40 protein-coding genes (2 of these 40 only partly in view) are annotated in these 57671 nt (G+C 50.1%); 19 read left to right on the plus strand and 21 right to left on the minus strand.

What is annotated here, in order from left to right:
• Nucleotides 1-841, minus strand: the 5' portion of a protein-coding gene (locus B7988_RS10185) for an MMPL family transporter (protein WP_088657808.1). It extends 1535 nt beyond the left edge of the window; 841 of the gene's 2376 nt are visible here — the first part of the coding sequence; its start codon is at nt 839-841; its stop codon lies beyond the left edge, outside the window.
• A 221-nt stretch (nt 842-1062) separates the two neighbouring features.
• Here B7988_RS10185 and B7988_RS10190 point away from each other — a divergent pair, with 221 nt between their 5' ends.
• The gene (locus tag B7988_RS10190) at nt 1063-1983 is read left to right on the plus strand and encodes an Rpn family recombination-promoting nuclease/putative transposase (RefSeq protein WP_088657809.1); all 921 of its coding nucleotides are present in this window, start codon (nt 1063-1065) and stop codon (nt 1981-1983) included.
• A 170-nt stretch (nt 1984-2153) separates the two neighbouring features.
• Complete coding sequence (locus B7988_RS10195) at nt 2154-3197, plus strand: hypothetical protein (protein WP_212668313.1); 1044 nt, start codon at nt 2154-2156, stop codon at nt 3195-3197.
• A 68-nt stretch (nt 3198-3265) separates the two neighbouring features.
• Here B7988_RS10195 and B7988_RS10200 read toward each other — a convergent pair whose 3' ends face one another.
• Both B7988_RS10200 and B7988_RS10205 read right to left on the minus strand, forming a co-directional pair.
• A complete protein-coding gene (locus tag B7988_RS10200; RefSeq protein ID WP_088657811.1) occupies nt 3266-7882 on the minus strand; it encodes a hypothetical protein in 4617 nt (1538 codons plus the stop codon).
• A 798-nt stretch (nt 7883-8680) separates the two neighbouring features.
• Nucleotides 8681-8869: a hypothetical protein gene (locus tag B7988_RS10205; protein WP_088657854.1), complete on the minus strand. Its 189-nt coding sequence runs from the start codon at nt 8867-8869 to the stop codon at nt 8681-8683.
• Between the two features lie 112 nt (nt 8870-8981).
• On the opposite strand from B7988_RS10205, the gene B7988_RS10210 reads away from it, so the two are divergent.
• Together B7988_RS10210 and feoB (B7988_RS10215) are read left to right on the plus strand one after the other, a co-directional pair.
• Nucleotides 8982-9233 carry a FeoA family protein gene (locus B7988_RS10210; protein ID WP_233143049.1) on the plus strand — a complete coding sequence of 84 codons (252 nt, stop codon included), beginning with the start codon at nt 8982-8984 and terminating at the stop codon, nt 9231-9233.
• A 2-nt stretch (nt 9234-9235) separates the two neighbouring features.
• Nucleotides 9236-11284, plus strand: coding sequence for a ferrous iron transport protein B (feoB, locus tag B7988_RS10215; protein WP_141225635.1), 2049 nt, complete (start codon nt 9236-9238; stop codon nt 11282-11284).
• Between the two features lie 8 nt (nt 11285-11292).
• Here the strand turns inward: feoB (B7988_RS10215) and B7988_RS10220 are convergent, their stop codons facing one another.
• Nucleotides 11293-12081: a ZIP family metal transporter gene (locus B7988_RS10220; RefSeq protein ID WP_073317501.1), complete on the minus strand. Its 789-nt coding sequence runs from the start codon at nt 12079-12081 to the stop codon at nt 11293-11295.
• Between the two features lie 228 nt (nt 12082-12309).
• Between B7988_RS10220 and B7988_RS10230 the strand changes: the two genes are divergently transcribed.
• Nucleotides 12310-13152, plus strand: coding sequence for a nuclease-related domain-containing protein (locus B7988_RS10230; RefSeq protein ID WP_088657812.1), 843 nt, complete (start codon nt 12310-12312; stop codon nt 13150-13152).
• Between the two features lie 198 nt (nt 13153-13350).
• Here the strand turns inward: B7988_RS10230 and B7988_RS10235 are convergent, their stop codons facing one another.
• The 8 genes from B7988_RS10235 to B7988_RS10270 form a co-directional block, all read right to left on the minus strand.
• On the minus strand, nt 13351-15705 hold the full coding sequence (locus tag B7988_RS10235; RefSeq protein ID WP_088657813.1) for an MMPL family transporter: 2355 nt from the start codon (nt 15703-15705) through the stop codon (nt 13351-13353).
• 86 nt (nt 15706-15791) lie between these two features.
• The gene (locus tag B7988_RS10240; protein ID WP_088657856.1) at nt 15792-16652 is read right to left on the minus strand and encodes an ATP-binding protein; all 861 of its coding nucleotides are present in this window, start codon (nt 16650-16652) and stop codon (nt 15792-15794) included.
• A 20-nt stretch (nt 16653-16672) separates the two neighbouring features.
• Entirely contained in the window at nt 16673-17794 is a 1122-nt protein-coding gene (locus B7988_RS10245) for a cysteine desulfurase family protein (RefSeq protein WP_088657814.1), read from the minus strand.
• Nucleotides 17795-17898: 104 nt separating this feature from the next.
• A complete protein-coding gene (locus B7988_RS10250) occupies nt 17899-18327 on the minus strand; it encodes a flavodoxin (RefSeq protein WP_072799357.1) in 429 nt (142 codons plus the stop codon).
• A gap of 42 nt (nt 18328-18369) precedes the next feature.
• Entirely contained in the window at nt 18370-18936 is a 567-nt protein-coding gene (locus B7988_RS10255) for a DUF3793 family protein (RefSeq protein WP_088657815.1), read from the minus strand.
• A 90-nt stretch (nt 18937-19026) separates the two neighbouring features.
• On the minus strand, nt 19027-20757 hold the full coding sequence (locus tag B7988_RS10260) for an ABC transporter ATP-binding protein (RefSeq protein ID WP_088657816.1): 1731 nt from the start codon (nt 20755-20757) through the stop codon (nt 19027-19029).
• Nucleotides 20750-22534, minus strand: coding sequence for an ABC transporter ATP-binding protein (locus tag B7988_RS10265; protein ID WP_212668314.1), 1785 nt, complete (start codon nt 22532-22534; stop codon nt 20750-20752). The genes B7988_RS10260 and B7988_RS10265 overlap by 8 nt, the downstream gene beginning before the upstream one ends.
• Nucleotides 22535-22619: 85 nt before the next feature.
• Complete coding sequence (locus tag B7988_RS10270) at nt 22620-23456, minus strand: AraC family transcriptional regulator (RefSeq protein WP_088657817.1); 837 nt, start codon at nt 23454-23456, stop codon at nt 22620-22622.
• 324 nt (nt 23457-23780) lie between these two features.
• Between B7988_RS10270 and B7988_RS10275 the strand changes: the two genes are divergently transcribed.
• The 13 genes from B7988_RS10275 to B7988_RS10335 all read left to right on the plus strand — a co-directional run bounded on the left by B7988_RS10275 (nt 23781) and on the right by B7988_RS10335 (nt 45281).
• A complete protein-coding gene (locus B7988_RS10275) occupies nt 23781-25124 on the plus strand; it encodes a hypothetical protein (RefSeq protein WP_088657818.1) in 1344 nt (447 codons plus the stop codon).
• Nucleotides 25125-25326: 202 nt separating this feature from the next.
• Nucleotides 25327-27585 (plus strand): TonB-dependent receptor, encoded by a 2259-nt coding sequence (locus tag B7988_RS10280; RefSeq protein ID WP_249268957.1) that lies wholly within the window; start codon nt 25327-25329, stop codon nt 27583-27585.
• Between the two features lie 215 nt (nt 27586-27800).
• Nucleotides 27801-28022 carry a DUF1490 domain-containing protein gene (locus B7988_RS10285; protein ID WP_088657819.1) on the plus strand — a complete coding sequence of 74 codons (222 nt, stop codon included), beginning with the start codon at nt 27801-27803 and terminating at the stop codon, nt 28020-28022.
• An 87-nt stretch (nt 28023-28109) separates the two neighbouring features.
• A complete protein-coding gene (locus B7988_RS10290) occupies nt 28110-30191 on the plus strand; it encodes a heavy metal translocating P-type ATPase (RefSeq protein WP_088657820.1) in 2082 nt (693 codons plus the stop codon).
• Between the two features lie 350 nt (nt 30192-30541).
• The gene (locus B7988_RS10295) at nt 30542-30979 is read left to right on the plus strand and encodes a metal-dependent transcriptional regulator (protein ID WP_088628100.1); all 438 of its coding nucleotides are present in this window, start codon (nt 30542-30544) and stop codon (nt 30977-30979) included.
• Between the two features lie 48 nt (nt 30980-31027).
• Entirely contained in the window at nt 31028-31312 is a 285-nt protein-coding gene (locus B7988_RS10300) for a FeoA family protein (protein ID WP_088657821.1), read from the plus strand.
• Nucleotides 31312-34122, plus strand: coding sequence for a ferrous iron transport protein B (gene feoB, locus B7988_RS10305; protein WP_088657822.1), 2811 nt, complete (start codon nt 31312-31314; stop codon nt 34120-34122). Before B7988_RS10300 ends, feoB (B7988_RS10305) begins: the two co-directional genes overlap by 1 nt.
• A 227-nt stretch (nt 34123-34349) precedes the next feature.
• Nucleotides 34350-35777, plus strand: a complete 1428-nt coding sequence (locus B7988_RS10310; RefSeq protein WP_088657823.1) for a hypothetical protein — start codon at nt 34350-34352, stop codon at nt 35775-35777.
• Between the two features lie 158 nt (nt 35778-35935).
• On the plus strand, nt 35936-36355 hold the full coding sequence (locus tag B7988_RS10315) for a metal-dependent transcriptional regulator (protein ID WP_088657824.1): 420 nt from the start codon (nt 35936-35938) through the stop codon (nt 36353-36355).
• An 11-nt stretch (nt 36356-36366) separates the two neighbouring features.
• On the plus strand, nt 36367-36606 hold the full coding sequence (locus B7988_RS10320) for a FeoA family protein (protein WP_072799394.1): 240 nt from the start codon (nt 36367-36369) through the stop codon (nt 36604-36606).
• Nucleotides 36606-38927, plus strand: coding sequence for a Fe(2+) transporter permease subunit FeoB (gene feoB, locus B7988_RS10325; RefSeq protein ID WP_141225636.1), 2322 nt, complete (start codon nt 36606-36608; stop codon nt 38925-38927). Before B7988_RS10320 ends, feoB (B7988_RS10325) begins: the two co-directional genes overlap by 1 nt.
• Nucleotides 38928-39333: 406 nt before the next feature.
• Complete coding sequence (gltB, locus tag B7988_RS10330; protein ID WP_088657825.1) at nt 39334-43776, plus strand: glutamate synthase large subunit; 4443 nt, start codon at nt 39334-39336, stop codon at nt 43774-43776.
• Nucleotides 43777-43919: 143 nt separating this feature from the next.
• Nucleotides 43920-45281 carry a glutamate synthase subunit beta gene (locus B7988_RS10335; protein ID WP_088657826.1) on the plus strand — a complete coding sequence of 454 codons (1362 nt, stop codon included), beginning with the start codon at nt 43920-43922 and terminating at the stop codon, nt 45279-45281.
• A 13-nt stretch (nt 45282-45294) separates the two neighbouring features.
• Here B7988_RS10335 and B7988_RS10340 read toward each other — a convergent pair whose 3' ends face one another.
• The 3 genes from B7988_RS10340 to B7988_RS10350 all read right to left on the minus strand — a co-directional run bounded on the left by B7988_RS10340 (nt 45295) and on the right by B7988_RS10350 (nt 49189).
• Nucleotides 45295-46830, minus strand: coding sequence for a hypothetical protein (locus B7988_RS10340; protein WP_088657827.1), 1536 nt, complete (start codon nt 46828-46830; stop codon nt 45295-45297).
• Nucleotides 46817-47653, minus strand: a complete 837-nt coding sequence (locus B7988_RS10345) for a TIGR02147 family protein (protein ID WP_088657828.1) — start codon at nt 47651-47653, stop codon at nt 46817-46819. The genes B7988_RS10340 and B7988_RS10345 overlap by 14 nt, the downstream gene beginning before the upstream one ends.
• Before the next feature lie 219 nt (nt 47654-47872).
• The gene (locus B7988_RS10350) at nt 47873-49189 is read right to left on the minus strand and encodes a GTP-binding protein (RefSeq protein ID WP_088657829.1); all 1317 of its coding nucleotides are present in this window, start codon (nt 49187-49189) and stop codon (nt 47873-47875) included.
• 326 nt (nt 49190-49515) lie between these two features.
• On the opposite strand from B7988_RS10350, the gene B7988_RS10355 reads away from it, so the two are divergent.
• Nucleotides 49516-49929: a hypothetical protein gene (locus tag B7988_RS10355; protein WP_088657830.1), complete on the plus strand. Its 414-nt coding sequence runs from the start codon at nt 49516-49518 to the stop codon at nt 49927-49929.
• Between the two features lie 4 nt (nt 49930-49933).
• Here the strand turns inward: B7988_RS10355 and B7988_RS10360 are convergent, their stop codons facing one another.
• The 6 genes from B7988_RS10360 to B7988_RS10385 all read right to left on the minus strand — a co-directional run.
• The gene (locus tag B7988_RS10360) at nt 49934-51016 is read right to left on the minus strand and encodes a radical SAM protein (RefSeq protein ID WP_088657831.1); all 1083 of its coding nucleotides are present in this window, start codon (nt 51014-51016) and stop codon (nt 49934-49936) included.
• Nucleotides 51013-51636: a hypothetical protein gene (locus tag B7988_RS10365; RefSeq protein WP_088657832.1), complete on the minus strand. Its 624-nt coding sequence runs from the start codon at nt 51634-51636 to the stop codon at nt 51013-51015. The genes B7988_RS10360 and B7988_RS10365 overlap by 4 nt, the downstream gene beginning before the upstream one ends.
• A gap of 200 nt (nt 51637-51836) precedes the next feature.
• Nucleotides 51837-52334, minus strand: coding sequence for an acetolactate synthase small subunit (gene ilvN, locus B7988_RS10370; protein ID WP_072799415.1), 498 nt, complete (start codon nt 52332-52334; stop codon nt 51837-51839).
• A gap of 11 nt (nt 52335-52345) precedes the next feature.
• Nucleotides 52346-54064: a biosynthetic-type acetolactate synthase large subunit gene (ilvB, locus tag B7988_RS10375; protein ID WP_088657833.1), complete on the minus strand. Its 1719-nt coding sequence runs from the start codon at nt 54062-54064 to the stop codon at nt 52346-52348.
• Nucleotides 54065-54417: 353 nt separating this feature from the next.
• Nucleotides 54418-54924 carry a RidA family protein gene (locus B7988_RS10380; RefSeq protein ID WP_088657834.1) on the minus strand — a complete coding sequence of 169 codons (507 nt, stop codon included), beginning with the start codon at nt 54922-54924 and terminating at the stop codon, nt 54418-54420.
• A gap of 102 nt (nt 54925-55026) precedes the next feature.
• A protein-coding gene (locus B7988_RS10385) for an MFS transporter (RefSeq protein WP_088657835.1) crosses the window boundary here: on the minus strand, nt 55027-57671 show its 3' portion. 751 nt of this gene lie beyond the right edge of the window; the window shows 2645 of its 3396 coding nt (coding positions 752-3396); its start codon lies beyond the right edge, outside the window — the gene reads right to left on this strand; it ends in the stop codon at nt 55027-55029.

A 57671-nucleotide genomic window follows, 5' to 3' on the forward strand; every position in this document is an offset into this window, starting at 1 on the left:
CTGCAAAAGTCGTAATCAGCGGAGAGACAATGCCGCGGAGCGAACGCGTCACCAGGAACATCACGATGATGGCGCAGAGAATGGTGATGATGAAAATGCGGCCCATCTCTTCGCCGATGTATTTCAACTTCTGGAAACTCAGGTAGGGCATGCCTGTGGCGCGCGGGTGCAACGGTGCATATTTTTCCTTAGCGATGATTTCAGTTGTCTCGCGGCCCGTCTGCATGTCGGGCGCTTCTGCCTTCACGCCCTTCGCTTCGCCTTCGGCCTTCCACACGGAATCTTCGGGGAAGGGGCGCAGCTTGATGTTGATGAAGGCTTGTTTGCGATCGCTCGAAATCAGCTTCTTCGCCAGTTCCGGCTTGTCGGCCAGGTGTTTTTCGATTTCAGCGAGGCCCGCCTCGTCCGTCGGAATTTCTTCGGGCACAATCTGCGTGATTTCCATGCCCTCTTCGGTGCCGAGCATGTATTCCAAATCGACAATCGAAGTCGCCTTGCCGTCGGAATACGAGAGGCTATCGCGCAGTTCGTTCGAAAGCTCGCGCAAAAGCTTCAGGTTGTCCGGCGTCAAGATGGAATGGTCGCTTTCGACCAGCACGCCCACGAAATAGTCGTTACCGAAGGTTTCCTTGAACTTGTCTGTTTCGACAAGCATCGGGTCGCCCTCGATAAAGTAGCTGTCCCACGAGGCCTCGACGTAGATTTTTTTCATGCCCACGATCGAAACCGCAAGCAAAACGACAAACGCCACCAGCAAAATGGCGCGGTGTGCGAGCAAAAATTCGCCAAAACGGCCGAATCGCTCGTTGATTCTTTCAATGTTGATTTTTGGAAGGCTCATTGTATCCTCTTTTTTTGCGGAGCAAAAGTAGAGAGATGAGTCTAAAATTTCTACTCCAAATGGTTTTGCTCAAAACCGAATGGGTTTTTGTAAAAAGAAAAAAATATTTCAAGAAAATGGCTTCGGGCGCCTGAAAAAAGCGTGTATAGTATAGACAAGGACCAAGTTCTTGTCGCCTTGCGGGGGAGCCCGTTTGGCCACCTTCAAATAAGGACACGCTAATGTCTGAAAATGAAAATATTGAAAGAAAATCTTCCTTAATCCCCAATTTCCCGCACGACCCTTATGTTCGCTCGGTGCTGAAGGATCCTGCTCGCACGGCCGAACTTCTTCGTCTTGCGTCCAGAAAGAACAATAATCTTGCCCAGTTCCTTGCAACGGTGAATCTTGATACGCTGCAAGAGATTTCTGGGGCATTCAGCGATACTGTTTCCTACGGCGATAGCGACTTGGCATTTACCGTAAAGATTGCAAGCGATGAGCCCAAACAGGCTGAACTTCTCGTGGGTGTCATCGAGGAGCACAAGAGCTATCCTGAAACAGGAATTATCCCGCAGTTGGTCAAGTACTGGTTCCAGATTATGGTCCGTAACCAGAAGAATATTCCGACAATCGCCATTGTCCTTTACAATGGAAAGGATCCCTGGCGTATTGAAAAGGAGACTATGTTTCCGAACTACCCCGAATACTATCATAAGATTGGATTGCCGTTCCTGTTGGAACTCATTGATGTGAGCGACATCTTCGAGGACGAGGAAATCCCGCAGATCTCGCCCAAGATTGCACTTGCGCTGGTTGCATTGAAGTATGTTTTTAACGGGGAAAAACTCAAAAAGCACCTGAAGGCTGCCATCGCTGGGCTCAATTCGCTTCCCCGCAACGAGGCTGAAGACCTTTTGTCTCAAACATTTGTATATTTAAAGAAGTGGTTCAACGGCGATGCCAAGGAGCAGTTTAAAATGGATTTTAAGAAATGCAGCGAAGTTTACGGCTACAAGTCCATCGCCGAAGTCGAAGAAGAAGAATCGAACAATCGGGTTTGTGATTTTGCTCAAGCTTTGATTGACGCCGGAAAAATTACTGCTGACGAAGCCGCTCAATATTCCAATCTTTCTAGAGATCGATTCAAAGAAAAAGTTTAGCCTGTATTCTCAAACTGGTCCCTAGAGGCCGTTTTTTGCGTTTTCACTGTTTCGTTTTGGCGTTCCCCGGCCTAGTGTCATCCTGAACGAAATCGAAGGATCTGGCCGGGGCGGGTGCTGTTCGCCGGGCACGCTCGGCTCATCGAGCCGCTACGCATCTCGCCACAGTCGTGCGACGCCCCCTAACGCAAAATTCAAGAATATGGATTGCAAAAGAATCTAGGTTTAGACTTGAATTTGATGTTCTTATTTTATTTATCTTTTCTAATATGCTTGAACAATCTTTCTGCGATATCCTAAATAATAAATTTTGCAATGATTTGCAAGAAATAGCTAAGTCTTTGTGTGAATTACATTCTTTGCATTATGATGCTAGGGTAGAACCCCCTATTCGTCGTTGGATATCCTATGTTGCTCGACTTGTTGAACCGAAAGAGCGTTTTGCATGTTTTAGCAAAGATTTTTGGACGCGGGTTCCTAAACAATATGTTTCTGCAGTACATTTGTTGGCTGATAAATTTGAATATGGAGAAAATGTCAATCCGTATCTGTCTACATCACTTCTGTATAATAACTTTGCAAAAAAGAAAGGTGGCAGAACAGATTTACTTTGGGCGGATTGGAAAATTCATCATTTTCATTTAACGACGACCATTTCAAAAGATGAAAAAGGATTTACCCAAAGATCAGATTATTTGTTGTTTGCTTATGTAGGAGATGATTATGTGTGTTTTCTAGATGTTAAATATCATAAAAGTGAAAATGTTTTTTCAAATCCGATTTTTGTCAAACAGCTTGTCGAATCTTGGGCTGAATTGGCCGAAGTTCATGCGATCAATGGAATTCATGTAGAAAATTGTTGGAGTGCTGAAGAAATAAAAAAACTTAGAAAAGGTGGCCTCACTCCACTTACTTCGGTAAAAGGCAGAGCTTACATGATGGGATTGGGTGTGTCAACGGCAGGTACGGCTGGGGACGATGTTTTTTTATATGATTCGTTAGTTGATGAAATAAAATATTTGTCTCAAGACATTTTAATTTTTTTAAACAGAAGAAATGCTCTACTTAATCCAATGACTTTTTCTTTAAAATTAAAAAATGATGGCTTGAGTTTGGAAAACTCTATCGACGAATCCTTTGGAAAGGCTAGCTTATGCCATTTAGAGCAAGTTAATCGATTTTTCAATCAACCATGGCTACTAAAGAAGAATTAAGATTCTTAAAATGTTTTTTTATGAAACATAGAAACTTGACGTTTGAAACGCCAAGTTTTTACTCTAAATCACTTTACATTAATTCTTTCTATTTGTTTTCCCACCTTCACAAAATAGGATCCCTTCCTAGGCACAACAATGCTAAAATTGCTCCGTTCAACACACCCTTTCTTCAGCACACGACCTTGCATGTCAAAGATTGCGTAAAATGAGCCGACTGAATCTGTCGAAATTTGAATATTTCGATTAATTGCAACCACAGACAATTCCTGATTGATCGAAAGTACATTTGAAATTCCAGTTATCACAGTGCTGTCGAATACGGCCTGATATTGAGCATCCCCTTCTACGGTCGAAATTTCTGGAGACCACCCCGAAAACTCATACTTGTATTTTTGCGTATTCCCTTTGTTCGGTTTTGTCCCTGTATATTCCGGAACATTTCCATATTTAACAGACACTGTTTTCAAGACCGTTTCGCCATTCATAAATGATATAGTATAACTACGTATAGTACTGTCAAATTCTGCAATATAATTAGCATTTTTGGTTACAGAAACTAATTTGGGAAACCATCCTTTAAATAGATATGTATAAGCCTTGTTCATTGCTTTTTGGGGGGTAAACGACTCCAGCGTCGGCATTTCACCATATTCAATTTCAGAAGATTGCAGAAGACTATCTTCGCTATAAAAATTGATGGTGTATTTGCGGATTGTACTATCATAAACTGCTTTATAAGAAGCGTTGCCAGCAACCTTTACAATTTCGGGTGACCAACCTTTGAAAGTATATGCGTATTGAGCAGATTCTTTCTTTGGCAATTCTCCATCAAATTGAGGAAGATCCCCATACAGCAATGTATCTACCTGTAAAGTATCTTTGCCATATGTAAATACAATTATGTTCCGCTTAACTGTTAAAGGAATTATTGCAGTTGCAGCAAGGTAATTTTGTGCATCCGCAGGAATGAATGTAATTTCATACCCTTTATTTATTATATCTGGAATTACATCGGATTTAGACCAGACAAAAGAACCTTCCACATTGGCATTGCCATCTTCGATTATCGCATCTGCCAATGTTTGACCGAAATAGACATCCTTTGCAGTCGGTAATTCTAAAATTGTCGAAGGGGCTTTTTCAATAATAAAATCAGCCTTTGCGGAACCAGAGTAATTACCCGTAAGAAAGGCCTGAACAGAGCCCTTACCCGCGTTAATGTTATCGGTGTAAATCAACTGATAATCTATCGGGTTTATTACGGAATCGGCAACTAGCACTGAAATATTTGGCTTTATAGAATCTCCACTATAAACCTGATTATCTATTGCCGCAATAGAAACGGCTAAGTTCACGGGAGAAATCACAAAAGGAATAGGTTTACACCCAGAATACGCCCCAAGCCCACAAATGTTTATTAGTGCAATCCCAGCATTCATATTACCTTGGTACGAAACCGTATAATCAGTTTCCTCATACAATGCAGTTCCGTACAATGTCACAGACTTCACTGCAGGTTTTTTTTCCTTGCCGTCATAAACAAAATCTTTAAGCGAAGCTGTTTCCACAATCGCCTCGGCAAGAGTCCCTACGTACCATGATAATCTTGGGTAAGACTCTCCGATAATTCTCCATGTATCTATAAAGTCCCAATTTCCATAAGTAGAAGATGATTGCATTGCATCAGTCGTTTGTGCAGGAGAATTAGAAATTGTAGCGATTCCCGTTTTGCCTTCAAATGCAAGATCACATTTATCACTATCAAAATAGGAATCTGTTATTTCCATAGAGCCATTTACATAGCCTACAATACAACCGGTATAAACAGGACCATCTTCAATGCCCTTAACAGAGCCACTTACATACGTTTCAGAAACAAGACCTTTTCCATAGCCAACCAAGCCCCCGATATAGAAGTTCCCCACTTCATCGGAAGGATCCCCATAATATGAACCTGTTACATTTCCTTGTGCATAACTCTGAGAAATACTTGTTCCATCGAATCGACCGACAAGTCCCCCTAACTTTGTCGTTCCGTTAACATCACCTGTAGCCAATGATTTTGAAATAGAACCGCTATAAGCATATCCGACAAGGCCACCCAAGTTATCGTTTCCGGTACTAGAATTGTCTACATCGCCAACTACATTGCCCACTGCATAAGAATAGGAGATGTTTCCATAGGAACTTCCTATCAAACCACCTACATTATCATCGCCCTTAACATTTGAAATCGAATAAGAAGAATCTACATTACCATTAGCGACACCGACAAGACCGCCCACTTGATAGATACCTGTAACAGAATCGCCGACAAAATAGGAATTTGTTACGGAAGAGCCTACAGACCCTACTAAACCTCCGACAATATTATTTCCTCTAACATAAGATGCAATTACATGTGAATTTTTTACAAATGAAGCTCGGCCTGCAAGGCCCCCAACGATAGAGTCCTTTGCGGCAACAGAACTGTTGACGTAAGATTCTATAATGGTATCCGTATAGCCTGCTATGCCGCCAACTTCACTAACTCCTTTTACAAGTCCGTTTGAATGGGACGAATAAGAAATTGAGCCAATAGAATTTCCGGCAATTCCTCCAACTGAATTAGAATCGCCTGTTACATTTCCATCAGAATGCAGACACCTGTATATTTGAAATTTGACGTAATCCAAATAGTATCCCGCAGGAATTGATTTTCCGACAATTCCTCCAACAAAATTTACCCCTTGTACACTTCCTTTAGAAGTGCTATTAGCAATTGTTACAATTAGTGGATTCTGTACTTCTTGATAATTACTAATATATGTTGGTTTTGAATCTTTGTAGGCAGAATCAATTCCAACTATTCCGCCTACAAAATTTTTCCCCTCGACCACTCCCTCAAAAGTTGAATTTGAAATTATTTTTTCGCTAGCTCTGTTGACAAAAACAACACTTCCTATTAAGCCTCCGATATAATCGCCATTGCCTTGAATAACCCCATTTACATGAGAGTGAGAAACGCCATTCAACAAAGCGATACTAGGAGCAACAGATGAGCCATGTTCGGTATATTCATCACGAAAATTTTTCATTTTTCCAACAAGGCCTCCGACAAAATCAAAACCTCTTATATTCCCTTCAACGAAAGAACTATCAATTAAGCCTAAGGCAAATCCTGTTAAACCACCAACATAGGAGAATCCTACAATATCGCCTTTTTCATAAAAAGAATTCTTTATTGTGTTTAAAGAGTCGAACCCAACCAAGCCACCAACATAATTACCTTTCCCAACAACATTTCCATCAGTATGATATGAAGAATCTATTGTAGAAACAACTGTATAAGGCAAATTTCTAGAATCCTTCGGAAGATCATTTCGTTGCGATGCTCCAATTATGCCTCCAACAAAAACGTTTCCAGATACATTTCCTTTCGAAAAAATATTTAGTACATTTCTTGTAATAGTTTCACTTTTGTCGGAACTGATCAATTTCGTATGATTAATATAATCTTGACCAATCACTCCTCCTACATAATTTTTTCCGATTACATTTCCAATGGAATGGGATTTTGATATTGATGTTATGGTATATGGACTGTAGCTTTGGGCGCTAAGATACGATTGTCCAATTAAGCCCCCAACAAAGTTTTCTCCTTTAACATCGGCTTCAGAAAAAATATTTTCAACGGAACCTGAATTTTTACCGATAGCTCCTCCAACATAAGAAGTTCCTTTTACCATTCCATTCTTGTGATATGAACCGTTTATACTTTCCCAAACGGAACCCGCAATGCCGCCAACATAGTTTAAACCTTGAACAATGCCATTTACATGATATACAGAATCAATAATATTGGCGCTACCTGTAACACCTCCAATATTAGACGAATTGCCTTCAATAGTTCCTTTCGAATTTGATTTTTTTATAATCTTAACCCATCCTGATACGCCTCCAACATAAGAAGTTCCTTTAACATACCCTTCAAAGGTTGAATTAGTAATTGAGGAATCTTTACCGGATATTCCTCCAACATAATTGTTTCCTTTAATAGATGCGATAACCGATGCATCGTTTATCTCATGGCCGCAACCAGCAATGCCACCAACGGTATCTTTGCCAACGACATTTAATTCGCTATGAATGTTTTCGATTGAACCGTTAAACGAGTTTCCTACCAACGAACCTGCATAATTTTTCCCGTCCACGTATCCGACCAACAAATCCAAATTACTAATTTTTACTCCATTCGTATATCCAAATAATCCCACATAATTTTTAGTAGTATCATTTATATACAATCCGTATATTTTGCGATTCTTTTTTCCCGCAAGTCCATCAAATTCTCCTTTAAAAGGATTTGATAGCGTTCCAATAGGAGTCCACATACGTTTTCCGCTTGTACTCCAAGTTCCCTTACCGGCACCTGTTGTGTCATTCAAGAAAATGTCTGCACCCAAGGTAATCGTCTTTCCTTGGAAGGTTGTTCCGTTATTCACAAGATATGCGAGGCCAGCCAATTCTTCAGCAGTTGTCAAATTGAATGCCTGAGCACTTTCTGCATACCAGGTTGTGTCCTTGCCGCCGGTCCATATCGATGGCGCGGCGACTGATATCGTAGCCCATGCAGCAACGAAAAACGCAAGCATGGAAACAGACATTCCATGCAGATTTTCATTCAGAGATTCTTTCTTCATCCAACACCTCTCTTTTATCAAGTCCTCTGCCAAGACATATCTTACAATGTTCCTTGACAAAGAAAACCCATAAAAAAAGACGTGGGTCGTATTTGTATTTACCTAACTCGAGGTTCAGCAAAACCTTTACCTGATAAACACAAACAACCCACGCCCATTGCTGGACGTGAGCGTTCGCATCCTTTTCTCAGGTATTTGAAATTTGCTGATTTCGAGTTAGAGAACAAGGAGCAAAGCTCAAGAAATGTCTAAAAGTCCGTTATCTTATAAAAGCCTCTTTTTATACAAAAACCTACCGGCCTACAAAAGTAGGCCTTTGCCCTTTAAAAATAACTTAAAAAGGAACCGGTGGTGCAGAATTTTTACAAGAAAATGTGTTTTTAGCTAAACAAATGCAAATTTTCCCCATTTTGTAAAGAAGTTTAATAGTCCAACTTGGAATGAATTAGTGTGTTCCTCAAGCCTTGCGCTGGTAGCGGGCGTTGCGGGCTGGCGTCTGAAGCCCGCTAGAAAGGGTTGCGGAAGCCCCGTTGGGGTGGGTTTAAGAGATGCCCGACCTGGTGGGCATGACAATAAGGGTGGGGCGGGGCTGGAGCGAGGGGAAGGCTTTCCCCCTATAAATTACGACAAAGTCGTCGCCCATTCGGGCAACGGATCAGCTTTATAGACGATTCTCGTTTTCTTAATCGTCATGATTTTGACAAATTGTTCGGAGTTGTCGAAAAGTTCTCTATTGGTCTGATAGAGGGTTGATTTCCCACAACCATTGGGACCCGCAAATAGAATGAGCTTAGGCAACTAGAACCTCTTCTCGGCAACAACATTTTTTTGTTTTTGTTGCAGGATGATATCAAATGCCTTTGCGAAAAATTCGGCTTCTTCTGCCGACTGCGCTTCTTCAATAACATCGGAAGTTTCAGAAATGCCGATACGTTTGCATTCCTCGTAAAGTTCGTGCATCTTTTTTGTCTGAAGAGTCATACTCATAATATACATTATTTTTGAAGCGTGGAACATTTGGAGATCCTGTTTATCCCCTCGGATTCCCTATAGTCCATTTGGAGCGGTTTTTTGTATGGGTTTCGGCTACTTTTGGCGCATGAAAAATGCTGATTTTGTTGACCGATTGAGTCTCGCCGAAATGGGCGAAAATCGTTGCGGAACTGTTGCCCAGATTGAGGGCGATTCCCGCTTTATTTCAAGAATCGTTTCCATCGGGCTTACGCCGGGTTCCGCCTTTACGCTCCTCAAGAATGACGGGCGCTCGCCGGTGCTCGTTTTTTGCCGCGATACGGTTATCGCTGTCAATCACAAGGAAAGTTCACAGATTTTTGTCAAGGTGGAATCGTAAAGATGAGCGAAATCAAGACTATTGCTTTGCTCGGGCAACCCAATTCCGGTAAATCGACACTTTTTAACAACTTAACGGGACTTCACCAGCGCGTGGGCAACTGGCCCGGCAAAACGGTGGAACAGGCCGAGGGCGAATTTGTTTTTGATGGTACGACATATAAAGTAATCGACCTTCCGGGCAGTTACGGGCTTTCGGCGAACTCCGAAGAAGAAGCCGTCACGCGTGACTACATTCAGAGCGGCAAGGCGGACCTCGTCTGCATTCTGGTGGATGCGTCGCAGCTGGAACGCAGCCTTTACATGCTGGCTGATTTTGTGGGCATTCGCATGCCTGTGATGCTGGTGCTCAACATGATGGATGTGGCCGAAGCGGCGGGCAAGAAAATTGACGTGGCTGCGATTGAAAAACGCCTCGGCGTTCCGGTGCTTGGTTTCAGCGCGGCCGAAACGGAACGTTATCCTGAATTTTTCAAGAAGATGGTTTCGGCCATCAAGACGCCTGTTTGCCTCGATAGCGGGAGCCTGCGCGAGGAACTCGTTAGCGGGGGAGAGCTTGGCGAAAAAACGGATGATATCATTAGCCGCATTGAAGCTGCCCTCGGCGACTTTGAATACGGCGTTTGCGAAAGAATCTGGATTGCGGAAAAGCTTCTCGAAAAAGACAAACTCATTTGCGGTGTCGTGAATGAATCGCTTCCGTTCGCGAGGAAGAATGCGATTGACGTGATTCTCGATAGCGAAGAAGGACGTGACGGCGGTATTCTCACCGGCGAGGCCAAGTATCGCTGGGTTTCGAAGATTGTGCGTGAATCGGCGACGCTCAAGTCAATCGAGAAGGTCTTTAACAAGTGGGACCGCATCGCCACGCACCACATCAAGGGCAAGTTCTTTGCGTTCGGCATCATGGTTGTCTCGCTGATTGCTTGCATGATTCTCGCTTTCCCGGGCATGGGAATCGGTTTTGGAATGCAGCCTGTATTGCAGTCGCTTGTAGAACGCGCTGGCAATGCGCTTGGCGTTTGGCCTGTGGTGATTTCGTTCATCAATCTGGTGCTTGTCGGTGGAACTTGCATCACGATTTGTATGACGAGTTTCATTTTCTCCATCATTTTCGTATTCCGCATTCTCGAAGAAATCGGCTACATGGCGCGTTTCTCGTATGCGTTCGACAACTGGCTTTCGCGCCTCGGTTTGCAGGGCAAGGCGATTATGCCGCTGTTTTCCGGAATTGGATGCACGGCGGGTGCGGTTTGCGGTACGCGCGTACTCGATACCCGCGGTCAACGCCTGCTTGCGCTCGTTCTGTTGTGGGCGATTCCGTGCGGGAGCAAGGTGGCTGTCGTGCTGTTCCTGGCGTCAACTTTCTTCGGGTCGGCGGCTCCGCTGTTTGGCATCGGTTACGTTGTGCTGATTTTCGCCAGCTTCTACCTGTCTTCGCGCCTGTTCGGCAAAAAGCTTGTCCCGCAGAATGAACGCGTGGGCATGATTATGGAACTCCCGCCGTATCACAAGCCGCACTGGAAGATGATTGCTGCGATGGTGGGGCGCAGCACCTGGGGCATTTTCAAGAAGGCCTTGAAGATGATCCTGATGGTGGCGGCTCTTTTCTGGGCGCTCTCTTACGCAAGCGACGGGAATGTGGAAAATACGCTCCTTTACAAAATTGGCAATGCGATTGAGCCGGTGACGATGTTCTTTGGCATGCGCTGGGAACTGTTTGTCTCTTATCTGGGCGGCATGTTCAGTAAGGAAGCTTCGCTTGGCATTATGAGCACGCTCTTCAACCACACCGGCGAGGCGTTCTCTCTTGTGACCCGCGTGGCTGCAAGCGAAAACTTGGGCGAGGCGCTTGCAAGTACCATCAGCAAGCCCGAAGCACTCGCATTCCTGTTTGCGTCGATGTTCAACGTTCCCTGCGTGCTGGCGATGGGCACCACCTACCGCGAGGCCGGTTCGTTCAAGTGGCTAGCCACCATCATGGGTTACTACTTGGCGCTTTCTCTTGGGCTCGCCTTTATCGGCTACCACATCGGATTGCTGATTTTCTAAGTGAAATTTTATAGCGCGCTGTCGAGCACCATCATGAGCGTGAAGCCCACGGCAAAAAGGATGGTGCCGGCATCAAAATGCTCTCCTTCGCTGACTTCGGGGAGCATTTCTTCGATTACGACATAAATCATGGCGCCTGCCGCAAGCGAGAGCAGGTAGGGCATGAACGGTGAGAGAGCCTCGGCGGCAAGCAGCGTGATTAAGGCCCCTACGGGTTCTACGGCTCCGGAAAGTGCGCCCAGGGCAAAAGCCTTCTTGCGGGAAGCCCCTTCGGCTCGGAGCGGGAGCGAAACCACCGCCCCTTCAGGGAAATTTTGGATGGCGATGCCTATGGCAAGCGCAAACGCCCCCGAAAGCGTGATGGCCACATTCCCCGAAAGCCAGCCCGCAAAAACGATACCGACAGCCATGCCCTCGGGCAAGTTGTGCAATGTTACCGCCAGCGTGAGCATGGTCGTACGCTTGAGTTTAGCCTTGGGGCCTTCGGGCGTGGCGCTACCCAAATGCAAGTGCGGTGTTATTTTGTCTAAAATGTACAGGAACAGGATGCCTGCCCAGAATCCGACCGTCGCCGGAATAAAAGCCAACTTTCCCATCGATTCGCTTGCACTAATCGCAGGCAAAAGCAGGCTCCATACAGAAGCTGCCACCATGACTCCCGCCGCAAAAGAGAGAAGACCCCGCTTGAGATTTTGGCTCATCTGTTTGCGCATAAAGAACACGCATGCGGCCCCCAAGACGGTCCCTAAAAACGGGATGGCAAGACCATGGGCAATTTGTAAAACAGGCTCGTTCATGTTCCAATTATAGTATTAAAATGTGGAGAAATCTACTCCTTTCGGTTGCAGGCCTAAAAAAGAATTGGCGATTTTGTAGATTGAAAACCGCAATTTTTACTAAAAATGCTGATTTGAATCTGCAAAATTTGAAAAATTTGTTGATTTTATTCTGCAAATTGTCGTTATGGGGATTAGTTATATATATTATCCATAACGTCTTTGTGGGCTTGATTTTGAGCGTATAATATGTTGCAGTTGATATTAGGCTTTTTCGTAATACTTATAATAATAGCAGCAGTGCGCTTTCTCGATACTGCCATATCAAAGAATATTCCTAGGCAGTCTCGCTTTGAAGATGACGAAGAAGACGAGATCTTTGCAGATATACCGGATAAGACTAAAAATAATCAAAAATTTTATAAATCTCTAGCTCGCTCCAATAGATTCATTTTAAATGACTTATTCAATATTCATCCAGGAAATTCGAAGTTGGGTGAATATGGAGAATTCCTCACATTTAAAGAGATTGTCAATTTGAGTCAAGGGCTTGACTTCTACTATAAAATTCTTGGCAATATATACATCGGGGTGAAAACGGAAATTGATATGGTTTGGATTCACGAAACTGGAATCTATGTGTTTGAAAGCAAAAATTATTCTGGATGGATTTTTGGTAATTTGAATTCCAAAAACTGGTGCAAAACAATGCCAAGGAAAAAGGAGTTCTTTTATAATCCGGTTAAGCAAAATGAAGGTCATATCAAAGCAATTCAACGTATACTTGGTAATAACTATCCCTATTACTCGATTATTGTATTCAGTGAAAGATGTGAGTTGAAGGATGTCCCTGAGAATTCTTCTGATAGAATTATTTTAAAGCGAAATAGTTTATCTACTGTAATAAGACGAAAAATCAACTCATCTCAAAGAGTACTTTCTCCGGAGCAAATAGATGCACTATATAATAGGTTGAGTTCTTTTAACAATAACTCTGTGTATATTCAACAAAAACACAATGACTATGTTAAAATGAGACAGGAACAAGGTCGGAAACCAACTCTCGTTGATGATGACGACTTGCCTTTTTAAAAAAGGCTTTTTAGAGTATTATGGTGATTTGTTAATTCCATTTTTTTGCGTTAGGGATAGTCACCCGTAAGGGCCGAGACTACAGGCTCGGTGAGCGAAGCGAGTATAGCCCGACCCGGCCCACCCTTCGGCAGGCTCTGGGAACTTGGGCCGGGAAACGCCCTAGATCCTTCGACTATGAACCTTACGGTTCTCCGCTCAGGATGACTCACGACTGTATGGCTTGCACAGGTAAACAAGTGCGGTGGTGAGCGTGTAGTCGGCAAGGAGTGCGGCACCTAGGCCCACGATGGAGAGTAGGCCCACGTTGTGGAGTGCGCCCATGGGGCTGAAGATGAACACGAAGAACATCGCGCAAAGGATGAAGGTGGTCATGCCCATTGTCTTTCCGATTTCGCGGTAAGAAAGCAGTAGCGCGTGCCTGTAGCTGCCCGTGCGCTCGAATCCGTATTTGATGTGGTTGTTCATGTGAATGGTGTCGTCGACGGCGATGCCCAAAATCATAGGCATCACAATCATCGTGATCATGTCGAGCGGCATGCCCGAATAGCCCATGATGCCGCCGATCAGGAGTACCGGCGCGACGTTTGGAATCATCCCGATAAGGCCCGCCTTGATGCTCCCGAACGCAAGAATCATCATGATGGCGATAATTACGAACGATCCGCCGAACGAGCGCAATAGCCCACCGACCAGCTTGCCATTCATTTCGGCGTAGTTCACGACTTCGCCCACGACGGAAACTTTCGCGTCGGGGAAAATCTGTGCGCCGTAGCTTTTGGCCGAATCCAAGTCCTCGACGATTTTGTTTGCGTCGTAGCCGGCCAGTTCTATGTGAATGAAGGTTGTCTTGTAATTTTCGTCCATGCGTTCAAAGAGGGCGTCCGGGTCCGAGATTTCGTACAGGAAAAGCAGCTGCGTGAGCATGTCCTGTGCGTCGGGAATCTTGTAATACTCGATGCTGTCGGCGTTCAGCGTGCGGTTCATCTCTTTCACGAGGCGCGTCACCGATTGCACGCGCGGCTTGTCACCCGAAATTTTTGTGAGCTGGAGCGTGCCGAGTTTCTGTTCAAGTTGCTCGATGCGCTTCATGTTGGCGGGGTCCTTGAGCGCGTCCGCGTCATCGAATTCCACCATCACGTTGAAGTCGTAAAGGCTTCCGAGTTTTCCGCTGAGCATGTCCTTGAGCCGCACCACGAAGGGAATCTTTTCGCCCATAGTTTCGGTGTAGTCCATGTTCACATCGATGTGCATCATGCCTGGAACTTGCAACAGCATAATTGCAGCCGAAATCACTGCGATAACAATGCTGTGCCTGCACACCTTGCGCCCGAAGAATTCAAAGAGAATGTCCGCCTTGGTGGCCCCTGCGGACTTTACCTGCGTCGGGTCCGGTTTTGCATTCTTGCCGAAACTCATGAGAATCGGAATCAGGATGATGACGTACAGATAAACCATCGTGACGATGCCTGCCGAAATGCCGCCGATCCAGCGGATGGGGCGGATTCCCGCGAACAGGAACGAAATCAACGATGCGACCGTGGTAATGACGGTAAAGAGAATGGGCCAGCCCGTTTCTTCGACGGCGCAAATTACGGATTCGCGACGGTTGCCCGTGCGCCTAAAATGCATGCGGAATGAATTGATGTAGTGGATGGAATAACCCACCGAAAGCGCCATTCCCAAAAGCACCGGGAGCGCGACCATGCTCTCGTCGCCGACAACACCGAGCCACGCATTGATGCCGAGTACCGAGGCGATACCGCCGACCGTTGCAATCGCAGGCACCACCACGCCGCGCAGCGACCTTACGAACAAGATAAGGCATACGAGCATCACCAGGAATCCGAAACCGATACGCATTGCGCATTCTCGCGAGATGACTTCGTCTTCTTCCATCTCGGTGTAGCTCATACCCGTCGGAAGCATCTCGAACTTGTCGCTTTTGAATTCGTCGGAATAGATGACCTCGCGGGCAAAAGGCGCGATACTGTCCTTGCCAAAATTGACGCCGCCTTCGTAGGATTTCAGCGCGAGAATAATCCATGTTTCTTTCGCGTCGTCAGAAACGATGTTGTTCACGAGCGATTCGCGAGAAAGAATTAGCCGTTTTTTCGCTTCCAGTTCCTGCGGGTTGTTGGGAACACCGCCTTCGAACGGATCGATGACTTCGAAGCCTTCGTCATTTGCGACCGGAATCGACAAATTGTGCGTCAGTGAAACAACTCGGTCGGCGTACGGCACCTCGTTTTCGAGCCTGCGCGAAAGCCTGTCGATTGCCTGCAACACCTCCGGTGCGAACACGTCGTCAGCACGGACCATCACCATGTAACCGTCATCGCTACCGAATTTTTCGTTGAAATGAGCCTGGTCGATTTTCACCTTGTCCCAGTCGTCGAACCAGTCCTCTTCACTGCTACTCATCTGCAGATGCGGGAGCCCGAGGCTCGCCAAAACCGTCACGATGGCTGTTATTAGCAGAATTAACCAGCGAAAACGAACCTGAAAACGCCCCAATCGGGCAAAAACCTTGTTGACACGAGAAACTTGCATAAAACCCTCAATTTTTGAGGGAAAAAATAGAGCCATAGCGCCGTTTTTTCTACTCCAAACAGACGGGCTCAAAAAATACGGCTCGTTTACCCTTTCTGCGGTAAGCGTTCCTCGTAATCGTCCAGGAACGAATGCAGTTCGCCGCCGGCCTTGTAGCCGGGGAATGTCTCGATGCAGACGGAGTGCAGGCTGTTGAAGATGCTCTTTTCGATGTTCGGGTTTTCGCGCTTGAGGCGCTTGATGAGCATCTTGATTTCTTGCCGCTTGCTACCGCCACCGCCGTTGTCACAGACGGTGCAACTTTCGGTAAAGCGGCAGGCGCATTGGATAAACTGCAGCCCGTTGTAGTTTTTCCAGTTGATGATGTCCTGCTCGTTGATGCAATACATGGGGCGGATGAGTTCCATGCCGCCGAAATTCAGGCTGTGGAGTTTGGGCATCATGCCCTGCAGTTGCGAACCGTAGAACATCGCCATGACGGTGGTCTCGATGACGTCGGAAAGGTGGTGACCCAGCGCAATCTTGTTGCAGCCAAGGTCTTTTGCCTTGTGGTAGAGGTGCCCGCGGCGCATCTTGGCGCAAACGTAGCAGGGGGAACGTTCGGTGTTGTTTGCCACGTCGAAAATGTTCGTCTCGAAAACAGTGATGGGGATTTCCAGGAGCTTTGCGTTGCTTTCGATTTTCTGGCGGTTGATTTCGTTGTAACCGGGGTCCATCACCAGGTATTCCACGTCGAATTTCACGTCGCTGTGGCGGTGAAGCATCTGGATGAGCTTCGCCATGAGCATGGAATCCTTGCCGCCAGAGATGCAGACGGCGATTTTGTCGCCTTCTTCGATGAGCTTGTAGTTCTTGATGGCGGTAATGAATGGCGTCCAGAGCCTTTCGCGGTATGTTTTCGAAATGCTCCGTTCTACGCTTTGGACAAATGAAAGTTCTCTTGCCATTTTCATTACCTTTTTTGCGTTTACTTGCAAAGTTCTTTGTAGCAGCTGTCGAATTCGGCCATGAATTCGCCGATTTCTTTTTCGGTGGTGAGGTGCGAAAGGCTTATGCGCCAGGAGTTCAAAGCATTTTTGCGGTCGCGGCAGACGGCAAAAACGGCGCGGGAGGGGAGCGCATCTACGCTGCAGGCGGACTTGACCGACACGTAAATTCCTTTGTCCGAAAGAGCTTTCTGGAAAATGTTCCCGCGGACTCCCGCGACACTCAGGTTCAAAATGTGCGGAACAGCGTCTGCGGGCGAATTGATGCGGACTTTCGGATAGCCGCAGAGTTTTTCTTGCAAAATCTTTCGCAGCTCCTTGACGCGGGCAAATCGTTCTTCGAAATGCTCCACGGCAAGCGACAGTGCCGTTTCGAGGGATGCGTCCAACGCGAGTGTCGGGGTGCCGCTGCGGTAAATGGTGGTGCTTGCTCCGCCGTAAATGAGCGGTTCCATGGCGATTCCGCTTTTCTTGTACAAAAGCCCGCTGCCCGAAAGCCCGTAGAACTTGTGCGCGCCGATGCTTGCCGTGTCTGCCAAATTCAGGTTTATAGGCGTTTTGCCGATGGCCTGCGTTGCATCCACGTGAAGGCTGCAGCTCGGGAACTCGCGGACAATTTTGCTGATGGCTTCCAGTGGTTGTAGCGTCCCGAGTTCGCTATCGACCGCGTTTACCGTCACAAGCACCGTATCTTTGCGGAGCAGGCTTCGCAAGTCTTCCAGGTCGATTTTCCCGTCGGTGCCGATTTTTACCATCTCGATTTCGTAGCCCGCTTCTTGCAATGCCGTGAGCGTGGCGCTTACCGAAGAATGTTCCAGCGGGTTCGTGATGATGTGCTTGCCCACATGGCGCTTGGCCTGGACGATGCCACGGATGGCGGTGTTGTTGCTTTCGCTTGCGCCCGAGGTGTAAATGATTTCGTCGGGGTTTACGCCCAAAAGTTTCGCGATGGAATCGGTCACTTGGGCGAGGAAAGCTTTTGCCGCACGCCCTGCTTCGTGATTCGAATTGGCGTTGCCGATAAACCTGCGTTCAACTTCGCAGAATCGTTGCAAGGCTTCCTCGCATGCCGGGGTATTTGCCGTGTAGTCGAAGTAGGACATAACTACCAAAAAGATAGAAAAATGGGGAACGGCAAAGCCCCAACGGAGTGTGATTCCGTCAGGGCTGCTTCAATCCAAAACACTATAAGAAAGAAAAAGTCTTTTTAGGCGGTGGCGAGCGCCTTGCCGAGATCCTGGCAGGCGGCCTTGCCGGCGTCATCGGGGGCGTTCTCGATGGCGAGCGGGTCTGCCACAAGTACGAGCCCGGCAGCTTCGGCGTCGGCCTTCCACGGGTTCATCCATTCGCCGCCACCCCAGCCGTAAGAGCCGAACAGGGCGACTTTCTTGCCGTTAAGTGCGGGCTTGACGGCTTCGTAGAAGGGCTGGAATTCGGAATCTTCGAGTTCCTCGGCGCCCATGGCGGGGCAGCCCAGCGCATAGCGGGCGTATTCGCCCAACTGGCCCTGCGAAAAGTCCGAGACGCTGAACACGTCGGCTTCGGCACCGGCGGCCTTTGCACCTTCGGCGACGTATTTTGCCATCAGTTCGGTGTTGCCGGTTCCGCTCCAGTAAATGACTGCGATTTTTTCCATTGTGATTCTCCTAGGTGAATTAAAGAGGTAAATGTCGTTTGATTACGCTGCGTTTCGGACGGTCAGCATCGGCAGCGAATATCCTTTTTCAAATAGTTTGTTGAAAACATCGAAGCACTTGCGAAAGCAGGCGAACCGTTTTTCGCATTCGGTTACATCGCCGTAAACTTTCCAGTAGCCCGTATATTTGCTATTCCTGCCGCCGTTGATAATGAACCCTTTCACGTCTTCGAGGGGGTAGCCCAAGAAAAGTCCGACTTCGTGCGGAAAACAGTGGCATTTGCGGATGCGCGCCGTCATGAATGCGAGTGCACAGTCGGTGCTAAAGTCTGTGTAGCCGTAGGCGGCGAGAAAATGGCGGATTTCCGGCTCGGCAATAAGCTTTTTCAGGGCGTCTTCGCGATAGACGTAGATAAAACTGCGACCGCAGCGTTCTGCGATAACGCGCACGCACACGCCGCGAGGGTTGAGTTCCTTGTTCCAGTGGGCGAGTTGTTTGCACAGCGTTTCGCTGGGTGAAGATTCAAGGCAGAATAAACTTCCGACCTTGAGTCCGGCGAGTGTTGGCGCGCATTGGCGAACGAGACGGTGGTCTAAAAGGCGATTCATTTTTATTACAAACTACAAATAAATTGTAAAGTTAGATTTCTCTAACAAATATACAAAAAAGCCTTGATGTTTGTCAAGGCTAATTTTGTATTAATTTTTGTTCATTTGCAATTCGAGCATCTTGCTGAATAGGCCGCCTTTCGCCTTGAGCTCGGCAGGAGTGCCCGTTTCGGCGATGTGACCGTCTTGCAGTACCACGACCTTGTCGGCGTTTGCGATGGTACGCATGCGGTGCGCGATGATGATGACTGTTTTGCCCTTCACCAGCTGCGAAATGCCGCGCTGGATCTTGGATTCGTTTTCTACGTCGAGGCTTGCAGTCGCTTCGTCGAGCAAGATGATGGGCGCGTCTTTCAGCAGGGCGCGTGCAATCGAGATTCGCTGGCGTTCTCCGCCCGAGAGCGTTTCGCCGTTTTCACCGATGACGGTGTCATAGCCTTGCGGCATCTTCTTCACGAATTCATCGCATCCCGCGAGTTTTGCCACCTTCAGGATTTCTTCGTCGCTGGCATTGCGCTTGCCGATGCGGATGTTGTCCTTGATGCTCGTGTTGAACAGCACCACGTCCTGGAAGACGATGGAGAAATTCTTGAGGAGCGTTTCAGGGTCAATCTTGCTGATGTCCTTCCCGCCGAGGGTCACCTTGCCACCTTGAATATCCCAGAAGCGTGCCGCGAGTTTTGCCGCGGTCGTCTTTCCGCTGCCGCTCGGGCCCACAAGTGCGGTGATTTCGCCCTGCTTTGCCGTGAACGAAACTTTTTTCAGGACTTGCTTGTTCTCGTTGTAATTGAAGTCGACGTCCTTGAATTCGATATCGTAATTCTGGGGAACGAATGCCGTTACGCCTTCCTGAGGTTTCATCTGGTCCATTTCGCGGAACCGGCGCAGGCGCACATTCACAAAGAACAGTTCAGCGAGGTTGTTGAACACTAGGAAAACCGGATTGTAGACCGTTGCCGCGCACACGATAAACACCAGATAGGTGAATACATCGATTTCGCCCTTGGTCCAGAGGCGAGCTCCTGTAATCAGCACCGTGGCAAGGCCCATCTTGAGAATGCCTTGCGCCGAATTCAGGAACGAACCCACCTTCACGTCGGAATCCATCTGCGATTTTTCGTAGTTGATGCAATCCTTGTCAAATTGATCGAGGTAGGCGGTTTCGCCCGAATACGAGCGGATTTCCTGCACGTTTTCGAGACCTTCCTGGATGTCTTCCATAATCATGCGGCGGGCGTTATATGAATTTTCGAACCAGCGGTCCTGAATTTTCTTGGAAAGCGCAATGAGCAATGCCGCTGCGGGTACCACCCAGAAAAGCGCGATAGACATTTTCCAGTTGTAGCAGAACAGCATGATGCCAATTATGGTGACGCTTCCGATGGCGGCGAAAAGTTCCGGCACCGCATGCGAGAAAATCATTTCGAGCGCATTGCAGTCGTCCATGATGGTCGACGTCAAATCCGAAAGGTTCTTCTTGCCAAAGAAGGAGAGCGGCAACTTGCGGAGTTTTTCGGCAATCGAGACGCGGCGACGCATGCTTTCGTCGTACACGCTACTGTAAGTCGCGCTGTACGAGAACCTGTAAATGACAAGCATCACGATAAACAGGACTGCAGCAATTCCCACATAGAACAAGGTTCCGTGCGGAGTTTTGCCTGCAAATTCACCAATGCCCATCTGCTCCATCAAAAAATAAAAGAGCATCATCATCGGGAACATAAGTGAAACAAAGTGCAGGAATGTCCAGACAACGCCACGGACAAACGTGCGGGAGCCTTCTTCCGAAAGAGCAAAAGTATTCTGAACCCACTTATACATTTTCGCCTCCTTCATTATCCTTGGAATTGTCGAGGGTCCATGTGACAGACTGCTGGTATTCGGCCCACATCTTGGCATAAATGCCGTTCTTTTCAAGCAATTCGCAGTGCGTTCCGCGTTCAGCGATTTCGCCATCTTCAACAACGATAATCTGGTCGGCGTTCACCACGCTTGTAAGCCTGTGGGCAATCATCAGAACGGTCTTGCCTGCGGCTAGTTTGTGCAAAGCTTCTTGAATCAAGCGTTCGTTTTCAGGGTCTGCAAAGGCGGTTGCCTCGTCGAGCACCACGATGGGGGCGTTCTTCAAGATAGCGCGCGCAAGCACCACTCGCTGCTGCTCACCACCCGAAAGATAAGTTCCCTTGCTTCCGATAACGGTATTAATGCCAGCGGGCAACTTGTCAATAATTTCGCGGCACTGCGCAAGATCAAGCGCCTTGTTTACTTGCTCGAGAGTCGCATCGGGCATTCCGTAGCGAACGTTGTCCAAAATGCTCATCTTGAAAAGTCGCGTGTTCTGGAATACGAAAGAAACATTCTTCATCAGTTCCTTCGGATCAATCTTCTTTACAGAAACTCCGCCGATCGTGATTTCGCCACTGTCGACATCGAAGAATCGCGGCAGAAGTTTTGCAATCGTGCTCTTGCCACCGCCCGAAGGCCCGACAAGTGCGACTGTGTGACCCGCCGGCACCGAGAACGAAATGTCGCTCAATACCTGTTTGTCAGTATCGGGATAGGTGAAGTTTACATTCCAGAATTCAACATTGAAATGCTCCATAGGGACGGGGTTTTCGCATACTTCCAAATCCTTGGTGCGTGCGATATCGTTGATGCGGTCAATCGCGATGCCCGCCTGGTTTGTAGCGTTGCTCAGGTACATGCTGCGCATCACGCACTGCGAAAACAGCGGTGTCACCAGCACATAAATCATCATGTTTACGATGGTGAGCTTTACATCGCCGTCGTAACCGATAATGAGCGCTGCCGTCGGCACAAGGAATAGCACAAAACCGTTCACGAGAATTGTGTAGATGCAGTAAGGGACCTTCCAGTTATCGGAATAGGCCGTCACCATCCTGTGGTATGTCGCGATGCTGTTGTAGAAGTTCTTGAACGAAAAAATGGTCTGCTGGAAAACCTTGACCACGGGAATTCCACGCACGTATTCCACCGCTTCGGAGTTCATCTCTTCGAGGGCATGCATGTAGCGTTCCATGAACTTGGTTCCCCTGCGGCCAAGGGTGCCCAAAATGAACAAGGCGTAGGCGATGGGTACCAAAGAGGCAAGGCCGAGACGCCAATCGAAAACGAACATCATTACGAGAGCCACAATCGGAATCAAGATGGTGCTTGAAATGTCGGGCATCTGGTGTGCGATAAAGGTGTGAGTGATGGCGGCGTTATCGTCAATAATCTTGCGGAGCTTGCCGGTCGGGTTCTTATCGAAGAATCCAAGTGGAGCGCTCATCAATTTTTTCATGGCGAAACGTCGTAAGTCGCCTTCGAGCCTAAATGCCACTAGGTGCGAGCATGCGAGGGCTGCAAAGTAGAGTAGAACGCTTGTGACGGATGCCAAGACTGCTCCGATGGAGTAGTCAAAAATCTTGATGTTCGTCATGTCGCCATCCGTAAGGATCTCGCGGACGATCAGCCACATCAGTAAAAACGGCACGAGCCCCGCGATGGCGCTCAGTGCCGAGAGAATTAATGCTAGCGGGAACAGCGGTTTTCGCGAACCCATGTATGTGTAAAGTTTTTTGAAAGTGTTTTTCATAGTTTAGTTGTAAATGTTGAATGTGAAATGTGAGATTATAATGAACTGTCATTGCACATTCCTCATTACACATTGCACATTGTTATTATGCGACGTTTGTCATCCTGTACTTTTTCCTGTATTCCTTGGGGGTCATACCCATCACGTCTTGGAAGGCGTGGGCAAATTTACTCCCGTTATTGTAACCGACTTCGCCTGCAATCTCGAGAATTCCTCGGTCGCACTCGCGAAGTTGCTTGGCGGCCAGTTTCATGCGCTCGCGGCGGGCGTAAGTGAATACCGGCAAACCGAACACGTTCTTGAAGCAGAGTTTCATTGCGGTAGGCGGCATGTCAAACTTGTTGGAAAGTTCCTCGATAGTGAAATGACTGTCCATATTTTCGCAGATAAACGAACGGATGCAGTAGATTTTTTCAATTTGCATCGAAGATAAATTGCATTCGCGACAGGCGAATTCGCGTTGGGTGTCGAGATTTTTCAGGGTGAGCAGAAGCTCCAAAATGGCGAGTCTGCCGTATTCTGCCTGCGTATTTTTTGACTTGTTGTCGATCTTTTCGAAGGCGCTGGCGACTTCTTCTTTGGTGTGGACAATAAACGGACGTCCCGGACGACACATTTTCTGGGCAAGCGTATTGATGTCAATCAGAAATCCAGCAAAATGTTCGCGGATGTACCTTATTGATTCTTCAAAGAACAAAATGCGGTCGCCGCAGTAATCGGCGGAACGCGTTAGCGCTCCCGAAGTCCACGCATCGTAAACCAGCATTTCTCCTGCCTTCAGCTGATTGCAGGGGAGTGCTCCGCCGGCCCAGCTGATTTGCCCCTTCCGGCAAAATTCAAGAACTAAGATTGGTTCTCTTTCGAGTGTTGTATGGTAGCACCCGATTTTGTGCAGCCATTCAATTCCGTTAATGTTCAGCATGTTTTCCTCATAAATCTCTTTAAACCGGCTTTGTTAGTCTAGTCTTAAAAAGTAAGCTAAATCTAATTAGTAAACAAAACTTCGTCAAGGCTAATTTTGTGACGGCAATAGAAAAATTTTATTGCAAGAATGTCTGAATGGAGTGAAAAATGACTGAATAGAGCTGAATAATGACCGGAATTGACCAAAACCGGGAAATGGCGTGAAAAAATCCATTTGGGTTTTTCGGTCTCCGTTTGGAGTAGAACCGCTCCAGGGACATTTCTAAAATGCTCCGCAAAATTAACAAACGCGGTTTTTCCGCATCAATTTCAAGGAGTATTTATGAAAAAAAGATTCTTAGCGGCGCTCATCGTGTCGCTCGGTATGCTGGTTGCTTGCGATAATTCCTCTTCGGCAAGGTCTGATAACGATAAGGAACTTTCCAGTTCTTCGACTGAAAAGTCCGGCGATAGTAAGGATAAATCGAGCAGCAGTAAGGCAAAGTCCAGCAGTAGCGAAGTTAAGTCTAGCGATAGCAAGGATAATTCCAGCAGTTCCAAGAAAGAAGACAAGGGCGAATACAAGCGTGAATTCGCAACATCGATTGCTTCGGGCGAAACGATGTTCATCGGCACAATGTCTTTGGATCACACCGATGATTTGGGTAAGGATTTCATTGAAGTCGGCACTCGCGCAGGTGTTGTCTATTATGATAATTCCTTGTTCATTGCTGACCTTGACGTGGGCTCTATCGCCCGTTACAGTCTCGATGCAAACAACAAGATTGGCAAAAAGTCTGCAGAACTTTCGCTCCCGGGTGTCTGGGTAAACCACATTTTCTTTGTGAACGAAGAAAAGGCTTACTTGGCCGGCGCACTCGATTCCTTGCTCATTATCAACCCGAAGACGATGAAGATTACGGGTGCGATCGATCTTTCCGAATATAAAAATGATGATGCTATTGCCGTGTCTCCGGGTACGGGTCTCATTGTTGATGGACGCCTTTATGTGGGCTTGCTGCAAAACATTAACGATTATGTTACCGGTAATACGGCCCAGGTCGCTATCATTGATGTCAAGAAAGATGAGGTTATTGCTGTAGCTGAAGACAATCGCGTTGCTGCCGTGGGTTCGTTGGATGACTCGCAGAACCAGGCATTTATTCTCGCTGATGGCTACATTTATTGTTACTGCAATGCCTCTTGGGGTTATTCTCCGGACGGTCAGACCGATGGTTTCCTGCGTATCAAGGTGGGTGAAACCAAGTTCGACAAGGACTATGCATGGCTCGTGACCAAGGAAGTCGCAATCGATGGCGTCACCAAGAAGGATAACTTCAAGTACCTGAGCCCGGCCACATACGCCAATGGCACTACAGTGTATGCCTTCTTGAACGTGATGGTAGATTTGCAGCAGGTTTGGACCGATATGGACAGCTACCACAACAACACCTGCAAGCCGGTTGAAATCGACCTTGCCAAGAAGAAAATGAAGGCCCTCCCGATTGATTACTCTTCTAGCTGGGCTAGCTACGGCAAGTACATTGATGACGACGGAACCGTGCTTTTTGCGGTCTCTACTGAAGAAGATGGTAATGCTTACTTCCGTTATGACCCGAAGACTGAAAAGGCTGAAAAGATTGCAACGGTAGAACCGATTCCGATGTGGATTGTGCCGCTCAAGTAAGCTAAATAATTCTTATAAAACCTCATTATCCTCATAAACACAAACTCCGTTCTTGCTAAATGCAAGGGCGGATTTTATTTGTTTCGCAGGTTCTAAATCCTCGGCTTGGCGATTTTTTATCTGCTTCGCAAAAAACCTTTCGGGGTTTTAGCAGACTATTTGGAGTAGAAATTTGACCTAAAAATTGCTCAATTGCGCTCCGATGAAAAAGATGTTTTTTTACAAGGCAGCGACGCTTGCCCTTATTTTTTCTACAGTTGGTGCGGTTTGCTCCCACGCCCAGGATGACGAAATTACCTCGATAGACGATTTTCTGGAAGAAACGGCTTTAGAAAATACTGCGACAAATGATGACGCGAATGGTGCGGAGGCGCAATCTGGTTCTCCCATGGCCAATGCGTCGGGTGTCACGCAACTAGATGAACTTTCGGTGGAATCTGAAATGGAGGCGGAACAGGCGAAACAAGCTAAAAAGGCAGAATCGGTTGCGACGATTGATGCTGCTGAAATGCAGAATACCAGCAAGACTGTCTCGAAGGCTATAAATTCGGCTTCGGGTGTGAAAGTGCGCAAGTCGGGCGGCATGGGCAGCGAAGGCAAAGTCAACATTCGGGGCATGGAAGGCAAGAATATCAAGGTGCTCGTGAACGGTGTTCCTGTCGAGACGCAGGGCAACTTGGGTCTCGACGATATTCCTATTGACCAGATTGCCGATATCGAAGTTTACAAGGGTTATGTTCCGGCGCGTTTTGCGACAGATGGCGCTGGCGGTGCTATCAATATCATCACCAAGAAACGCCCTGCCAATTCGATTGACGCTTCTTACAGCCTTTCGAGTTTTAATACGCACAAGGCCTCTGTAACGGCGAGCCACTTGATTGATAGTATTGTGGGTGGCGCAGACCTGGAAGTGGGTGTGTCGGGGTATTTCAACCATTCCGACAATGATTACAAATTTACCTCGCCTTATATGAAAAGTTCTACGGGCAAGGACACGAGCGTGGTTCGCGATCATGACCATTACACCTCTTACAATGTACAGGCTTTTGCGAACTTGATGAATGCTTGGTTTGATCAGGTCTCGCTGGGCGTAAGCTACGGTGCGTTTGGCAAAGAAATTCAAGGCGACGCGAACCGCATTGTCGAATCGAGAGCGGAAGGCTATAATTTCGGCACGACATTCGGATTGGATAAGAAAAATTTGTTTGTAAAAGACTTGAATTTTGGTAATCATTTTTCGTTCGGATACAGCGAAAATAAAATCATTGACACGAGCCGTGTTCATTGCCGCAACTGGTTTGCCTGTGATACGGCCAAGAAAAACGTGGGCGAGCTTTCTACGATGGGGCTTCCGAAATTGAGGACTGTTCAGGCGTATGACTTTAATGATTTGTTGAATTTGGATTATCAGTTCTTTAAGAATCAGTTTATTTACTGGAATACGCTTTTCAGATATCATAAAGAAGACCCCGAAGATGATTTTGGCACGGAAATGCTTGGGTTCAATACTGCTGGGTATCCCGGAAAAACGATTTCTGCGACAACGGGTCTTTCGCTTGAAAATAATTTCTTTGATTCGAGATTGCAAAATCTACTGGGCTTCAAGTTCCATTACCTAAAGGCGGAAATCTCTAACACGTCTACAAGCAGATTGCAGAATGCGACCGTTGAATCGAACGATTATACGGATTTCAGTTACGATGAAAGCTTGATGTTTAGGATTGTAAAACCGCTTGCGGTTAAGGGATCCTACCAGCATGCGGTGCGCTTGCCCACGCCTGATGAACTCTTTGGCGATGGAGTGCGCGTGAGTGCCGCGACAAACCTCAAGCCCGAAGAAGCAGATAATTTTAACGTGGGGCTGTCTCTTGATTTGCAAGAAATTCCGCTGTTTGCGCGATTCCGATTTGACGGAGATGTTTTTTATTCCTATTACAAGAACCGCATTCATTATATGGGTTCATCACAGATGTCGGTGCCGTACTTTAATATGGACCCGATTCGTGGCTGGGGCTACGAAGGCGACGTAAAACTCGATGTGAATGAATGGGTGCTGCTCGGAACGAACTGGACTTTCCAGGATTTGCGCAATATAGATTATAACGCCAAACAGGGAATTTTAGAAGACGCGATTATTCCGAATATTCCGCGGTTCTTTATGAATTATATGGCGGAATTCCACATGGGCGATATACTCAACAAGAACGATTTTGTCAAGTTCTGGTGGGCCGCAAATTACACCGATGAATACTATTACGGCTGGAAAGTCAGTTCTCGCCAAAGCAGAAAAATCGATGCCTCGTTTACGCAGGATTTAGGCGTCGAATATTCCGTGTGGGACAATAAACTTGCCTGGAGTTTCGAGGTTGACAACTTTTTGGACGAAACCATTTACGATAAGTATGGCGAATCTAAACCGGGACGTACTTTCGCAACAAAGATTCGGTACAGTTTTAGATAGAATCTAACTTTGGGTAGCGTTGGCTAACTAAGTTGTCTAACCGGAAACTAAGTTGCGTAGCCTGAACTAAATTGAATGTTTGCAACATTGTTAGTCGCTTGGAAAGCTTATGGGACTAAGGCTCTAAGTCTGTTTATTAGTTTGTATGTAGTTTGCTTTTTGAAGTAAAAAGAGATAGATTTATAGTGACAAACAATTAACAAAAGGAGTAAACTATGTCCGTATGGAAAAATGAAAAGTTCTGGTTGGTGATGGCTGGTGCTGTTGGCTCCGCTATTGCAAAGAAGATCCTCAAGGCTCCGAAGACTCGCGAATGTGCCGTCAAGGGACTCGCTCAGGGCATGAAGTTCACTGCCGACGCCAAGGCTGCCTTCCAGGATATGAAGGACGAAGCTGCCGACATCTGCAACGACGCAAAGAAAGAAGCAAATAAATAATGTGTAATGTGAAATGAGAAATGTGTAATGGCTATTCTACATCACACACTTCACATTTCACATTGATTGTTTTAACCATCAATCATCATGATTTATAAAATAGTATATGATCAGCCGGGGCGAATCCGCTTTCGGGCGGGGGCCTACGCATTTGAAAAAGTGCATGAACCGCGCATCCACAAGGCATGCGTGAGTGAACCTTATGTCCAGAAAGCGGTAGTCCATTCGGAAAACGGCGGTATTCTGCTGGAATACGAAAACGGCTGTCGTGAACAGGTGATTGATTTCGTTCGAAATCTAAACATCGCGAGTCTCCCTGAAAGCGAACCCGATACCGAGTACCAGCTACAGGCTCTTGATTCTGATTTCAAGAATAAGCTCGCGTTTATGATTGCGCGGCGTTACCTTGCCAAGTTGTTTATTCCAGCTCCTATTCGCACGGTGCACCTGATTTACAGGGGCCTCAAGTTCGTGGCGAAAGGCTTGAACTGCCTTGGCGAAGGAAAGCTTTCTGTCGAGGTGCTAGATGGTGCTGCCATCGGGGCTAGCATCTTGCAGCGCAATTACGAATCTGCGGGAACCATTATGTTCCTGTTGAACGTGAGCAGTCTTCTGGAAGATTATACCAAGGCGCGCACTCGCACCGCCCTTACTGCAAGCCTTGCCGTGAAGGTGGATAATGTGTGGGTCGTTCGAGATGGCGTCGATGTTCAGGTACGCATGCAGGACGTTCAGGTGGGCGACCTCGTGCGTGTGCGTTCTGGCAGCATGATTCCTGTGGATGGTACCGTTGCCGAAGGCGATGCCTTTGTGAACGAAGCGACCATGACGGGCGAATCGCAGGCGGTTCATAAGACTGTTGGAAAATCCGTCTTTGCGGGCACCATCGTAGACGAAGGCTCGATTGTCGTGTCGGTGCGTGCCGTGAGTGGCAATACCAAGATTCAGAAAATCATTGAACTTATCGATCGCTCCGAAGATCTGAAGGCTTCTATCCAGAGTCGTGCCGAACGCCTTGCCGATGGTATTGTACCGTTCAGTTTCCTCGGTTTTGGTCTTACACTCTTGTTTACGCGCAATATTACCAAGGCGGTTTCGATTCTGATGGTGGATTATTCTTGTGCCATCAAGCTTTCGACCCCGATTTCGGTGATTTCTGCGCTCCGCGAAGCGGCTGACCGCAACATGACTGTGAAGGGCGGCAAGTACTTGGAAGAATTTGCGCTTGCCGATACCATTGTTTTCGACAAGACGGGAACGCTCACCAAGGCGGAACCGAAACTTGAACGAGTTATTCCGTTCGGAGGCCGCAGCGAAGATGAGGTGCTTCGTACTGCCGCCTGCATCGAGGAGCATTTCCCGCATAGCATGGCGCGCGCCATTGTGCGCGGGGCCGCCGAACGGGGAATCGACCACGAAGAAGAACACGCCGATGTCAAGTACATCGTGGCGCATGGAATCGCGACGACTCTCGACGGTGAACGCGCCGTTATCGGCAGCAAGCATTTCGTCGTCGAAGACGAAAAAATTGCAGTGGGCGAGGCGGAACAGAAAAAGATCGACGAACTCGCCGGAGCCGCATCCGTGATTTACCTTGCCATTGGCGGGAACCTTGCGGGCGTGCTTTGCATTAGCGATCCTCCGCGAGACGAAGCCGCCGAAGCTATCCGCATGCTCCGTGAACGCGGAATCAAGCATGTTGCGATGATTACCGGCGACAGCCAGAAAGCAGCCGAACGCACGGCGCAACTTTTGGGAATCGATACCTTCTTTGCGCAGGTGCTGCCCGAAGACAAGCACCGCTATGTGGAAAAGATGAAGGCCGATGGCCGCCGCGTGATTATGGTGGGCGATGGAATCAACGATGCGCCCGCATTGGCTGCCGCGAACGTGTCTGTTGCCATGAGCGATGCCAGCGACATTGCCCGTGAAACCGCCGATGTGACCCTCCGCAGCGAAAACCTGCGCGACCTCGCCGAACTCCGCGCATTGAGTACGCAGCTCATGGAACGCATCCAGGCGAACTACCGCTTTATCGTCGCCTTCAACTCGTCGCTCCTGGCCGCAGGATTCTTCGGAATACTTGCTCCCTCGACCTCGGCCCTGCTGCACAACCTCTCGACCATGGCGATTTGCGCCAAGAGCATGACGCCACTGAAGCAGGCGTAGGGCCCTCTCCGTCTAAAAGATAGGCTTAAATTAACGAAAAATGCCCCTGCTCAGAGCTACTTGAGCGGGGGCACCTTTATTCCCAAAGAGACACAAAAGAGGGAATTGATTTTTTTGATTCAACCAAACAAGCTTGAGTCTGAATGCTATGGCAACAACCAGAGTTAGACTTGTCTAATCAAAAGTTAGATAAAACTAACTAGAAAAACAAGGGCAAAATGTCGAAAATAATGTAAATTTTTTTATAAAATTAGTCTAATCTAAATAAATACGAATTCGGTAATATTTTTAGCCTTGCCTAATTAGATTTATTAAACTATATTAGCCCCGTCTAAATAAGGCTGGTTGAAATGGACCATACAAAACTGACTCAAAGCTTAGAAGACTACCTGGAAATGGTGCACATGCTGCGCCTGGCGAACGGGCTTGCCCGCGTCAAGGATATTGCGGCGGCTCTTGCCGTGAAAATGCCGTCGGTCGCAAAGGCCATGGTTGAACTCAAGAAGATGGGCCTTGTAAGGCAGGAACCCTACAGCGGTGTAGAACTCACCGAAGAGGGAGAGCGCGTTGCCGCCATGATTTTGAACCGTCATATTCTTCTGAAGGGTTTCCTGATTAAGCTGGGCGTGTCCGAGGCGATTGCCGACAAGGATGCTTGCAGTATGGAACATATTCTTTCTGCAGAAACGCTCGGTAAGATTGAAGATTTTGTGAAACCGTCGAATGCGATTGCCTCGGCAAAAGTTTCTTCGGTGAAAAAACTAAGGGTTGTCAAAAACACAAAGTAAACAGGAATGCTCCGCTCAAGAGTTTTCCCGTTTTTATATGAGGATGATATGAGCTGTAATTGTGGTTGCGGCGGAAAGTCGCAAACGAAAAAGTGGAGTACCGAGCCCAAGTTCTCGGAACTCAAGAAGGGCGATAAGGTAGAAATCGTCGGTTATAACGAGGGCGATTCTGCTTATAAGTCCAAGTTGCTTTCGATGGGTCTTGTGCGTGGCGTGCAGATTGAAGTCTTGCAGGCGGCCCCGCTTGGCGACCCGATCGAAGTAGCTGTGCTTTCTTATAGACTCTCGCTCCGTAAAGAAGAAGCCAACGTTCTCAAGCTGAGGAGGATATAATGGCTGCTAGAAAACTTTTGACGATTGCAATTGCCGGTAACCCGAACTGCGGAAAGACGGCTCTCTTTAACGCCCTTACGGGTGCACGCCAGCATGTGGGTAACTGGCCTGGCGTGACGGTCGAAAAGAAGGAAGGCTATTTTGAACTGGGCGACCGCCAGATTCGTCTGGTGGACCTTCCGGGTACTTACGCTTTGTTCGCAAATGCCGAAGACGAACGCGCTGCTGTCGACTACTTGCTCAGCCGCGAAGCGAGCCTGATTATTAACATTGTCGATGCGACGAACCTGGAACGCAACCTGTTCCTCACGAGCCAGCTTGCCGACATGAAGATTCCGATGGTGATTGCCGTCAACATGATGGACATTGCCGAGAATCGCGGAATCCAGCTGGATCTCGACGAGCTTTCTAATTTCTACGGCGTGCCGTGCATTCCGCTTTCTGCCGTGAACGAAAAGAGCGTCACTAACTTTATCAGCCAGATGGGCCACGTGCTTGCGAGCCCGATGCCGCTCCCGAAGCAGATGGTTTACGGCGACAAGGTCGAAGAGGCCGTGAAGGTTTTGGAACCGAAGGTGGCTCCGGTCGCAAAGCTTTTGGATGCGGACTCCCGTTGGGTTTCGCTCATGTACTTGGGCAACCAGAAAAGCTATGCGGATAAGTTTGCCGAAGCGGGCGTGAAGCTCGACAAGGCTGAAGTCGTGAAGATTCTGGGCGAAGAACCGGAATTCGCGATGGCCGAAAACCGCTATTCCATTTCGCACGAGGTGGCTGGCAAGGCGATTGTTTCTGCGCGCGCCAAGAAGACTTTCTCGGACAAGCTTGATGCCGTTCTTTTGAACCGCTGGGCTGCTCTCCCGATTTTCCTGGTCATCATGTATCTGGTGTTCTGGATTGCAGTGACGATCGGTTCTGCGTTCATTGATTTCTTTGACGTGCTCTTCGGTGCGATTTTCGTGGATGGCTTCGGCTACGTGCTGGGCGATGTACTCGGTTGCCCGTCGTTTGTCACGGCAATTCTCGCCGACGGTATCGGTGCCGGTATCCAGACGGTTTCGACCTTCATCCCGGTTATCTTCTTCATGTTCCTGTGCCTTTCGTTCTTGGAAGACTCGGGTTACATGGCCCGCGCGGCTTTCGTTGCAGACCGTTTCATGAGATTCCTCGGGCTCCCCGGTCGTGCCTTCGTGCCGATGATGGTGGGCTTCGGTTGCGGCGTGCCGGGCATTATGGGCTCCCGCGTGCTGGAATCCAAGCGTGAACGCTTCCTCACCATTTTCCTGGTGCCGTTCATGAGCTGCGGCGCACGTCTCCCGGTGTATGCGCTGTTTGCGGCTGCATTCTTCGGCAAGATGGCGGGCACGGTCGTGTTCCTGCTTTACCTCGCCGGTGTGCTGTTCGCCATCGCTTACGGTTTGTTCCTGAAAAAATCGCTTTTCCAGGGCCAGGCCAGCAACTTTGTGATGGAACTTCCGCCGTATCACTTGCCCAAGTTCAAGTCCCTGATGATTCACTGCTGGCAGCGCCTGCGTGACTACATCTGGCGCGCCGGTAAGGTGATTACCATTGCCGTTGCAATACTTGGCTTCCTCAATAGCTTCGGCATTGTGGAGAAGATGTATGTCGATGTTGACGGCAAGACGACCGAAATCGTCCAGGCCGAAGACGGCTACCAGATGGTCAAGGAAAATGAAGAAGGCGAGGCTGAAAATGTTGCTCTCCCCGAAGGTTTCGTTGTTGACGAATCCAAGGTGGTGAAGTCAAACGAGTTCACTGCCGGTAACGGCGACTCCGAAAACAGCCTGCTTTCTGTCATCGGCAAGGCCATTACGCCGGTGTTCGAACCTTTCGGCGTCGAGAAGGAAAACTGGTCGGCATCTGTGTCGCTGTTCACGGGCCTGTTGGCCAAGGAAGCCGTTATCGGTACCATGAACTCGCTGTATTCTATGGCGGGGGAGAATGCCGAGGCTCCTGCAGAAGAAAATAAGGCTGCTGAATCCGCAGAAGTTGTTGTTGAAGCTGCTCCTGCTGAGGCTCCCGCAGAAGAAACCGTCGCGGAACCTGCTGCAGAAGAAAAGCCGCTTATCGTAGGCATCGACGAATGCCCCGCCGAAGAAGAGGAAGAAGGCGGCGCTCCCGACATCAAGGGCGCTGTGCTCGAAGCCCTCGGCTCGATTCCTGCTAACCTCGCCGAAGTCTTCGGCTCCCTCACCGACCCGCTCGGAACTACCGGCGAATTGGAAGGCCAGGAAGCTGCCGAACTCAAGAAGGAAACTCTTGACAAGATTACCGACGCCAAGGTGCTGACCTGCGAAGAATATGCCGCCATCGAAACCTTCGGCGAAGAAGAAGAGGACGAAAAGACCCGCGAAGCAGTGTTTGCAAAGCTCGCTGCCGCCGGCCTCGAACTCTCCGAAGACGAAATGGGTGCTCTCGAAGAAGGCGACCTTTCCGAAACCGCCGACATCTACGCTAACCTCCGCTCTTACTTCCACAACCCGGATAAGAACGGTAACCCGGTGGATGGCTTTAACTGGCAGGTGTTCGCATTCCTCATCTTTATCTTGCTCTATGTGCCTTGCCTTGCTGCAATGGGTGTCGTAGCCCGTGAAATCGGCCTCGGCCTTGCTATCCTCATGGCTACGGTTCAGACGATTCTTGCTTGGGCTGTGGCGGTTCTCCTCTATCAGGTGCCGGTTGGAGGCGATACCAAGTGGATCGTCGCTGCCATCGTGGCGCTGGTGGGTACGGGAATCTTCCTCAAGCTCTTCGGCATGAAGGCGAATAAAGAAAAGCGTTTCGAAGACTAACCTTTGGAATCAAGAACAGGGCTGGTAGGCCCAAAACCTGCCGGCCCTTCATTAAAAATCTTGAATTAGATTAGTCTAATTTTTGGAACTAAACTGAAACATCTTGGCACGCATTTTGCAACAATAGCACACAGAAGGCGATAGCCAAGCGTTTTTGTAGCACTATTTGTAAAAAACCTGACGGAGTGTTACAAAAACAGAAAATAAATCCGTCAAGGGAGAGAAAAATGAAAAAACGTTTGACGTCTAATCTTTTGTTCGGTCTTGCAGCCGCATCCTTCTTTGCGGTGTCTGCATTTGCCCAGGATGCCGCCCCTGCCGCCGAAGCCCCCGCTGCAGCGCCTGTTGCGGAAGCTCCTGCTGCAGCCCCCGCTGCTGCCCCTGCTGAAACTCAGGCCGCTCCGGCTCCTGCCCAGGAAGCCCCTGCCGCTGCTCCGGCTCAGGAAACTCCTGCGGAACAGCCTGTCGCAGCTGCCCCTGCCGAAGAAAAACCTGCAGAACGGGCTGCTGAATCTGCTCCTGCTGAAAATACAAATCCGGGTGAAGTCGCTGACGCTGCCGGAAACGCTCTCGACATGCTCAAGGCCAGTATGAACGAAGGCACTTCGGAAGCCCAGATGGAAGTCAAGTACAATGGCGAAGTGGAATTTGATGCTTACACAGGCAATGTCTGGGCAGAAGATGACCTGAACCATTCCTACGCTTCTACCTTCGACCTGAATTTTGAAGTCAAGTTCAACGAGAAGTGGTCTGCATTCGTGGGCCTCGAAGCCGATGGCGAAACGACTGACCCGGCATCCATTTACAATGGCGCCTACATTCAGTATCAGCCGGCTGATTTCTTCGCGGTCAAGCTGGGTGACCTGACCTTCTCGGAAGGTGCATTCGTTGCCTACTATGATTACGACGATCCTGCTGACAATGCTGCCGGTATGAAGGAACACGATATCCGCGGTCTTGAAATTGACCTGGCGGGCTTCATTCTCGGTGTTGGCTTTGGCAGCGGCGATAACGACTGGGCCGACGAAGAAGGTGCCAAGGTTTACGATGTCCATGCCGCCTACGAATTCGACTACGCCGGTCAGCACTTGCGTCCGTATGTAGACTACAAGAGCTTCCAGACCACTCAGCATAACGAACTCCATGCCGGTGTCGAAGCGGGCCTCTCTCTCGGTGGTTTCGGCTTCAGGGCTGTGTATGGTTTCCATGCCGACTACCTGGGTGACGACGGCGATGTCGTGGAAGGTCAGGATTGGACATCTACTGCCCACGCCTTCTTGGTTGAGCCGACTTTCGAAGTGGGTATGTTCGATATCAAGACGACTGCCTTCTATGCCATTGTTGACAGGGGCGATGCCGCCGAAGATGCAAGCGACCTTGACAACGGCGAAATTCCGGAATACTTCTTCGTGTATGCCGAACCCGCCTTCAAGCTTGCTGAATTCATCAAGGTCGGCATTCCTGTAGAATACCACACGCACACCTTGGATGATGATGACGAAACTGCTGCAACGTTCGATGTCGGCGGCCGCATCTACATCACTCCGGTCGAAAACCTGGAAATCACTGCCTTCGGCATGGTGGATGTCGCCGTGCAGGATAACGAAGACGATGACGCCCTGCGTTTCGGTCTTGAAACGGTGTACAGCTTCTAATTACCTCGCATAATGCGCAAAAAGGGGACTGTGGCGTTTTGCCACGGTCCTTTTTGATATGCTTTTCAAGGTTTAGCCTTTACTAATTAGCCGAGGCTTTCTAAATTTAGTGTAGACTAATATATAAGGTGTGTTTTTCGTCTAATCGGAGCCGTCCTATGGAACAAGTAAAGTTAAGCCAGAGCCTTGAAGACTACTTGGAAATGGTGCACATGCTGCGCCTTGCGAACGGGATTGCCCGTGTCCGCGACATTGCGGCGGCGCTCAAGGTGAAAATGCCGTCGGTTGCCAAGGCGGTAATTGAACTCAAGAAGCTCGGCCTTGTGACGCAGGAGCCTTACAGCGGTGTTGAACTCACTTCGGAAGGCGCGCTCGTGGCGTCCCAGATTCTGAACCGTCACATTCTGCTGAAGGGTTTTTTGATCAAGCTCGGCGTGTCCGAGGCGATTGCCGACAAGGATGCCTGCTGCATGGAACACATTCTTTCGGCGGAGACTCTCGAGAAAATCGAGGATTTTGTGAACACGCCCAATGAATCGGCGAAAAAGCCGAACGCCGCTAAATCTAAGAAAAAGTAAATCGTTGGTGTATGAATAACGAACCGAAGTTTTCGGAGCTTAAAAAAGGCGACAAGGCCGAAATTATTGGATACAACACGGGTGATTCTCAGTACAAGTCCAAGCTTTTATCGATGGGGCTTGTGCGCGGCGTGGTGCTGCAGGTTTTGCAGGTGGCACCGCTCGGTGACCCGGTCGAGGTCAGCGTGCTTTCGTACAGGCTCTCGCTCCGCAAACAAGAAGCCAACGTGCTCAAGTTGAGGAGAGTCTGATGCCTATCGAGAAAGAAGTTTTCACGATTGCGATTGCAGGCAACCCGAACTGCGGCAAGACTGCACTGTTCAACTCGCTGACCGGCTCAAACCAGATTGTGGGCAACTGGCCGGGCGTGACTGTTGAAAAGAAGGAAGGTCAGTTCAAGCTCGACAACCACACGATTCGCGTGGTGGACCTGCCGGGCATTTATGCGCTGTTCGCGAACTCCGAAGACGAACGCGCCGCTCTCGATTACTTGCTCAAGGGCGAAGCGGACTTGGTCGTGAACATTCTAGATGCTACGAACCTGGAACGCAACCTGTTCCTCACGAGCCAGCTGATGGAAAAGGGCGTGCCGATGGTCTTGGCGGTGAACATGATGGACATCGCGGCGAGCCGCGGCATCCATGTGGACCTGCACAAGCTCGAAGAAATCCTCGGCGTGACGGCAATCGGTCTCACGGCGGTTTCGCCCAAGAGCTGCGAAGGCTTCGTGAACGACTTGCACAAGCTGCTGCATAACAGTCGCGAGCTTCCGCTCCCGAAGGCGGTCAAGCATTCCGAAGTCCTGGAAAAACTGATTGAAGAAATTGCGGTGCCGCTCAAGCCCGTAGCCGACAAACTCGGCGCAAGCCCGCGCTGGACGGCGGTGCAGTACCTGGAGCATAGCGGGCGAGTGCTGGAACTTGCCGACGAGTTCGGTGTCGAAATCCCGCACGACAAGATTGAAGAAGATTTGGGCGAAGAGGTGGAATTTGCGCTGGCCGATTCCCGCTACTCCTATGCCCGCGACATCGCGAAGGCGGTCATCCGCGACAACACCAATACGAGCACGCGAACTGACAAGCTCGACAAGCTCTTTTTGAATCGTATTCTGGGAATTCCGCTTTTCCTCATTGCCATGTATCTGGTGTTCTGGTTTGCGGTGAAGGTTGGTAGCGCGTTCATCGATTTCTTCGACATTTTGTTCGGCGGAATCTTTGTCGACGGCATGACGGAACTCCTGACGAAGGTTGGTGCGCCGGGCGTTGTCGTGGCGCTCTTGGCGAACGGTATCGGAACTGGCATCCAGACGGTATCGACGTTCATTCCGGTCATCTTCTTCATGTTCCTTTGCCTTTCGTTCCTCGAGGATTCCGGCTACATGTCGCGTGCGGCATTCGTGGCGGATCGCTTTATGCGGTTCCTCGGGCTCCCGGGCAAGGCTTTCGTGCCGATGATTGTGGGCTTTGGCTGCTCGGTACCGGCGCTCATGGGCACGCGCACGCTCGAAAACAAGCGCGAAAGGTTCCTTACTTTGTTCCTAGTGCCGTTTATGAGTTGCGGCGCGCGTCTCCCGGTGTATGCGTTGTTCGGTGCGGCATTCTTCGGTGAAAGTGCAGGAACGCTCGTGTTCGGGATTTACCTGACGGGCATCGTGATTGCGCTGATTTATGGCTTGCTCTTGCGGCATACGGTTTTCATGGGCAAGGAATCGACATTCATCATGGAACTGCCGCCTTATCATTTGCCCAAGGCGCGTAACCTTTTCCGCCATGCATGGCTCCGCCTCAAGGAATTCGTTTTCCGCGCGGGCAAGGTCGTGCTCATTATGGTGACGGTGCTTGGCTTTATGGGCTCCGTCGGCACGGACGGAAGTTTCGGCAACGACAACAACGAAAAGTCGGTGCTGAGCGCCGTGGGAACGGTGATTACGCCCGTGTTCGAACCCTTCGGCGTTGAACGCGACAACTGGCCTGCATCTGTCGCGCTCTTTACGGGGCTTTTCGCGAAAGAGGCGATTGTCGGAACGCTCAATTCGCTGTATGCCATCGAGGGCACGGGCGACGCAAATGCTGCGGGGGAGTCCGGCGCGATTGAGACTGTAGCCGAAACTGCGACAGACGAAGGCTTTAGCCTGAAATCTACCGTGAAAGAGGCTCTCGTGAGTGTCCCGGCGAACCTGGTGGAAGTCTTTACATCCATCGCGAATCCGCTGGGCGTCAAGGATGCCATCGATGAATCCGAAAATGCCGGGAACGAAGGGGCGTACAAGACGATGCAGGCGCATTTCAACCTGGGGCGCTTTCAGGTGCTGGCTTATCTGCTGTTCATCTTGCTCTATGTGCCGTGCCTTGCGGCCATGGGAACCGCCTTCCGTGAACTCGGGCGCTTTTACGGAACGCTCATGATGGTGCTCCAGACGGTCATCGGCTGGAGTCTCTCGGTGCTTTTCTTCCAGGTGACCTGCGGGCATTCTACCGCATGGCTTCTCACTTCGGTCGCGCTTCTCGCCGGAGTGGTCGTGAGCCTCGTTCTGATTGGCCGCGACCAACGCAAAAAGAAAGTGTTCGAATAAATATTGGGGGGTTTAGGGGGTGGGTCCCCTAGGCGAGAGGGTAACGGCAGACGCGGCGATTGCCTGGCCGTTAAGCGAACATTCGTCAGCCGAAGGCTGACCTTTGGTCACTTGGCCTTTAGGCCTTAGTGAACATGGCCACCTTTAGGTGGTGCCATGTTTGCGTGCGGAGCAGGCTGAGCCGTGGCTGGAGTGAGGGAGAGTCTTCTCCCTTTCATTATTTACGAAATTTGTAAAAATAACGGCGATTCTTTACATTTTTTGAAATCGAAAATTTAACCGAATTTTAGGATTCGGCTTTCGTTTTACATTTTTGACCGCTTTTTCAATAATTGACGGGTGGTTTTGTCCATTTGGCACGGATTTTGCAAATACGGAGCGCAAAAAGTAATAACAAGGATTTTTTATGAACGCTCAAGCACTTTATGATCCGGCCAACGAACACGACGCCTGCGGTGTCGGTCTGGTTGCCAATATTAATAATGTTGCCTCGCACCAGATAGTGCTGCAGGGTATTACGGTCTTAAAAAGGCTCATGCATCGCGGTGCGGCTGGTGGCGATCCTGAAACGGGTGACGGCGCTGGCCTTTTGCTTTCTATGCCGCATAAGTTCTTCCGCAAGCTTTACCCGTCGCTTCCGGCCCGTTATGGCGTGGCGATGTACTTTGTCGAAAATACGCTTGCCGCCGATGCCCTGGATGCCGAAATCAAGCGCGTTGCTGAATCCGAAGGTGTCGATGTCATCCAGTTCCGCGAAGTCCCGGTGAACCCCGCTACGATCGGCCACACGGCTCGCGAAACCTTGCCGCATATTCGCCAAGTGTTCTTTGACGGCTCCAAGTTCAAGACCAACGAAGAATTCGATATCAAGCTTTACGTGGTTCGCCGCCTGATCGAAAAGACCTGCAAGGGTGTGTATGTTTGCAGCTGCAGCCGCAAGAGCATCGTTTACAAGGGCCTATTGCTTGCAAGCCAGATCGAAGGTTTCTACAAGGACCTGAACGACCTCGATTTCGAAAGCCCCTTGGCTCTCGTTCACCAGCGCTATTCGACCAACACGTTCCCGACTTGGCCGCTCGCTCATCCGTTCCGCTACCTTGCTCACAACGGTGAAATCAACACCCTGCGTGGTAACCTGAACAGCTTGCGTGCCCGCGAACCGCTCCTGAAGAGCGAAGTCATCGGTGACGATTTGCCGAAGCTCTTGCCGCTCATTATGCCGGGCCAGAGCGACTCTGCCAGCCTTGATAACATGTTTGAGCTCCTCGTCGCAGCGGGCCGTAGCCTCCCGCATGCGATGATGATGCTCTTGCCGCAGGCATGGGGCCAGAAGCATTACCTGGGCCGCGACGTGCGTGGTTTCTTTGAATATGAATCCATGCTCATGGAACCGTGGGATGGCCCTGCCGCTGTCGCTTTCTCTGACGGTGTGAACGCCGGTGCAATCCTCGACCGTAACGGTCTTCGTCCGGCACGTTACACTTTGTGTAAAGACGGCCTCTTCGTGATGGCCTCTGAAACGGGCGTGCTTGACCTGCAGGACGACGAAGTCGAAGAAAAGGGCCGCCTCAAACCCGGTGAAATCATCTACCTTGACCTCGAAAATCACCACATCTTGAAGAACGCCGAAATGAAGGCTTACGTGGCCCGTAGCAAGCCGTACCGCCGCTGGGTCGCCGAAAACAAGATGAGCGTTCGTGGCCTCTTTAGCGAAATTAACCCGGCCGATGTTCCTGACGATATTCTGGTGCAGCAGAAGCGCTTCGGTTACTCTGCCGAAGACCTCTCCATCATTTTGCAGCCCATGGCCAAGAACGGTGCAGAACCTATCGGTTCTATGGGTAACGACGCCGCTCTCGCTGTGCTCTCTGACAAGCCGCAGCCGCTGTTCAACTACTTTAAGCAGCTCTTTGCCCAGGTGACGAACCCGCCGATTGACCCGATTCGTGAAGAACTGGTGATGAGCCTTACGACTTACATCGGTAACCATGGCAACATCCTCGAAGAAACTCCGGAACAGGCGCACCTCATCAAGATTCCGCGCCCGATCGTGACCGAAGACGAAATCCGCCGCTTTGAAAACATCGGCGATAAGGCCTTCAAGGCCAAGGAACTCAAGATGCAGTTCCCGCTCGGTGGCAATGGGGAAGTCCTGGAAGCTGCCTTGCAGAACCTCGCTGGCGATGCTGTGCGTGCCGTGAATGATGGTTTCGATATCATCGTTCTGACCGATAAGAACATCGATTGGGGTTACGTGCCTATTCCGTCGCTGCTTGCCACGGCCAGCGTGAACCGCGCCCTTGTGGAAGCGGGCGTACGTCCTGAAATCGGTCTGGTGGTGCAGTCCGGCGAAGTCCGCGAAGTGATGCACTTTGCCCTGTTGCTCGGTTTCGGTGCCACGGTCATCAACCCGTATTTGGCCTTCCAGAGCATTACCAACATGTGCCACAACGGCGACCTCGATGTAGACCCGGTGACAGCTGCCGCCAACTACGTGAAGGCTGTCGATAAGGGCCTTCTCAAGATTATGTCGAAGATGGGTATTTCCACCCTCCGTAGCTACCGCAGCGCCCAGATTTTCGAAGCGGTCGGCCTGAACAAGGAACTCGTCGAAAAGTTCCTGCCGGGTACCGCAAGCCGCATCGAAGGTATCGGCCTCGAAGAAATCGCAACCGAAGTGGGCGAACGTCAGAAGATTGCCTTTGCCGACGCAAGCAAGGTGCTTCAGTCCGGTGGTCAGTATGCTTACCGCAAGGAAGGTGAAAAGCACTTGTGGACTCCGCAGTCCTTGGCTGCATTCCGTCAGGCTGTGCAGGGCGGCGACTACGAAAAGTTCAAGGTTTACAGCAAGCTCATTAACGATCAGTCTGAACGTCAGGCAACGCTCCGTGGCCTGTTCAAGTTCAAGGAAGCGACTCCGATCGATATTTCTGAAGTCGAAAGCCGCGAATCCATTGTCAAGCATTTTGTGGCGGGCGCGATGAGCCTTGGCTCTTTGAGCCCCGAAGCTCACGAAACCATCGCTATTGCTATGAACCGCATCGGTGCCATGAGCAACTGCGGTGAAGGTGGTGAAGACCCGGATCGCGATACTCCGGCTCCGAACGGTGATATCCGTAGCTCCGCTATCCGCCAGATTGCTTCGGGCCGCTTTGGTGTCACGATTGACTACCTGCGCCACGCAAAGGATTTGCAAATCAAGATGGCTCAGGGTGCAAAGCCCGGTGAAGGTGGCCAGTTGCCGGCTCACAAGGTGAACGACTTTGTGGCTCGCATCCGTCACAGTACGCCGAATGTGTCGCTGATTTCTCCGCCGCCGCATCATGATATTTATTCTATCGAAGACTTGGCCCAGCTCATTTACGACTTGCGTAACTCTAACCCGAAGGCCCGTGTTTCCGTGAAGCTCGTGTCTGAAGTGGGTGTGGGTACGGTTGCCGCCGGTGTTGCCAAGGCTCATGCCGACGTGGTGCTCATTTCTGGCCACGATGGCGGTACGGGTGCATCTCCGCTGACTTCTATCAAGCATGCCGGCCTTCCGTGGGAACTCGGTATTGCCGAAGCGGAACAGACTCTTGTGCTCAACGACTTGCGCGGTCGTATCAAGCTCCAGGTCGATGGCCAGCTCAAGACGGGCCGCGACATTGTGGTGGCAGCACTCCTCGGTGCCGAAGAATTCGGCTTTGCTACGAACTTGCTCGTTAGCCTTGGCTGCGTGATGGACCGCAAGTGCCATACGAACCAGTGCCCCATGGGTATTGCAACGCAGGATGCCGACTTCCGCAAGCGCTTTGCAGGCAAGCCGGAATACGTCGAAAACTTCTTGTTCTTCATCGCCGACGAAGTCCGCGAAATCCTCGCAAGCCTCGGTCTCCGCTCTCTCGAAGAAGCCTGCGGCCGTAGCGACCTCCTCGAAAAGGATTCCGCTATCGCCTTCTACAAGGCCAAGAACCTCGACTTCTCCAAGATTTTCGAAACCGTCAAGGGTGGCGTCAAGTCTTATGACAAGAACTATGTCAAGGAAGAACTGGTCAACTTCGACCGCCGCGAACTCTTGCCGTTCGTCAAGGAAACTCTCGAAAAGGGTACTGCCGTGGAACTCTGCACGGTGGTGCACAACACCGACCGTACGGTGGGTACGGAACTTTCCGGCGAAGTGGACGAACACTTTGGCGTGAAGGGACTTCCCGAAGATACCATCCGCATTCATCTTCAGGGTGTTGCGGGTCAGAGCTTCGGTGCCTTCCTTGCTCCGGGCGTCACGCTCGATTTGGAAGGCGAAGCCAACGACTTTATGGGCAAGGGCCTCTCGGGTGGTAAGATTATCGTGCGCCCGCCGCACAACGCAACCTTCAAGGCCGAAGACAACGTCATTGCTGGTAACGTGATCGGTTACGGTGGTACAAGCGGTAAGGTGTTCATCAACGGTCTTGCGGGCGAACGCTTCGGTATCCGTAACTCCGGTATGCTCCTGGTGAGCGAGGGCGTGGGCGACCACGGTTGCGAATACATGACGGGTGGCCGCGTGGTGGTACTCGGTCGCGTGGGCGTGAACTTCGCTGCAGGTATGACAGGTGGCTTTGCTTACGTGTACGACGAAACGGGTCACTTCGACCTGAGCTGCAACGTGGGCTCCGTGGACCTTGAAAGCGTGCTTGCCGGTACCGACAGCGAACGCGAACTCCTCGATTACATTGAACAGCACGTTCATGCAACGGGTAGCGAAAAGGGTAAGCGCATCCTTGAAAACTGGAACAGCGAACGTCCGAAGTTCGTGAAAATCTTCCCGGTGGATTACAGGAACGCACTTTTGAAAGGAGGTGAGCGCGCCTTGCAAGCAAGGCTTTGAGCTTTGGGCTCGCTCCCTTTGGTCGCTTTGAGTAAAGGTTTGGCGCCTTTGGCGCGATTATAATACTCAAAGTGCCCCTGTGGGGCACGACCTCAAACCTCAAAGGCGTACAACGCCGACCTCATAGCTTTTACGGAGTTATTATGCAGCAAATTAACCGAATCGCAGACATTTACCGCCCTGTCGAAGAGCGAATCAAGGACAACAACGAAGTCGAACGCCGCTTGACTTCACTGGAAATCGTGCAGCAGGGTTCACGCTGCCACAGTTGTGGAATCCCGTTCTGTCACGGTGCGGGTTGCCCGCTGGGTAACCTGGTGCCCGAATTCAATGCGGCTGTCGCTGCAGGGAATGCCGAACGTGCCTACAACATCATCAGCAAGACAGCGTTCTTCCCCGAATTTACGGGCCGCGTTTGTCCCGCGCTTTGCGAATCCGCCTGTACGGGCAATGTGCATAACGACCCCGTGATGGTTCGCCAAATCGAAAAGTACATCATCGAAACCGCTTTCGAAGAAGGCCGCGTAACGCTCCCTACTGCAGAATGGAACGGTAAGACGGCCGCAGTTATCGGCTCGGGTCCTGCAGGCCTCTTTGCTGCCGAAGCGCTCCGCCGCAAGGGTTTCGCCGTTACCGTTTACGAAAAGCGCGAAAAGGTGGGTGGCCTTTTACGCTACGGTATTCCGAACTGGAAACTCGACAAGTCCGTTATCGATCGACGCGTCAAACTCCTCGAAGAAGCTGGCATCAGGTTCGTTTGCAGCACCGAAATCGGCAAGGACATCTCGGCGGAATACATCCACAAGAATTTTGACGAAGTCTTCCTCGCCATCGGTACACCGAATGCCCGCGACTTGAAAATCCCGGGCCGCGAAGCCGAAGGCATCTTCCTCGCGCTCGATTTCTTGCACGGCGCAAACAAGCCCGGCGAAACGAATCCTGAAAAGTTCTCTGCCAAGGGCCGCAAGGTTCTGGTGATTGGCGGTGGCGATACAGGTAACGATTGTGTGGGTAAGGCAATCCGCGAAGGCTGCGAAAGCGTGCTCCAGGTGGAATTCATGCCCAAGCCGCCCGAGGAACGTTCTCCGTCCACTCCGTGGCCGGATTGGCCGTACATGCTGCGTACCAGCTACGCCCAGCACGAAGGTGGCGAACGCCGTTGGAACGTGTCTTCCAAGCAGTTTATCGTGAAAGATGGCCGCGTCGCAGGCGTCGAAGCAGTCCGCGTGGAATGGGAAATGTCCCCACAGGGCCGTCCGCTCAAACCCAACGAAGTCCCGAATTCCACCGAAGTCATCGAGACGGACTTGGTGGTGCTCGCCATGGGCTTCACCGGGGTCCCGGCAGAAGGCATCGTGAACGACCTTGGCCTGCAACTTACGCCGCGTACCGCGATCATTCCGGACCCGGCTCGCCACATTTACGCAGTCGGTGACTGCGCAAATGGCGCGTCCCTTGTGGTCCGCGCCATGGCCGATGCTAAAAAGGTTGTCGCTTCGCTTTAAGAGATATAGCGGATTAGCATGTGAGGCCTTCTCCGCACTCCCGGCAAGTTGAACTGCTTGCGCAGGGGAGGAGTTCGTCTACTTCGTAGATTTCCTTGACTTTATCGCTGTCTTTGTATTTTATGTACTTCACGTTTGTGTAGACTTTGCTCACGGTAAACGTGAGTGCGCTTATCTGGTAGCTACTCACATCTGCGCCGTCAGGGTAGATAACGTCTACGATAATGGTGTCTCCAGAAAGTTCGGTGTAAACCGCTTCAATGACAAAGTTGTTGGATGCATTGTAACCATCGTCACGAATGGAAATGGTTCCGTCCTCATTTCTTGCCATCACGACACGCGGGGTTACGGCCATTCCCTGGCGAGGTTCCACAGTCGCATTTCTTGCCTGGGCGCGGGTGTCGCCGGAGTCTGGAGGCGGCAGGTACACCCACTTGTTTTCAATGCACTGGTAACTGCGTCCGTAGAAATAGAGCAATGTGTCGGTATCGCAGGGTTCCAAGTCGGGCCTATAAATGCCGTCGGGGATTCCGTCGCCATCGCAGTCGCTGCCCGGAGGGCAGACGTTTATGCGCGTCCAATAATTCTCGACGCATTTCATTTCTTCGCCGGTTACGCAGTCGATAACAATGCTTGTGTCTGTTTTGCTGTTGCAGTTGCCGTTTGCGGTCATTCCGTCGTAATCGGAAATATGCTGGCATGTCTCGATTTCCTTGCTGGAGCTGGATGCCGGATTTTCTGCGGCAGAAGAACTCGGCGTTTCCGAAGAGGAACTCGTGACAATATCCTTCGGATCAATCACATTGACCCATTCATCGTCGGCCTTTGTCGCGGGGCACTTGTCCTTGGCGATGTCCGATGTTGCCGTGGTACGATCGATGACTGGGTCTTTGCTCACGTCGCCGCAGTAGCTGAGCAGGAATCGAACAATCTGGTTGCTCGTATTTTCTTCGCAGTTCTTTGCTTCGATATCCACGACCTTCATGGTGTCGGGGGAGACGTATTCCAGCACGTGGCCGGCATACTTTTCGTTGCCGTAGAGGTTGAAGGAGTAGAGCGGGCATTCGTTCGTGCCGTTCTTGGTGGCTTCAACCAGGTCGGCGTACTTGGCGGCGGCCTTCGGGAACAGCGCTTCTATAGCGCCGATGTTCTGCTGTACAAACTTGCTGACACCTTCGCCATCAAATTCTGTGGAATTTGTGGAGCCGTCCATAGCCGGAGTCCTGACGACCATTTCGCTCTTGTTGAATGCAAGCACGGCCTTGTCGAAGCGGTACTTGGCCTGCAGATCGTATTGCTGCAGGTAGGCATCCAGCGAACCGTTGTTGCTCGGCGGAGTATGAACGTCTCCGCTTGACGAGGAATTCTGGTTTTGCTCTCCGATGCTGCTAGAGGATTCTACCCCGGGCGTGCCCGAGTTCGAAGACCCCTTGTCGGCGACTTCGTTCAGTTCTTCGGAGGTGCCCGAAACGTTTACGCTATTGGAATCTCCGCAGTTGAAGCAGAGAAGGGCTGCTGCGCCCGCAATGCAAATGTTAAGCTTTTTCATTTTTGCTCTCCTTTACGCTTTTGGTAAGCGGGAATAATTGTAAATTCAAACGGTAAACCTGTTCGATGCCTTTGTCTTCGGCGGCAATTGCGATAATCTGTCGGCGACAATCGTCCAGCGCCTTGACAATGCGGTCGTAGCTCTCGCGCGACACTCCCATGGTGACGCCGCTGAAGTTGCGTTCGGTTGCCGGCAACTCAAGAGCCGGAGCGGCAAGCTGTGCCATCTGGCGGTGCATTCCGCGGAGTGCAAGCCTGGTTGCATCAGGGGTGCCGCTCACAGACGTTTCGGACTGCTTGAAGGCGCCGTCCTTTTCTTTCTTGAGGAGCCCGGTCCTAGTCAAAAAATCAAGCGATTCGCGGACTTCCTGAGCCGATGTTTCGGCGTAGCACATCTTGGCCATCTCGCCCGGGGTAGCGCCGGGCATCAGCGGGGCAAGTTCACGCATCATGGGGTTGCGCCAAGTGTCGTAATAGGCGAACAAGTCCCCTTCCAACACGCGCACCTTATGCACCTTCGCAATCGCGAGCATGTCGCGGTAGGCAGCCTTCTTGGTTTCTTCGTTTGCGGCCTGGCCGAACTTGACCATCGCGCGGAAATAGTCGAGCTCAAACCCTGAGAGTCCTATTGCCGCGGCAACGCGTTCCACACCAATCTTGCTGAGCTTGCTCTTTCCGTCGCACACCACCTTCATATAAGAAGAAGAGGTGAATCCGGCGACTTTCGAGAACTCGCGCCACGAGAAAGCGGAAACGCGTTTACGCTCCTCGTAGTAGTCCAGCAGGTACTGGCGAAAGTTTGAATATTCGATAATTGGTTTCATTGTTTTCCATCCTGTTATGCCAAGAATATATCTCTTTTTTATCTCTCTGTCAATAGTTTTATGCAACAAAAATTGGGTTTTTTACAAAAAATCACAACATTTTGTCAATCTTTTTAAAAATATTTTCTATATGCAACATTTGGGCTGTATATGCAACATCCAGCCAAAATAAAAACGCCCCGACATTGTCGGGGCAAAATTATGCGATAGAGCTGTTTTTTACTCGCCTAGGCAAGAATCCATTGCAGCGATAATCTTTTTCTTGTCCATGTGCTGGCCGATGAAGACGAGGCGGATAATGCGGTCCCCGTACTTTTCGTCCCACACCTTAAGCAAGTCCGGATTTTCGCGCAGAATTCGCTTCTGTTCCGCTTCACTTTCGCTAGCGAACCAAGGTCCGAAATTCTGGGCAGAAGCCTGCTTGCCGGCCTGTTCGAACAGGTAGCTGTTGTCGCGTTCATCTTCGAACCACACGAGACCTTTGGTGCGGATAATGCTAGTCGGGTAGTCGTCAAGCAACACTTCAAAACGCTCGCGAATCAACGGGCGGCGGCGTTCGTACACGAACGTGCTGATGCCGTATTCGTCACCATGCGGATGATCCTTGTCGTGGTGATGGCCACAATGGCACACGCCGTGTTCATGGTCGCAGTGGCTATGGTCCTCATGATCGTGGTCGTCATGGTCGTCGTCATCGTGGTCATGATGGTGATGCTCGTGTTCATCGTGATCGTCATCGTCGTGATGATGGTGATGTCCATGCTCATCATGGTCATCATCATCTTCGTCTTCAGGAGACGTATCCTTCATAAGTTCCTTGGCCCAGGCAGCGGAGTTTCCGACCTTTTCGAAGTCGAACTGCTTGGTGTCCAGGATATCCTTCATTTCGACCTTGCCGTAGTTCGTCTCGATCATCTTGGCTTCGGGCTGCAATGCACGCACCACGGCCTTCACGTGTTCCAAGTCGGTTTTGGACAAACTATCAACCTTGTTCATCACGATCGTGTTGCAGAATTCAATCTGCTGGATGAGGAGATTAGCGATGTCTTCTTCTTCGAGATCCTTGGACAAAAGCTTCTGACCACCGGCGAATTCGTCGGCGAGGCGAGCCACGTCAACAACGGAAACGATGTTGTCCAGGTGGCAGGGGAGCGGACGACCGTCGCGGCTCTGCAACTGGGCGCCGGCCATGCAAATCGTTTGTGCGATAGGAATCGGTTCGCAAATGCCGCTGGCTTCAATCAGAATGTAGTCGAACTTGTTCATTTCCAGAAGTTCGGCAATTTGTTCCAAAAGGTCGGTCTTCAGGGAGCAGCAAATGCAGCCGTTGGACAGCGGCACCACCTTGCCGGAGTCTTCTTTAGTGATGTTTCCGCCCTTTTCAATAAGAGTCTGGTCGATGTTCACTTCGCCGATGTCGTTTACAATCACGGCGACATGGTAACCTTGCTGGTTGTTGAGAACAAAATTGAGAAGGGTGGTTTTTCCGGCTCCGAGGTAGCCGGTGAGCAGCGTAATAGGTACTGACTTTTTCATAGTATTCCAAAATTTAGCTTTTTTTGCTTTTTTCGGCAAAAAACAAAAAAAACTAGCCCAGCAGAGCCGGACTAGTTTTTTGGGGGTTAGGAGGAGAACAAAGAGTTCTGGTACATAAGATATAAAAATTCGGGGGTGCTGACAAGGAAATAACTGAAAATTTTATTACTATTTTCTTATTTCTACATTTTTTATGTGATTTGCAACTACTTTGCGGTACGAAAAGTTCCATTTTGGCTGATTAGGGGTGTATTGGGTTCATTTGGGGTTAGAATTGCTGTTTAATAATTAAAAACGGCTATATTTACTCGAAGAATGGAGATTCTATGAATTGTCGAATACTGATGCGTTTTGTCGGAACTACCGATGAACTTTCCGGCGTTTATGATGCCCTGATGGAGCAGTATCCCGAAATGGACCTGCCTAGCGAAGATTCGGGCGAGTGGTACTCGGTTGACGACGTCATGATGGATGAATACGAATGCCGCTTCGAAGAATTGCCCGAAGGCGAACTCTTGGCAATGGACGGTTCTGTACTCATCGAAGATGAACTCCCTGAAGATTTCTTTGCTGACTTGATGGATCGATTTGAACGCGTGTACGGCGCATTCAAATGGTCTTCGTTAGATGTGGGCGTGGGTTGTGGCGTCAGTGATGGCTGGGGCGAATTCAATCCGGACTACGCCGACGATTATTCCGACGAAGCTAACGAAATCTCCGAAGCCGTCCTCGGTTTTTAATTCTTTATTTGATTATTAATTTGTCGGTGATTTCGGCGAGCATGCGTTCATGCGTGCAGACTTCGGGTGATACTCCCTCGATAGAGCCCGTGCTGTAAAAGCTCGTGCAGGCACATTCATGAGCGCAGCAACGGTAGCGAATGTCGCAACCCTCGCATTCTTTTTTGTCGTTGTCCAGGAACTGTCTAATTTGTTCGCAAGCGTCTTCGTTAAATCCGGTGAAGACGTTGCCTTGTAAGTAAGGCGGATTATTGTTTGAGGTAATGAACCTGGTGCAAGGGAACATGTTGCCATTGGTCGCAACGCCAATAGCTCCGTTGTATACATGGCAAGAGTATTGCCTGTACCGTAAATTCGCAAGGTATAACTTGATTTTGTCTTGAATCGTGCCCAAGAACATCTTGTCGCCTTTATCGCGACATTTCTTCCAGTACAAAGCCATCTTCTGGTATTGTAGGGCAAGTCTGTCAAAATCTTCGCCGCTCCATTTGCCGTCAAAATCGACGCTCGTGGTAAGGCTTTTGAATCCCTGTTCGTGCAACCACTTGACGCTTTCGGCAAGCGTCTCGACATGGGCTCGCGTCACGGTGCTTAGGGCGATTGCGCCTAACTTTACGAATCGCGGAATGTTCTTTTCGATTTCCTTGAAACTTCCGCAGCCATTTACGGTACGGCGAGCAATGTCGTGGTGGTGCTCCGGGCCATCGAGTGAAAGGTAAATGCGGAAATGCTCCCGCTCGCAAAAGTCAAAGAAAGAATCGTCAAAGAGAGTGCCGTTGGTGTTGACGGCAAAGTTGAGCTTGAAGTTACTGGGCGCTTCGCCTTTGTACATGGACTCGGCAAGGAATGCCTTGGCCATGTTTACGCCCTTGAAAATAGCGTCCTTGCGCAGCAAGGGTTCGCCACCGAAAAAGGTAATGTTCAGGTAAGTCTGCTTGAAAAACAGGCTGCGTTCAAGCCCCACGCGAATCGCCTGCTCAAGCGTTTTGTCGTCCATCACGTTGTGGCGAGCGGACTGCGTGTCTTTATAATAACAATAGGAACAGCGCAAGTTGCACTGTTCCGTAAGGCATAGAACTAAGTTCATCCGGCGATGTCGCTTCGTTCGTAAGTGGATACCATGCTTGCGGCCATGCAACCGTCCTCGTTGTTACACATGTGAACCTGAATGCACCACGGGTCGTTTTCGGAGCATGCTTGGAGTGTATTGACGGACGAACTGGAGGGCTGTTCCGCTTCGCTTGATGAACTTTCTTCTTCAACAATGATGGGATCGCCTGCGAGCGGTACCGGTTCTTCAGCGGAGCTGCTTTGTGCTTCCTCTTCTGAAGAAGAACTGGAGTTCGGACCGTAAATGTCTTCGTCGGTGGGTGCGGCGATGGTACCCGCTTCAGGGGGTGGATACGGTTCTTCAAACGATGAACTGCTCAAAGGTTCTGCTGCAGACGACAGCGCTTCAACGGCCGAACTGCTAAGAGCCTCGTGGCTCAGAGGAATATCGACAACGCTTGAACTGCTCGGAGTTTCGTTTTCGGGAGCTCCTGTTTCAGGATTCTCGAGAACGGGCTGATCAGGGGCCGCTGCGGTGCCACTTTCTTCGCAAGCGGTCAATGCAACGGCCGCAATACCAAGCGATGCTGCAATGGCGCTTTTGGCGGCAATGCTTAGCTTCGCGCTGTTTTTGACGATTTTCTTCTCGATTTTCATGGCAGAACTCCTCCTTTCTGGTTAAAATATATATAAACTGGCTCCCGATTTCTACAAGAAAATCCAATCTGCAAAAACCTGTGACCAGATACAAGAAAAAACGCCTGGCATTAACCAGGCGCATCTGTCTACAGAAAACAGACTGCAGTCTACTGTTTACTGACAACTGTCTACTGTCTACTGCGAACGTTTCGCGTTCGCTACGTCTGCTCTTCGCCGCGAAGCATGATGACCTTACCCGTGCGAATGTATTCGACGATTTCGAACTTCTGCAACAGGCTCTTGAGCGTGTCGACCTTCTGGCTGTTTCCGGTGATCTGGATAATCATCGAAGTCGCGGTCATGTCCACGGTGTTGGCGTGGAAGTGGTCGCAAAGTTGCAGAATTTCGGTACGCTGGTCCGGAGTGCAACGCACCTTGATGAGTGCGAGTTCCTTTTCCACGGCGTCGGTATCGGTATGGTCCTTGGCCTGCACCACGTCCACGAGCTTTTCGAGTTGCTTGATAATCTGCATCAAGATCTCGGGATTGCCGTGAGCGATGATGTTCATGCGGCTAAAGTTCGGGTCGAGCGTGGGGGAGACCACCAGGGAATCGATGTTGTAACCACGACGGGAGAACACGAGGGCGATGCGCACGAGCACGCCCGGGCGGTTTGCAACTAACAAACTAATAGAATGTGCTTTATCCTTTAACATGGCTTATCTCCTTAGGTCGATCCCGTGGGCTTTTCAAGTTGAGTCTTCGGCTGTTCGGTAATCATGCTCGTAATCGGAGCACCGGCCGGAATCATCGGGAACACGTTGTCTTCCTTTTCGCATTCGCAGTGGATGAGCACCGGGCCTTCGTTGTATTCCAGAGCCTTCTGGATCACGCGTTCGGCGTCAGCGCTACGCTTGATGCGCAGTCCCAGAATGCCGTAGGCTTCGGCGAGCTTCACGAAGTCGGGGTTGCCCTTCATGTCCACGCAGCTGTAACGCTTGTCGTAGAACATGTCCTGCCACTGGCGCACCATGCCCAGGTACTTGTTGTCCATCACGAAAATCTTGATGGGAAGCTTGTGGATTGCGGCCGTTGCAAGTTCTGCTTCGGTCATCTGGAAACCACCGTCACCGCAGAAGGTTACCACCGGCCAACCGGTGGTGTTGCCGAAAGCGGCGCCAATGCAAGACGGAAGGCCAAAGCCCATGGTGCCTGCACCGCCACTGGAGTGGAGCTGACGCGGATAATTGGTGTGGAAGAACTGAGCCACCCACATCTGGTGCTGGCCCACGTCGGTCGTGACAATGGCCTTGCCCTGCGTGAGGTCGCTAACAGTCTGAACAATGTGCTGCATACGGAGACCGCCCTGCTTCGGGTAGGTCAGCGGGAAACGCTTTTTCCAGGACTGGCAAGTCTTCACCCATTCGGCGGTGTCGAGCTTACCCACGAGCGGCAGGAGCTGTTCCAGAACGAGCTTTGCATCGCCGCACATGAACACATCCGGCTGCAACACCTTGCCTTCTTCGGCGGGGTCAATGTCGATGTGCATCTTGATGGCGTCCTTACAGAACACGTCAAGCTTACCGGTAATGCGGTCGTCCCAGCGGCTACCAATCGAAAGAATCAAATCGCAATCGAGAACAGCCTTGTTGGCGTACACGGTGCCGTGCATGCCGAGCATACCCAAAGAAAGTTCATGGTCGGTCGGGAAGGTGCCGAGGCCGAGCAAAGTGCAGCACACGGGGGCGTTCAACTTTTCGGCGAGTTCCTTCACCTGGCGGCTAGCACCCGAAATCATGGCGCCGTGGCCCACGAGCAAAAGCGGCTTCTTGGATTTCTTCAAGTATTCGGCGGCACGTTCCACACTTTCAGTAGGAGCGTAGCTCGGAATCCTGTAACCCGGAAGGTCCATCTTGTCGGTGAACGGAGCGGTGCAGGGGCCTGCGGTCACGTCCTTCGGCAAGTCGATCAGCACGGGGCCCGGACGGCCGCTGCGTGCGATGTGGAAAGCTTCTTTCATAATGCGTGGAAGGTCGTTGGAATCCTTCACCAAGTAAGAATGCTTCACGGCTGCAAAAGTCATACCGCTGGTATCGCATTCCTGGAAGGCGTCCTTACCCAAGTTCGGAGTGGTCGTCTGTGCTGCGAGCACGACGATCGGGCTAGAATCCATAAGGGCGGTGTAGATACCGGTAAAGGTGTTGGTAGCGCCCGGGCCGCTGGTGACGAGAGCGACGCCGACCTTGCCGGTCTGGCGAGCGTAACCGTCGGCCATGTGGGTAGCACCCTGTTCGTGGCGGGTCAACACTACTTTAATATTGGAATCCAGAATGGCATCGAACATCGGGATGGCCGATCCACCGGGATAACCGAAAATGGTATCAATTCCTTCGCGCTTGAGGCATTCAATAATCACCTCTGCGCCACTTAATGGAGAATTTGCCATAACTTTTCCTATCTAAATTAGGTTCTTGTTTTAAAAATATGGCTGAAATATAGAACGAATACCCCCTAGTGGCAAGAGATTTGCTCTAAAATATCTAAAAATTTTTAAGATTTTTTGAAAAGTTGTGACTTTTTGTACGTTGCGTTCTGAAAACTTTGCTTGTTTTTGACCTGTTTTTGGAAAAGTCTTTATTTGTGTTGTTGGAAATTGGTGTGTTTTTGATGTAAGTTTGTTAAATTTTTGATTTTGGATAAAGTAAATCGTGTGTTTTTGGACTAAAGTTTGAATAAAAAGACCCTTTCGGAAGCCGAAAGGGTCTCGAAAAGGACGTTTTTTACGAAAAATGGACTTTTTTAGCCTTCAATCCAGCCGTAACGGCCGTTGAACTTGGCTTCAGCCTTTAAAACTTGGAAAGTGCAGCTGATTTCGACCGCCACGTTCTTGGGCAAATTCGATACGCCCACAGCGGTACGGGCATGCTTTCCGTTTTCACCAAAAATCTTTACGGCAAGTTCGCTGGCGCCATTCAGTACGGCCGGCTGTTCGTGGAATCCAGCGGCAGACTGCACAAAACCCTGCATTTGCACGAGTCGAAGCGTTTCGTCATCTTCAAGTAGCGTGAGTGCGGCGGCAACGTTGTTCATCAGGCAAATGGCGGCGCCTTCGGCTGCCTTCTCAACAGAAACTTCAGTCGGAACAGAACCGCAGAATGCCGAAAAATCTCCGTTAATCGAAGGTAGCTGGCCTGATACGTAAATCGTTTCGCCATTGCGGGTGGCGGGTACGTAGGCGGCAAGCGGTGCCGGGCATTTGGGGAGTGTTAATCCTAATTCTTGAACCTTTTTAACAATCTGATCCATTTTTTTCTCCTGTGCAACATAATATACAATTTTATATGCAAAAAAGAACGGCAATTTACACATTCTGTATAAATTGCCGTGTAAGAGCTGCGTTATATGGGGCTAGGCTTTCTTTTCGACAAGCTCCAGGGCCATTTTCTTCATTCCGTTGAAATCCCACTTGCCGGAACCCAGCTTCGGAATGTTTTCCACCACAAATACGGCGCCAGGCTGCATGAGCGGCGGAATGCCGGCCTTGCGGAGGTTGCGGGAAACGTCTTCGGCGTTCACGTTGCCCTTGACCAGGAGCACGATCTTTTCGCCCTTGGCGGAATCCGGCACTGCCGTAACAGCGTATTCGCATTCGTCCATGACCTTGGATTCAGCAATGCGCAGTTCCACGGCGGTCAACGAAATCATTTCGCCGCCGAGCTTGGCAAAGCGGCTGTAACGGCCGAGAATCTGTACGAATCCGTCCGGAGTGAGTTTGCACTTGTCGCCGGTCTTGTACCAACGACGGCCATCGATATTGATGACCACGGCGTCGGTCTTTTCCTTGTCCTTCAGGTAACCCTTCATCACCTGCGGACCGGTTACCACCAACATGCCTTCTTCGCCATTGGGCAAGAACTCGTTGGTTTCCGGATCGATGATGGCGCAAATGGCTCCCGGCACCGACATGCCGATACTGGAATTGTCGCTGCACTTTTCCATGGTCAAGAAGTCGTCCAGCAACACGTTCGGGGCGTTGAGTGTTGCTAGCGGTGTGAGCTCGGTGCAACCATAGCCTTCGTAAATGTCCTTGCCGAACTTGAGCTTGAAGGTTTCGCGCATTTCGGGGCGGAGCTTTTCGGCACCGGCGATAATATAACGCAGAGAATCCAAGCACATCGGGTGGACCCAGCGGTTAATGGCGATAGCACGCAGGAACGTGGGCGTACCCATCATGATAGTGGTCTTGTACTGGGCGCACACGCGGGCGAGCGTCTTGATGTCGGTCGGATCCGGGCAGAGCACCATGGGCACGCCATCCAACAGCGGCATCATGAAGGTCATGGTAAAGCCGAAGGAATGGAACAGCGGGAGCAAGGTGGTCATCACGTCGGTACGGCGCAGCTTGATAATGTGGTCACCTTGCTGGGCGTTGGAAATCACGTTCTTGTGGGTGAGTTCAACACCCTTCGGCGTGCCTTCGGAACCCGAACTGAACAGGATCACTGCATCGTCATCGAGTTTGGCCGAGGTGAACCACAGACGGCGCAAAATGGCTGCCGGGCACGCACGGATAATGAATGCCGAAACAAAACGGCAAACCGTCGACATCTTGGCTTCTTCTTCGTCCAGGTAAATCATCTGGCATTTGCCGGCAATCTGAGCGAAGGCCGGGTTCTTGCCGCAAAGTTTGTCGAAGAAGGGACGGGTCGTAACCACTGTGGTAAGGTCCGCTTTTTCAATGCATCCGAGAATCGTATCCACCGGAGCGGAGTAGTTCAGGTTCACCGTCGTCTTGCCGGTGCCGAGAATAGACATGATGCCGAGAGCGGCGTCGCGGCTGGTGGGCATCATGAAGCCCACGTTCTTGTCATTCTTGGTGGCAGACTTGATCACTTTTCCGAGGTAGTGGCACAGGCGAATCATTCCGTAACCGTTCACGTGGTTACCGGCGGGGTCAATCAAAATCATGCGGCTGCGACGCTTGCGCATGGCCTTGAACCACAGCGGAACAATGGAGGCGGAATGGTCCATGGCAATGTTCCAAATGTCGGTATCCAAAAGTTCCAGGTCGTGGCGGATTTCTTTTTCGGTCGCGTTCGTTGGCAGCGGCTTCGAGAAACCGACGCTGATGATACGGTTAAAGGACTGCGGGCGGTTCACGCTTTCGCTGGCGTGGCTGTAACGGCTGCCCCAAAGGCCTTGAATGTAGAACGGAATAATCGGAGCTTCGGTGCCTTCGATTGCCTTGGAATAGTCCAGCGAGAAGGTCGACACGAACGGAGTCTTCGACACTTCGCCTTCCGGGAAAATCACGACCGCTTCGCCGTTCAAGAGGGCCTTGTGGATTTCTTCCATAGCGGGCGCCGGATCGCGGCGGTTAATGCTGATCAGGAAGTTGCCGTGGAAGAACCAGCGCTGGTACCAGTCGGCAAAAGTGTTGCGGTTGCTTGCAATACGGAGCGGTCTCGGGCTTGCAATCTGGAGTACCGCCCAGTCAATAAAGCTGAAGTGCGGCCCCACCAAAAGAACCGGGCCCGATTCAGGAATGTTCTGCACGCCCATGACCTTCACCTTGTAGCGGAATACAAAGGCGAACGCAAAGCGGAGTGCGGCACGTAAAAGGGCCATCGGGTTGTTCTTGAGGTTTGCGATAAAGCAGAGTGCAAGAATCACTGCCAAAATCATGAAGCAGTAATCCAGCGTAATCGGCGTAAAGATTAAGAGCAGGGTCTGACCGCCCATAATCAGCACGAGCAATGCCATCTGGATTGCGTTTGCCACAGCGTGAATACGGCCTGCGGTATCGGGGCGCGTAAAGTTTTGAATCACGGTACGCAAAATCACGAAGGCGGAACCGGCGCACCAGCCAATCACACCATACAGAATCGCTTGAATCCAGCCGTTTTGTACCAGCGGAAGGGCGAACATGGTAATGGCGGAAGCTGCTGCGGAGAACGGAATCAAGCCCGTTTCCACAAAGCCCTTCGAAGCCTTGCTTGCAGAGAAGGCGCCAATCACGTAGCCGGCGGTCACGATGAACATCGAAACCGGAA

It is taken from the genome of Fibrobacter sp. UWB1 (assembly GCF_002210325.1).
Lineage (GTDB): Bacteria > Fibrobacterota > Fibrobacteria > Fibrobacterales > Fibrobacteraceae > Fibrobacter.

Excerpts from the sequence above, each read along its gene's own strand:
- B7988_RS10255 (WP_088657815.1), bottom strand. The coding sequence starts at position 18,936 with ATGAATCGCCTTTTAGACCACCGTCTCGTTCGCCAATGCGCGCCAACA.
- B7988_RS10340 (WP_088657827.1), bottom strand. The coding sequence starts at position 46,830 with ATGAAAAAGCTTAACATTTGCATTGCGGGCGCAGCAGCCCTTCTCTGC.
- B7988_RS10210 (WP_233143049.1), top strand. The coding sequence starts at position 8,982 with ATGAAAAATGCTGATTTTGTTGACCGATTGAGTCTCGCCGAAATGGGC.
- B7988_RS10285 (WP_088657819.1), top strand. The coding sequence starts at position 27,801 with ATGTCCGTATGGAAAAATGAAAAGTTCTGGTTGGTGATGGCTGGTGCT.
- B7988_RS10345 (WP_088657828.1), bottom strand. The coding sequence starts at position 47,653 with ATGAAACCAATTATCGAATATTCAAACTTTCGCCAGTACCTGCTGGAC.
- B7988_RS10270 (WP_088657817.1), bottom strand. The coding sequence starts at position 23,456 with ATGCTGAACATTAACGGAATTGAATGGCTGCACAAAATCGGGTGCTAC.
- B7988_RS10380 (WP_088657834.1), bottom strand. The coding sequence starts at position 54,924 with ATGGATCAGATTGTTAAAAAGGTTCAAGAATTAGGATTAACACTCCCC.
- gltB (WP_088657825.1), top strand. The coding sequence starts at position 39,334 with ATGAACGCTCAAGCACTTTATGATCCGGCCAACGAACACGACGCCTGC.
- B7988_RS10335 (WP_088657826.1), top strand. The coding sequence starts at position 43,920 with ATGCAGCAAATTAACCGAATCGCAGACATTTACCGCCCTGTCGAAGAG.
- B7988_RS10200 (WP_088657811.1), bottom strand. The coding sequence starts at position 7,882 with ATGAAGAAAGAATCTCTGAATGAAAATCTGCATGGAATGTCTGTTTCC.
- B7988_RS10260 (WP_088657816.1), bottom strand. The coding sequence starts at position 20,757 with ATGTATAAGTGGGTTCAGAATACTTTTGCTCTTTCGGAAGAAGGCTCC.
- B7988_RS10245 (WP_088657814.1), bottom strand. The coding sequence starts at position 17,794 with ATGTCCTACTTCGACTACACGGCAAATACCCCGGCATGCGAGGAAGCC.
- ilvN (WP_072799415.1), bottom strand. The coding sequence starts at position 52,334 with ATGTTAAAGGATAAAGCACATTCTATTAGTTTGTTAGTTGCAAACCGC.
- B7988_RS10280 (WP_249268957.1), top strand. The coding sequence starts at position 25,327 with ATGAAAAAGATGTTTTTTTACAAGGCAGCGACGCTTGCCCTTATTTTT.
- B7988_RS10265 (WP_212668314.1), bottom strand. The coding sequence starts at position 22,534 with ATGAAAAACACTTTCAAAAAACTTTACACATACATGGGTTCGCGAAAA.
- B7988_RS10190 (WP_088657809.1), top strand. The coding sequence starts at position 1,063 with ATGTCTGAAAATGAAAATATTGAAAGAAAATCTTCCTTAATCCCCAAT.
- B7988_RS10290 (WP_088657820.1), top strand. The coding sequence starts at position 28,110 with ATGATTTATAAAATAGTATATGATCAGCCGGGGCGAATCCGCTTTCGG.
- B7988_RS10295 (WP_088628100.1), top strand. The coding sequence starts at position 30,542 with ATGGACCATACAAAACTGACTCAAAGCTTAGAAGACTACCTGGAAATG.
- B7988_RS10310 (WP_088657823.1), top strand. The coding sequence starts at position 34,350 with ATGAAAAAACGTTTGACGTCTAATCTTTTGTTCGGTCTTGCAGCCGCA.
- B7988_RS10300 (WP_088657821.1), top strand. The coding sequence starts at position 31,028 with ATGAGCTGTAATTGTGGTTGCGGCGGAAAGTCGCAAACGAAAAAGTGG.
- feoB (WP_088657822.1), top strand. The coding sequence starts at position 31,312 with ATGGCTGCTAGAAAACTTTTGACGATTGCAATTGCCGGTAACCCGAAC.
- B7988_RS10235 (WP_088657813.1), bottom strand. The coding sequence starts at position 15,705 with ATGCAAGTTTCTCGTGTCAACAAGGTTTTTGCCCGATTGGGGCGTTTT.
- B7988_RS10355 (WP_088657830.1), top strand. The coding sequence starts at position 49,516 with ATGAATTGTCGAATACTGATGCGTTTTGTCGGAACTACCGATGAACTT.
- B7988_RS10275 (WP_088657818.1), top strand. The coding sequence starts at position 23,781 with ATGAAAAAAAGATTCTTAGCGGCGCTCATCGTGTCGCTCGGTATGCTG.
- B7988_RS10315 (WP_088657824.1), top strand. The coding sequence starts at position 35,936 with ATGGAACAAGTAAAGTTAAGCCAGAGCCTTGAAGACTACTTGGAAATG.
- B7988_RS10350 (WP_088657829.1), bottom strand. The coding sequence starts at position 49,189 with ATGAAAAAGTCAGTACCTATTACGCTGCTCACCGGCTACCTCGGAGCC.
- B7988_RS10360 (WP_088657831.1), bottom strand. The coding sequence starts at position 51,016 with ATGAACTTAGTTCTATGCCTTACGGAACAGTGCAACTTGCGCTGTTCC.
- B7988_RS10240 (WP_088657856.1), bottom strand. The coding sequence starts at position 16,652 with ATGGCAAGAGAACTTTCATTTGTCCAAAGCGTAGAACGGAGCATTTCG.
- B7988_RS10230 (WP_088657812.1), top strand. The coding sequence starts at position 12,310 with ATGTTGCAGTTGATATTAGGCTTTTTCGTAATACTTATAATAATAGCA.
- B7988_RS10365 (WP_088657832.1), bottom strand. The coding sequence starts at position 51,636 with ATGAAAATCGAGAAGAAAATCGTCAAAAACAGCGCGAAGCTAAGCATT.
- B7988_RS10250 (WP_072799357.1), bottom strand. The coding sequence starts at position 18,327 with ATGGAAAAAATCGCAGTCATTTACTGGAGCGGAACCGGCAACACCGAA.
- feoB (WP_141225635.1), top strand. The coding sequence starts at position 9,236 with ATGAGCGAAATCAAGACTATTGCTTTGCTCGGGCAACCCAATTCCGGT.
- B7988_RS10205 (WP_088657854.1), bottom strand. The coding sequence starts at position 8,869 with ATGAGTATGACTCTTCAGACAAAAAAGATGCACGAACTTTACGAGGAA.
- B7988_RS10220 (WP_073317501.1), bottom strand. The coding sequence starts at position 12,081 with ATGAACGAGCCTGTTTTACAAATTGCCCATGGTCTTGCCATCCCGTTT.
- B7988_RS10320 (WP_072799394.1), top strand. The coding sequence starts at position 36,367 with ATGAATAACGAACCGAAGTTTTCGGAGCTTAAAAAAGGCGACAAGGCC.
- feoB (WP_141225636.1), top strand. The coding sequence starts at position 36,606 with ATGCCTATCGAGAAAGAAGTTTTCACGATTGCGATTGCAGGCAACCCG.
- ilvB (WP_088657833.1), bottom strand. The coding sequence starts at position 54,064 with ATGGCAAATTCTCCATTAAGTGGCGCAGAGGTGATTATTGAATGCCTC.